A 57459-nucleotide genomic window follows, 5' to 3' on the forward strand; every position below is an offset into this window, starting at 1 on the left:
AGATCGACCTCACCTACCGGCTGGCGGGTCCGGCCGCGGAGGACCGCCCCAAGGTGGAGCGGGCCGTGCAGCTGTCCCTGGACACCTACTGCAGCGTGCTCCACTCCCTCGCCCCCGACACGCGCATCAACACACGCATCGACGTGGAGGAGTCGGCCGGAGAGGGCTCGTGACCACGCTCCGCGCCTACGCCAATCCCGCTCCGGTCCCCACCGGTACGCTGGTGGAACTGTTCCTGGAGGCGTGCGACAGCTTCCCCGCGCGCCCCGCCTTCCAGTACTTCGACGGGGACGTGCTGCGAGACGTGGGGCACCCGGAGGCCTACGACACGGTCCGGAGCGTGGCCGCGTCGCTCCGCGCGCGTGGCGTCGGCCGGGGAGACCGGGTCGCCCTGCTGTCGGAGAACCGCCCGGAGTGGGCGCTGGCGGACTATGCCTGCCTGTGCGTGGGCGCCCAGGACGTGCCCATCTACTCCACCCTGCTCCCCGAGCACGTCGCGTACATCCTGCGCGATTCCGGCGCCAAGGCGGTGTTCGTCTCCACCACGGAGCAACTGGACAAGGTCACGTCGGTGCGCGCCGAGTGCCCCGACCTCCAGACCGTGGTGATCTTCGACCCCCCGCAGAGCCTCCCTGCGGGGGTGCAGGCCTGGAAGGACTTCGTGGCGGCCGGTGGGGACGGGGGCACGGACGACGCCTTCCGCGAGGAGGCGCTCTCGGCCCGTCCCGAGGACGTGGCCACGCTGATCTACACGTCCGGCACGACGGGCGAGCCCAAGGGCGTGATGCTCACCCACGGCAACCTGTACACCAACGTGCAGGCCAGCCAGGTGGCGCTCCGCGTCGGGGAGCGCGAAACCACGCTGAGCTTCCTGCCGCTGTCGCACGTCTTCCAGCGGATGGTGGACTACCTGCTCTTCTGGCGGGGCTGCGTCATCGCCTATGCCCACTCCATCCAGACCGTGGCCCAGGACATCAAGGTGGTCCGGCCCACCCTGGTGGTCTCGGTGCCCCGCCTCTACGAGAAGATCTACAACCGTCTCACCGACGCGAGCGGCCTCAAGGGCGCGCTCGTGCGCTGGGCCATGGGGGTGGGGGGTCGCTGGTCGGATGCCACGCTGGCGGGGGAGGCGCCGGGCGCCTTCCTGAAGGCACAGTACGGCCTGGCCGACCGGCTCGTGTTCACCAAGGTCCGGGACGCGATGGGCGGCCGGCTCCGCTTCTTCGTGAGCGGGGGGGCACCGCTCACGCCCGAGATCGCCCGCTTCTTCCACTACGCCGGTCTGCCCATCCTCGAAGGCTACGGCCTCACCGAGACCAGCCCCGTCACCAACGTCAACACCCTGGCCGACCTGCGCATCGGCACGGTGGGCCGGCCCATCCCGTCCACCGAGATCCGGATCGCCGACGACGGGGAGATCCTCGTCCGCGGTCCCCAGATCATGAAGGGCTATTTCAAGAAGCCCGACGCCACGGCCGAGGTCATCGACGCCGAAGGCTGGTTCCGGACCGGCGACATCGGCGAGATCGACGCCGACGGCTTCCTCAAGATCACCGACCGGAAGAAGGACATCATCGTCACGGCGGGGGGGAAGAACATCGCCCCGCAACCGATCGAGAACCGGCTCAAGACGAACGCGTTCGTGGAGCAGGTCGTGATGATCGGCGACCGACGCAAGTTCCCCGTGCTCCTCATCGTCCCCGACTTCGCCGTGCTCGAGACGTGGGCCAAGGGACAGGGCATCGGGACCGGCGACCGCCGCGCCCTGGTCGCTGAGCCGCGGATCCAGACCAAGATCCTGTCGGAGGTGGAGGGCGAGCTCGCCCACCTGGCCTCCTACGAGCGTCCGAAGAAGATCGGCCTCCTGCACGAGGAATTCTCGCTGGAGCAGGGCACCATGACGCCCAAGCAGTCCATCCGGCGGCGCGAGGTGGAGAAGCTGTACCGCGACCTCATCGACGGCTTCTACGCCTCCGACGCGGTCGAGCGGGACGTCTTCGCCGCGCCCTGACGATGGAGGCGGCGCCCGCGCAGATCCGACTGGTGCTGCTCTCGGTTCCCGACCGGGAGACCGGACTTCGACTCGTCGAGACGCTCGTGGCCGAGCGGCACGCCGCGTGCGGATCCGTCGGGGCGGGAACGACGTCGATCTACTGGTGGAACGGACAGGTCGAGCGAGCCGACGAGGCGCTGGTGATCCTCAAGACCACCGACGCCTGCGCCGCCAACCTGTTGTCCCGTGCGGCCGAGCTGCACCCGTACGAAGTCCCCGAGATCCTCGTGCTTCCCCTCGTCGGGGGACACTCCCCCTACCTCGACTGGGTGCGGGCCGAAGTCCGTCCCGGATGATGCCCGTACGTCCCTGACTCGCTTCGGGGCGGCGAGCGGTCCGGATCGGACACCCTGCGCCCGAGGCCGAGACGTTCGTATCTTGGTAGGATCGGTGCGCCCGCGCGGTGTGCCGTCCGGGAGGCGTGCCGTGGAGGAGTCCATGGTCGAGTCGGTGGGCAGTGGGGGCGAAGCGCCGGACGCGGTCCGCTCCGCGAAGCATTGGAGGCGTGGCGTGTCGGACGACGAAGGCAACCGGACCGAGGCCCTGGCCCGGGCGCGCAGGTACGCGACCGAAGGGCGCACCGAGGACGCGATCCGTGAATATCGCGGCGTCCTGCGGGCGGACCCCGCGGACGTGAGCGCGCGGAACGAGCTGGGGATGCTCTACGAACGGATCGGGGAGCACGACCAGGCGGTGGCCCAGTTGCGGGCGGCCGTCCAGGAGGAGCCCGACAACCCCGAGCTCCTGATCCGCCTGGGCGCGGCCCTGGGGGCCGTGGGTCGCTTCGACGACGCGGAGACCGAGCTGCGGCGGGCCATCAAGATGGCGCCCGACAACCTCGAGGCCCGCGCCAACCTCGGCATCCTCTTCTTCCGACGCGGTCTGTACGAACAGGCGGACGCGGAGCTGCGCTCCGTCTGCCTGCGTGACTCGGCGCACGGGCCGGCCCACTTCTACCGGGGTGAGTCCTTGAACCGGCTCGGCCGCTACGACGACGCCATCGAGAGCCTGGAGCGGGCGATCGAGCTGCAACCGGGCAACGCCCGCGCCTACTACACGCTGGGCATCCTCTTCGACCGCAAGCACCTCCACGACCGGGCCGCGGCCATGTTCCGCCGCTCGCGCGAGCTCACCGACCGTTGATCCGGGTGCGGCGCGGACTCCTGGTGGAGTCCACCTGCGAGGCGATCCTGCGCCCCATCCGCTCGGACCTGAGCCCGCTCACCGGCTCGGGTCGGGACCTGGAGGCCGCGGCGGGCCCCGCGGTCCGGGAGAAGCTGGAGCAGCTGGGGGACATCCCCGTCGGGGGGGCCGTGGTGACACCCGGGGGAGCGCTCCCGGCGCTCCTGCTGATCCACGCCGCCATCGAGTCGCGCGAGGAGCCCGTCACGCGGGCCGGGGTGGAGCGGGCGCTCACCAACGGGCTGCGCCGAGCGGTCGAATGGGGTGTGCGCTCGGTGGCCCTTCCGCCCCTCGGTGCGGGCGCCGGTCAGCTGGAGCTCGAGGTGGTGGTGGAGCTGACGGCGGCCGCGGTGCGGAACGTGGCCGCGGGCTCGGCAACTCTTGCCGAGGTCGAGGTGGTCGTGGAGACGGAATACCAGGAAGCGGCCTTCCTGCAAGGGGTTTAGCCGGTCGCACGCCTCTTGCTCGGGGAACGGTCTTCCGACCCTCCGTCCCCTGATCCCAGAGGAGTCCCCATGCGAGGCAGGCGCTGGTTGGGCGTCGCCATCGTGGCGTTCTGGGCCGCGATGGTGGGATGGCAGGCCCGGAGGGAGTACTTCCAGCCCGAGCTGGCCCGCCTGACCGAGGCCGCCCGCTCCCTCGCCCCCGGCGTGTACTTCTACACGCTCGAGATGTCCGAGCGGGCGATCGGGCTGGCGAGCTCCCGGCTGGACACGGTGCCCGAGGGGTTCGTGCTCGAGGACCTGCTCAACCTGGAGCTGCCGGCGCTGGGCCAGACCGGCGCCGCCGTGGCCCGCACCCGCGTGGACCTGGGACCCGCGCTGACCATGCGGGGCTTCGACTTCTCGCTCGACTCGGAGCTCGGCCGCTTCGCCGCAGCCGGCCGGGTGGACGGGGACTCCCTGCTGCAGGTCGAGGTCCGCTCCGGCGGGTCGGTCCAGAACGTGGACTACCGCTTCGGAGACACCCCGCTGGCCGCAGCCGCGCTGCCCATCCGGGTCGCGGTGGGCGGGGAGCTGGAGGTGGGGGCCCGGCACCGCCTCCCCATGTTCGATCCGTCCACGCTGGCGACGCGCACGGTGGACGTGGAGGTCCTGGCCCACGACACGCTGGCGTTCCCCGACAGCGCCTGGTTCGACCCGGCCACCGCGCGCTGGGTGCCGGCGCGCTGGGATTCCGTGCCGGCCTGGAAGGTGGCGGAGGCCTTCGGCGGTGTCCGCATCGAGAGCTGGATCGACGAGGACGGCCGCATCCTCGAGGCCTCCAGCCCGCTCGGGTTCACGATGCGGCGGACCGAGTTCGAGCTGGCCCGCCAGGCGCTGGAGGAAGCGCGCGGGTTGGATGCCACCGTGGTGGACGACGACGTCATCCTGGCCACCGCGATCCAGAGTGACGTGGATCTCGAGGCCATCGAGGCCCAGGGGGAGCTGCGGGTGCGCCTGAGCGGCGTGGACCTCGAGGGCTTCGCCCTCGACGGCGGCCGCCAGACCCTCAGGGGCGATACCCTGATCGTGCGGCGCGAGGACTGGGACGCGCTGCGCGCGGATTACACGCTGCCCTACAAGCGGATGGACCGGACGGCGGAGCTCGCGCCCGAGCCCTTGATCCAGAGCGCGGACGAGCGCATCCAGCGCGCGGCCCGGCGGGCCACCAACTGGGGTACGTCCTGGACGCACGATCCCAAGCGCGTCGCGCGCCAGCTCACCAATCACGTCTACCACCTGCTGGACAAGCGGATCACCGTCTCCGTGCCCAGCGCCGTGCAGGTGCTGGAGGCGGAGCAGGGCGACTGCAACGAACACACGGTGCTGTTCGTGGCCATGGCCCGGGCGCTGGGCCTGCCCGCGCGCACGGCCGTGGGTCTCGTGTATGTGAACGGCGCGTTCTTCTACCACGCGTGGCCCGAGGTCTGGATCGACGACTGGGTCGCCGTGGATCCCACCTTCGGACAGTACCCGGCCGACGCGTCCCATCTACGGTTCGTCGTCGGCGGGTTGGCGCAGCAGGTCGACATCGTGCGCCTCATCGGCCGCCTCCAGATCGAGGTGCTGCCGTCCCCGGCGTCAGGAGAGTGAGACCATGCAGGAACCGATGATCCAGCTCGAGAACGTCGTGAAGCGCTATGGCGCCTTCGAGGCGGTGCGGGGCGTCGACTTCGAGGTGCCCCGCGGTCGCATCTTCGGCTTCCTCGGACCCAACGGCGCGGGGAAGACCACGACCATCCGCATGGTCGCCGGCGTGCTGCAACCGTCGGGAGGCAGCATCCGCATCGGCGGCGTGGACGTGGAGAAGGATCCGGAGCGGGCCAAGGCCAGCATCGGCTACATCCCCGACCGCCCCTACCTGTACGAAAAGCTCAGCGGTGCCGAGTTCCTGCGCTTCGTGGCCGGTCTGTGGGGACGCAACGGCAACGGCACCGAACATCGGGCCAACCGTTTGCTGGAGCTGTTCCAGCTGCGCGATCGCCAGGATGATCTGATCGAGAGCTACTCGCACGGGATGCGCCAGAAGCTGCTGATCACGTCGGCGCTCGTGCACGAGCCCGAGCTGATCGTCGTGGACGAGCCCATGGTGGGACTGGATCCGCGGTCGGCGAAGATCCTCAAGGACCTGTTCCGCACGTACGCGGACCACGGGGGGACGGTCTTCCTGTCCACACACACGCTCGAGGTGGCGGAGGCGCTCTGCGACCACATCGCCATCATCAACAAGGGTCGCATCATCGCCCGCGGCACGATGGACGAGCTGCGCACGCAAGCGGAGGCCGGCAGCGCCGGTCTCGAGGAGATCTTCCTCAAGGTCACCGGTGCGGGTGAGCTGGAGCACGTGCTCGGCGCGAGCGAGGCTCTGGCGGGATGACGCCGCTCGCCGCCGCGTTGGGGCTGGGGACGGAGGAAGCCGCGTCCCACCGCACGCAGTTCGCCGTGCGTACCGTGGAGCCGGGCCTGGCCTGGTTGCTCGGGGCCAAGCTGCGCGGGCGCGTCAATCGGGCGCGCACGGATCCGGCGCGGGTGGCCAAGGCGCTCGTCTTTGGAGGGGTGGCGGCCTTCTTCTGGTCGTTCATCTTCGCGGTCATCTTCCGGATGCTCCTGTACTTCCGGGGCACGCAGGGTGTGGGGGACCTCCTGGCTGGCAAGCTGCTGGCGCTGGCGCTCCTGACCTTCATGTCCATCCTGCTGCTGTCGAACGTCATCGCGGCGCTGTCCACGTTCTTCCTGGCCCGCGACCTGGAGCTCCTGATGGCGGCGCCGCTGGACCCGTTGCGGATCTACGGGGCACGCCTGACCGAGACGGCGGTCAACTCGTCCTGGATGGTCGCGCTCCTCGCGGTGCCGCTCTTCGCGGCCTACGGGGTGGCCTACGAGGGTGGGCCGCTCTTCGTGGGGCTGGCCGTGGCGGTGCTGGTGGGCTTGCTCGTCATCCCCGCCGTCGTGGGATCGGCGGTCACGCTGCTGCTGGTCAACGTCTTCCCGGCGCGCCGCACCCGCGACCTGCTCGCGCTCATCGGGCTCTTCACGGCGGCGGGCGTGGTGGCGCTGTTCCGCTTCCTGCGTCCCGAGCGTCTGGTGCGACCGGACGAGTTCCGCGACCTCGTGGACTTCCTGGCCGTCCTGCGCGCTCCGACGTCACCGTGGCTGCCCAGTGAGTGGGCGGCCGACGCGGTCCTGTCGTTCCTCCGGGGTGGGTTCGATCCGCTCCCGCTGCTGCTGTTGCTGAGCACCGCGGCCGCCTTCGTGGTGATGGGGGCGTGGCTGCACGGGCGTTACTACCGCTCCGGCTATACGCGCGCGCAGGAAGGCGCCGAACAGCGCTCGGGGCGGGAGCGCTCGCGGCGGCTGGAGGCCTGGCTGCGGCCGCTGGACCTCTCCACCCGGCAGTTGATCGCCAAGGAAGTGCGGGTGTTCTTCCGTGACGCCACGCAGTGGTCACAGCTCATCCTGCTGGGCGTGCTGGTCGTGGTCTACGTCTACAACATCCGGTCGCTGCCGTTGTACACGGGCGAGCAGCTCTCGTTCTTCCTGATCAACCTCATCTCGTTCCTGAATCTCGGGTTGGCGGGCTTCGTGGTCGCGGCGGTGGCCGCGCGCTTCATCTTCCCGGCGATGTCGCTCGAGGGCCGCATGCTCTGGCTGCTGCGCTCGGCGCCGATCGATCTGCGGCGGGTGTTCTGGTCCAAGTACTGGGTGGGGCTCCTGCCGCTGCTCGCCATCGCGTTGCCGCTGATCGTCGGAACGAACCTCATCCTGGAGGCGAGCCCGTTCCTGCACGTGCTGTCGGCGCTCACGATGGTCGGGGTGGCGGTGGCCATGACGGCCATGGCGCTCGGGTTCGGCGCCCTGCACCCCAACTTCGAGACCGAGAACGCGGCGGAGATCCCCACCTCGTTCGGTGGCCTCCTGTTCATGATGACGGCGGTCGCCTACCTGGCGGCCCTCGTGCTGCTCGAGGCCTGGCCCGTCTATCTGTTCCTGAAGAGCCGGCTCGACGGGGGGGCGCAGAGCGTCTGGCCGCTCGTGTTCGGTCTGAGCGGCGCCCTGGTGCTGACGGTGGCCGCGACGGTCCTGCCCCTCCGGGCAGGCGTGCGGAAGATCCGCGAGATCGAGGTGTAGGCAGCGGGGGAGGGGAGCGGCGGCCGGGCGTTTCAGCGGAAACGCGTCGGCCGCGCGATTGGCTACGTTCTCGTCCTCGTGGTACTCCCGTCCTCGAGCGCGCGCGATCGCTTGGGTCCTCGTTCACTCACGGTACTCCCGTCCCCGAGCGCGCGGGGTCGCTTGGGTTCTCGTTCTCTCCCTGCTCCCGTCCATCTGCGTCAGCCCGGGCTCGCCTTCCACGAAGTCCCATCCTGCCATGGACGACCTTGCGGACGGCGGGATAGCGTTGATCCGACATCGCCCTCGGATCCGCGCCCGAACGCCGTCCACAGCCTCCCTGAGCGTGGGCGCGCTGGATCGACGGCTGGAATGCTCTGCAATGCTCCCCGCGCTCGTCCTGGAGGCACCGAGGGCGTCGCGGAACCGCCCCCTATCTTTGTCCTCGTGTTCGCTTCACCGCTTCGCAGGCAGGTCTCGCATGATCGTCCTCGCGCCGTCCGCTCCGCCTTCCGCTCCTCCGGCCCTCACGGCGTCTTCGGATGCGGCCGCTCCGCATCCCGGTACGCCGGCGCCCACATCGTCTGCGGATGCGTACTCTCCGCCGTCCTCCACTTCAGCGACCGAGCTGGATGTGCTCGAGTCCCTCGGCGACGAGATCGCCACGTTGGCTGCCCACATCCACGCGGCCACCCATCGCTTGCTCACCCTGCTCGCCCGGTTCGATGCACTCCGCGGCTGGGAGGCGGGCGGTCATCCCTCGTGCGCGCACTGGTTGAGCTGGCGCACGGGCATCGACCTGGGAGCGGCGCGCGAGAAGGTGCGCACGGCCCGGGCGCTCACGGCGCTCCCGGAGATCTCCGCGTCGATGGCGCGCGGCGAGCTCTCGTTCAGCAAGGTGCGCGCGCTGACGCGGGTGGCTTCTCCCGAGAGCGAGGCGGATCTGCTCGCGCTGGCGCGCGAGAGCACGACCGCCCACCTGGAGCGGGTGGTGCGCGGTTGGAAGCTGCACAACCGTCTGGACGAGCAGGCCCTGGAGCGTCTGCGACACCAGAGCCGCTGCTTCTCGGTCTTCCCCGACGAGAGCGGCATGTACGTCGTGAAGGGTCGGCTCGACCCGGAGGTGGCGGCCGTGCTGCTGCGGGCCGTGGAGGCGGCGGCGGATGCGCTCTACTGGAAGGGCCCGGACCCGATCGAGGCCGAGGCGCCGATCACGCCGGAGCAGCGGCGCGCAGACGCGGTGGGCCTGCTGGCGGAGCGGGCGTTGGCGGCGGGGCTGGACCGTGAAGGCGGCGGCCCCGAGGCGCCGATCCACGCGGCGCGGGCGGAGCGCTACCAGGTGATGCTGCACGTGGACGCGCGGACGCTGGCGGAACAGCCGGAGGCGGCGAGTGAGCTGCGGGCGGCGGGTTGGGTCCAGACGGCGGATGGGCTTCAGACGGCGGATGCCGCGCGACCTGCGGACGACGCGCAGAACTTCGGTGCGGACGCCGTACGGGAGGACCGATCCCCGGAGGGATCCGGGGACCGCTCCCACCTGTCGGACGGTCAGCGCGTTTCAGCGGAAACGTCGCGACGCCTGGCCTGCGATGCAGCCGTGGTGCGGGTCACCCACGACCTGGACGGCTCCGTCCTGGACGTGGGGCGGCGTCGGCGAACGATCCCGGCCGCGCTACGGCGCGCGCTCGAGGTCCGGGACGGCGGCTGTCGCTTCCCCGGGTGCGGGCGTCGCTTCACGGACGCCCACCACGTGCGTCACTGGGCGGACGGCGGGGAGACGGCCCTGCCCAACCTGCTCCTGCTCTGCCGCTTCCATCATCGGCGCGTGCACGAGGACGGCTACCGGGTTTCGCTCGACCCCGACGGTCGGGCCGTCTTCCGGCGACCCGATGGCGCGCTCGTCCCCCATCTGCCACCGCTCACGCGCGGGTCGACCCACGAGCTGCTGGCCCTGCACGAGGCGCTCGGCATCCGACCCGACTGGCGCACCGCCGCCGTGCGGCGGGAGTGACGCGACAGAGCCCAGGGCGCACGTGAATCGTCTTGCCGGGGACGCCGGGCAGCGCGAACGTCCAGCCTGCGTCCGGCTCGAGTGGAACGCATGCATGGACCGGGAGGAGGGTGGATGGATCGAGCGATGCCGCGCACAGGCGGCCGGACCCGGGGGCCTCTCCGGACGGCGGGGCTGATCGGCCTCGTCGCGTGCACGGGCCTGGCGGCCCCCGCACCCGCCCAGGAGATCCCTCCGGCCGACCGCCTCACGTTCGAGCGTCTGGCCGACGGGGTCTGGATGCACACCTCCTGGACCACGTACGGCGGGGTGCCGCTGCCGTCCAACGGTCTGATCGTCCAGGAGGGGGACGGGCTGGTCCTGATCGACACCGCCTGGGGGGCCGACCTCACCCGGACGCTCCTCGCGTGGATCGACACCGAGATCGGTCTTCCGGTCGTGCGCGCCTATGCCACCCACTTCCACGACGATCGCCTGATCGGCTCTCCCGTGCTGGCCGAGCGCGGCATCCCCTTCTACGCGCTGCCGCTCACGATCGAGCTGGCCGCGGATCAGGGCGTGCCGCTCCCGCGCCCCCTGCCGGCCCTGCGCGCAGGTGAGGCCCACACCGCCGGAGCCGTGGAGATCTTCTTCCCCGGCGGCGCCCACACGCGCGACAACATCACGGTCTGGGTCCCGTCCGCCCGACTCCTCTTCGGCGGCTGCGCGGTGCGGCCGGCGGACACCGACTCCCCGGGGAACACCGCGGATGCCGACGTGGAGGCCTGGCCCCGCTCCATCGCCCGGTTGGAGGCGCGCTATCCGGAGGCCGCCCTGGTGGTGCCGAGCCACGGGCCACCGGGGGGCGTCGAGCTGCTCGCGCACACGCGCGCCATCTTCGGTCGCTGACGCACAGGCGCGCCCCGGCCAGCGCAGCGCGACCCGGCCAGCACCCCGCTATTCCGCCCGCAACGCCTCGACCGGGTCCACGCGCGCGGCCCGGCGCGCGGGCAGCCAGGCCGCGAGGGCGGCCACGACCCCGAAGAGCAGCGGGATGCCCGCGAACGCGACCGGGTCCACCGGGCCCACGCCCACCAGGAGCGAGCGGATGAGCTGCGCCGCGCCGAACGCGAGGAGCAGCCCCACCCCCCCGCCCACTGCCACCAGCCCCAGCCCGCCCTTCACGAGCAGACGGGTGACGTCCCGGCCGGTCGCCCCCAGCGAGACCCGGATGCCCACTTCACGCGTGCGGCGGGCGGACGTGTAGCGCACGAGTCCGTACAGACCGATCGTGGCGAGCACCAGCGCCAGCGCGCCCATCACCCCGAGCAGCAGCGCGGCTGCACGCGGCGGGAACAGCATCGTGGCCAGGTGCTGCGTCAGCGTCGAGCGGGTCACCACCACCACGTCGGGCTCCAGGGCGCGGGCTTCGCGCACGATCGCGGACAGGATGGCTTCCGGGTCATCGCTGCGCGCCACCAGCGTCATGGACTCGATGGGGTCCTGACTGTAGGCGCTCATGATCTGGGGTCGAGGCGCCTCCCCCAGCGTACGCACGCGGGTCGTGGCCACCACCCCGACCACGGTGGCGTCGCGTCGACCGATCTGGACGGTGCGCCCCACCGGCTCCTGTCCCGGCCAGAACCGCTGCGCGAACGCCTCGTTGACGAGCACGGACGGCGGTGCCTCCGGCGTATCGCGCGCGTCGAATCCCCGCCCGGCGAGCAGCGGGATCCCCATCGCCGCCAGGTAGCCGTCGTCGATGATCTGGTGATCGATGTCGAACCCGTCCTGTCCGGCTGGCGGATCCCAACCCGGGACACCGACGCGCCGCGTCTGTACCGACAGGCCCAGCGGCACCATGTCCGCGAGCGCCGTCGCGCGGATCCCGGGGAGCCCATGCACGCGTGCTTCCAGGTCGGTGAACCAGCGTGCGCTCTCCTCGGCCCCGTAGCGGTCCGCCGGCAGGCTCAGGTGCACCAGCGCGGCAGGCTGGTGGCCGAAGCCCGGATCGACCTGCTGCGAGGCGATGAGCACGCGCAGGAACAGGCCCGCACCCACCAGCAGCACCATCGACAGCGCGACCTGGACGACGACCAGGCCGTTGCCCACGGTGAGCCCCCGGGCCCGTTCGCTGCCCCGCTCTCCCTTGACCTCCGCCGCCACCGACGTCCGAGCCGCCCGGAGCGCGGGAGCGAGCCCGAACAGCACGCCGGCGAGCACCGTGAGGGCCACGGTGAACACGATCACCTGGGCATCCAGCTCCAGCGCCAGATGGATCGGGAAGGGCAGGGGAGGCTTGAAGCGCTCCACGGCGATCAGCACGCCCCGGGCGGCCAGCAGTCCGAGCCCGCCGCCAAGGGCGGCCAGGACCAGCGTTTCGGTGAGCAGCTGACGCACGAGCCGGGCGCGCGATGCGCCCAGCGCGAGCCGGACGGCGATCTCGCGGCGGCGCTCGGTGGCGCGCGCCAGGAGGAAGCTGGCGAGGTTGGCGCACGCGATGAGCAGCACCAACGCCACCACCCCGAGCAGCAGGCCGGCGACCGGCACCAGCGCCCGGTCGACCAGGGGGTGGATGGCGACCTCCAGGGTGGGCAGGGCCGACAGCGCCTTGTTCGTGTTGGTGTCGGGATAGGTGGAGGCCAGCGCGGTCCCGAGCGCACCCAGCGCCGCGTTCGCCTGTTCCAGCGTCGCGCCGTCCGCCAGCCGCGCCTTCAGGAACAGGCTGCGGCTGCCGCGCTCCGTGAGCACGTCCGTGGCGGAGGGGGCGATGACGTTCTGCATCATCATCGGCACCCACAGATTGCTCTCCACGCCCCGGAGCATTCCCGTGTGCTCCGGCGCCGCCACGCCTACGATCCGGAAGGAGGTGCTGCCCAGGCGCAGCTCCTGGTCGAGCACGTCCGGCCGGGCGCCGAGCTCGCGCCGCCAGTACCCGTCGCTGACGATCACCACGGCATGGGTTCCGGGCGTCCGGTCCTCCTCCGGCAGGAAGCCACGACCGAGCTGCAGCGGGACCCCGAGCACGTCGAAGTAGTTGGCGCTCACGATCTCGCCCGGCACCAGTGTGCTGCCTTCGGGTCCCGCGATCCGCGCGAACGTCAGGTTGTAGGCGACCACGGCTTCGAAGACCGGCAGCGCCGCGATGTCGGCGTAGTCGGGCCACGACGACGTCGCGTGCTCGATCGAGCCGTCCGACGTGTACACCTCCACCAACTGCTCCGGGGCCTGGAACGGGAGATCGCGGAGGAGGAACGCGTTGACCACGGTGAAGACCGCGGCGTTGGCCCCGATCCCCACCGCCAGCGACACGGCAGCCACCAGGGTGAAGCCGGGGCGGCGGCGGAGGTGACGCAAGGCGAGGGCGAGGTCGCGGCGCAACGTGTCCATGGCGGCTCCCGGGGCGAGGGTCTCCGGGGACCTACGGGCGCGGTGGGCGGGGCGGTTTCGCGGCTCCCGGACCCCGCGAAGGCCCGGCGTCGCCTGGCTGGAGCTCTGGCGCCGCCATGGGCCGGATCCGGACCCGCCTCCCGGGCGTCGCGGACGGCTGCGGAGCGCGCCGCCACGGCGGTCCAGCCTTGAACTGGTCCCCCCGTCCGGCCCATATTGAGGGCTCCAACCTACCCCTCGAGGCAGAGCGGCATGGATCTGATCCCCGGTGGTTACGTCTTCACGCACGCGGTGTTCTGGAGCGTCGTCGGCCTGGTGGCCGTCGGCACCAACGCCGTGGCGATCATCTGCTCCATCGGCCTGGGCATGATGGTCCTGGAGCGGTTCAGCAAGGACTCGTGACCCCGCGGGGCGGGACCGGCACATGATCTTCTGGATCGTCGCCGGCGGACTCGCCCTGGGCGTGGGCATCTGGTTGGGCCTCCCCGGAGACTCCACCGTCTCCAAGGAGGAGGCGGACGAGGCGCTCTCCAATCCCTACCGCATCCGCAAGCGGACCAAGAAGGTCTTCACGCCTCTGGACTGGCTTCGCGCCAACAAGCGCAGCCAACTCCGCGACGATGACCTCGAGCGCTTCCGGACGGTCCGCAGCAAGAAGGACCGCGACCGTAAGGATCACGACCCGAACGACAGCACCACGAAGGACGCCTGAGCCCGACTCCCCCGTCGGTGTGGCCCCGCCTCAGCGCAGCAGGTCCCCCAGGCGTGGCAGCAACGCGTTGACTCCGACCAGCACCAACCCCACGATCGCACCCAGCAGGTAGCCGAGCTTCACGATCAGACGAAGCTCGCGCTCGGTCACGCGCCGCACGATCTCCTCCATCTTGGGCGTGGGGAAGGCGAGCACCTTCTCCTCCACCCGGCGCGAGACCTCGATGCGGTGGACCACCTCGGGGATCTGGGTCTGCACCCAGGCCCACAGCGCCGACCCCAGGGCCGGCTCGATGCGGGTGATGGCGTCGTCGGGGAACCAGTCGTGCGGTCGGCCCAGGGGCCGGTCCAGCAGGTGCGAGGCAACGCGGTGCAGGCCTTCGCGGGAAAGGCGCAACGCCGATTCGGTGCGGGCCGCCTCCACCAGCCAGCCGGCGAAGCGCTCCGGAGGCACGCGCCCCAGCAGGTCCCCCCACGTGCGCTCCGAGAGCCCCTCGAGCGCGAGTCCCAACCGCTCCACGAGGAACTGTCGCGTGCGCGGATCCTCCACCATGCGGACGATCCAATCGCACAACGTCTCGATGGCCTGTTCGACGCTGTCGTCCCCGGGGGACCCGAGCACGGAGCGTACGGGGCGCCCCAGGAGATCCACGAAGGCGTCGTTGACGCCCTTGGACATGGCCTGCTGCATCTCGGGCTCGCGCAGCATCTCGCTCAGGCGCTCGGCACCCTCACGCTCGATGGTCCCGAGGACGCGATCGACGGCCTCGTCCGTCATCAGCAGCTTGGCCACCACGCGCTGGTGGAACTTGAGATCCTGCATGAAACGCCGCAGCAGATCGTGCACCACCCGCTGGAAGCGCAGGCGCGTGACCGGATCCTCGAGCAGGCGACCCAGGCGCTGGATGGCCAGGGGGAGGTAGCCCGCGACCGCGCGCTCGACCGACGCCACGAGCCCGGACGGCAGGATCTCCTGGAAGGTGCGCTCCTCCGTCAGCAAGCGCTCCGACCACCGGCCCAGGTACTCCCGCACCGCCGCCCGGAAGGTGGATCCTTGTGTGGCATTCCGCAGCCAATCCGCGGACAGCTCCGCCAGGGCGGTCTGGCGGTCGGCGGTCAACAGCTCGGCGAGCGGTTCCTGGCGGATGCGGTCGTAGAGGTCTTCGGCCCGATCCTCCACCTGCTCGGCGAACGCGTCCGTCTGCACGTGGGCCTGTAGCCGGTCCACCGCGTGGTCCACGCCTTCCCGGAGCAGCCGCTCCATCTCCGGGCGCATGGTGTCCGGCAGCAACGAGCGCAGCGAGCCGCGCTCGACCCGCAACAGCGAATCGAGGAAAGCGCCGAGCCGCTCGTCGAAGGCCGCCCGGAACTCCGGGGCGGACAGGATGTGGGCCAGATCCTCTTCGGTGAGCAGACGCTCCCCCACGGTCCGACCGATCGCGGCGGCGAGTCGGGCCTGGTTCTTGGGGACGGCGCCGTGCAGGAAGCCGATCCGGAAGCGTCCGACGCGCGGAGGCTCGTAGGGATGGAACAGCATCCAGATGGCGACGGTGTTCGTGATGCCACCGGCCAGGGCGCCGAAGGCGATCGTGACCAGGGCTGCGACCAGATCGGGACTCACGTGGGGACGCCTTTCCTTCCGCTCACGATTGCGCGTGGAGCGCCAGACCCAGGATCGGGTACTCGACGCCGTACAGGGTCACCGTCCCCTGCAGCAGGAACAGGGCCTCCAGGGGCAGTTGCGGCCCTTCTCCGGAGCCGGCCTGCAGACGCGAGGAGCGCACGCTCACCTCACCCCCCAGCTCCCCGTCGGCGGCCTGGACCGTCCAGCGGTTCGGAACGTCCCGGCGCGCAGGCTCGAAGGACCGCACCTCCGTCCACTCTACGGAGACATCGGGCCACTGCGTTTCGCGGTCGTCCACGCGCGCCCATCCGCGGTAGGCGGCACTGCCGCCGCGACCCTCGCCTTCGAGCACGACCTGCAGGGAGTCGCCGCTGGTGAGCACCAGCCAATCGCCCGGCGTGTGCTCGGCGGGGCGCCAGTTGCGGTTGAGATCCACGATGGCACCGGGCGTGGATGTGCCCGCCACCGAGAGGGAGCCCAGGAGCACGCGCACCTCCTCTCCGCGCGGCCCGCTCCAGTCCGCGCGCTGCTCGCCGAGAAGGAGATCCAGCTCGCGCGGTGGCTGACGGAAGAGCACGTGCTCGAGCGCGTCGCTCTCGCCGACGACGAGGCCCATCGGATCGTGGGGCAGCAGACGCCACGGGGCCCGGCTGGGAGGACCGTCCCACGCGACATCCATGAACTGCTCCCACGCGTCGGAGCGATACAGCCAGGCGGTCACGTGGCGCTCCACACCACCCAGCCGGGTGCGGGCCTGGAACACCCACGGCTGCACGACCGGTGTGTCCGCAGCGAAGGAGAGGAACATGAGCGTGCGCTCGTAGCTGCGGCCCGGACCCTCCGTCACTTCCGGGCTCGCGACAGCCGTCTCTGCCGGCAGCGCGCGCTCCGGGGCTTCGTCACCCCCACAGCCCGACAGGAGCACGGCGAGGCCCAAGGTACAGCGCCACAGCGACATACGTGCGTTGTGCCTCCGCGGAATGCTCGGTTGCCGAAGCGTGCACACGAATCTATGTTGGCGGCGAGTCATTTCCCACAGCCGTCCTGATTTCCCCTCGAGCTCCAGGGATCGTGCCTCTTCATACCAAGATCCTCATCGCGCTGGGCGCGGGCGTACTGGGCGGGTTCATCGCCAATATCCTCGATCTGGCCTGGCTGCAGTCGTTCTTCGTGGCCATCGAGCCGATCGGCACGGCCTGGATCCGCATGATCACCATGATCGTCGTCCCCCTCGTGGTGGCCAGCCTGCTCGTGGGCACCGCCTCCCTGGGCGACATCCGCAAGCTCGGGCGGATCGGCGGCAAGACCGTGCTGTTCTACATGAGCACCACGGCGGTGGCCGTCGTGATCGGCCTCGTTCTCTCCAACGTCGTGCAACCGGGCTCGCGCGTGCAGCCCGAGACGCGTGACTCCCTCTCGGCCCAGTTCGACTCCCAGGCGGAAGCCAGCATGGCGCTGGCCGCCGACAAGCCGTCCTGGGTGGAGACCGTCCTGGAGATGATTCCGCGCAACCCGGTGCAGGCCGCGGCGAACATGGACCTGCTGCCCCTGATCTTCTTCACGATCATGTTCGGTGCGGCCATCACGCTCGTGGACACGGACAAACGCGAGGCGGTGCTCAAGGTATTCGAAGGCATCAACCAGGCCAGCATGGTCATGATCGACTGGGTCATGATGCTGGCACCCGTGGCGGTGTTCGCGCTCATCGCCTCCATCGTCAGCCAGTTCGGCTTCGATCTCCTCCAGAGCCTGTTGATCTACGCCTTGACGGTGGTGGCGGGGCTGCTGCTCCACGTCGCGATCACCTACATGTCCATCGTGAAGGTGTTCTCGAAGCTCAGCCCGATGTACTTCCTCAGGCGCGCCAACAAGGCGCAGCTCATCGCCTTCAGCACGTCCTCCTCCAACGCCACGCTTCCCGTCACCATCGAGACCGCCGAGGAGGACATCGGCGTCTCCAACGAGGTGGCCAGCTTCGTGTTGCCGTTGGGCGCCACGATCAACATGGATGGCACCGCGCTCTACCAGGCCGTGGCCGTCATGTTCATCGCACAGATCTACGGCATCGACCTCACGCTGGCGGACCAGGCCACGGTGGTCCTGACGGCCACACTGGCGTCCATCGGTGCGGCCGGTGTGCCCAGCGCGGGCATCATCACGCTGATCATCGTGCTGAACGCAGTGGGTCTGGGGGCGCACATCCAGGCGGGGATCGCGTTGATCCTGGGTGTGGACCGCATCCTGGACATGCTGCGCACGGCGGTGAACGTCACGGGAGACCTGACCGCCTCGACCGTCATTGCGCGGACGGAGGGCGAGGAGCTGGTGCCCCGCCCGGTCGATCACAAGGTCGAGATCGCGCCCACGCGCTGAGTCGAGGGCGGCGGGCGCCGCCGCGACCGGAGGTCAGGCGCGCAGACCGATCGGCGGCGAAGGCGGTCGCCGGCCGGCACCGGCATCCAGGATCTGGGCGGGTGTCGCGCCCAGCTTGGCGTCGAGCGCCTCCAGGAAGGTCGTGATGCGCCGGGCGTTGGTGCCGAAGTCCACGCCACCGCTGCGGGACCGGGAGGTGAGGTCCACGCGCGTCTGGGCGGTCTCGTCCAGGGTGATGCGGATGATCACGTCGTCCGTACGGCGCAGGAACCCGCCCCGGGCCTCGGCCTGGATGATCCCGTCGCGGTCGTTCCAGGTCTGGACCCGCCACCCCGGCAGCCCCTCGTCCGCAAGGAGGGTGGCCGCGCTCCACACGCGGTCGAACGGGATGGCGTAGCGCCGTCCGCGCAGACGGGGATCGGGCGCGGCCGGGTGGGTCTGGGCTTCGTTCCGGGTGATCGCGCGTAGGATTCGCGTCATCATGGTTCGGGGTCGGTACCGAGCGCGAAGCGCACGGTGACGGTGGCGGAGATCTGCTGCTCGCCCACCTCGATGGGCGTGTCGGCGGCCATGGCCATCTGGCTCCGCGCCATCCAGGGCCGGGGCGGCGGGCTCTCGGCCCCGCCCCTGACCTCGAGGACGCGCCCCAGGGGCACCCCGAGCGCGCGTGCCATGGCCTCGGCCTGGGCCCGGGCCCGGTCCACGGCGCGCTCCACGGCCTCCAGGCGGGCGGGCTCCGGGTCGGAGGCCCGGAAGCTCAGGCCCGTGACCCGGTTGGCGCCGGCGCCGATGGCGGCATCGATGAGCCGCCCGGATCGCTGGACCGCCGAGGTGCGCGCCTCCACGTGGTTGAGGGCACGATACCCGGCGATGCGGGGCATCTCACCCGGCTTCTCGTCCGCCCGATAGACCGGCTGGAGCGAATAGCCGTGGGTCTCCACCCGCAACTGGTCGAGGCCGGTGCCCCGGACGGCCGCCAGCACCTGCTCCATCCGCTCGGCGTTCTCCTGGGCGGCCTCCTCGGCGGAGGCCGCCTCGGTCTCGACCGCGAAGGTCACGACGGCCAGGTCCGGCGTGACCGACACCGAGGCGGTGCCGGAGACCTCCACGAAGGGCGGGGACGACTCGGTCATCTGGGCCTGGGCGGACGGGGCCCCCCCGGCGGACAGGGCCAGGAGGAGGAGCGGCAGGGCAGCGTGGGGATGGTGTGACATCCTGGTCAATACACGGTAGCGAACCGAAGGTTTTTCCGCCCCCGGCGGGTGTCGGCGCCCCGGGTGCCTGGCCCGCCCCTTGCCCGGTCCAGGCCGTTTGCCGACCGTGGGCGCACCCCGCGCGAGCCCTCCCGAGGACCCGAGGACACCACACCCGATGAAAGCGATCATCCCGCTGGCTGGAAAGGGGACCCGCCTCCGCCCCCTCACCCATGTCACCCCCAAGCCGCTGATCAAGGTCGGCGGCCGTCCGGTGATGAGCTACATCCTGGACGACCTGAAGGCCCTGGGCATCGAAGAGATGGTGTTCATCGTGGGCTACCTGGGTGACAAGGTCCGCGAGTACATGGAGGCCGAGTATCCGGACGTCCGCGTGCACTACGTCGTGCAGGAGGTCCAGGACGGGACCGCGGGCGCGGTCAAGCTGGCCCAGCCCTGGGCGGACGACGAGCTCCTGATCGTCTTCGTGGACACGCTCTTCGAGGCCGACCTGTCCCTGGCGCGATCGCTGGGCCCGGAGTGGGCCGGCGCCATCTGGGCCAAGGAGGTGGAGGACTACCAGCGCTTCGGGGTGATCATCACCGACGAGCAGGGCGCCATGCAGCGCATCGTCGAGAAGCCCAAGGAGCCGGTCTCCAAGCTCGCCAACATCGGGCTCTACTATATCCGCGACCACGCCCTGCTGTTCGAGGGCATCGACCACGTCCTGAACACCGTGAACCCCGGTCAGGGCGGTGAGTACTATCTGACCGACGCCTTCCAGTACATGGTGGACAACGGCGCCCGACTGTTCACGGCGCCCGTGGGGGGGTGGTACGACTGCGGCAAGGCCGACACGCTGCTGGAGACCAACCTGCACCTGCTCTCCACCGGCCGGGAGGGCGTCCACCCGGGCGCGACGGTCCGCGATTCGCAGATCGATGCCCGGGCCCGCGTCGAGGAGGGTGCGGTGATCGAAGATTCGACCCTGGGGCCCAACGTCACGGTCGAACGGGGCGCGCGTGTGAAGGACAGCACGCTGCGGCACACCATCGTCGGGGAGGGAACGACCATCGCCGGGTGCACGCTCAGCGATTCCCTGATCGGCGAATCGTGTGACATCTCCGGCTTCGGGGGCTCGTTGAGCCTGGCCCCCCACTCGATCGTCCGTGGCTGAGAGGGCCCCGGGCCGGTCGCAGGAGGTGGACATGGACGAACAGGACCTGATCCACGACTGGAACGCCATCCAGCCCACGCTCCAGCCGGACGCGCGTGGGCCCGTGGAGCTGAACGACGAGACGCTGCGGGACGGCCTGCAGAGCCCCTCCGTCGTGGACCCGCCCATCGAGGTCAAGCTCGAGCTCGTCCATCTCATGGACCGCATGGGCGTCGCGAGCGCGGACATCGGGCTCCCGGGCGCCGGACCGCGCGCGGTGGCGGACGTGACGCGGATCGCCCAGGAGATCGTCTCGTCCGGTCTGTCCCTGTCCCCGAACTGCGCCGCCCGTACGGTCGTGGCCGACGTGCGTCCCGTGGCCGAGATCAGCCAGAAGGTCGGCATCGCCATCGAGGCCTGCACCTTCATCGGCAGCTCGCCCGTGCGGCAGTATGCCGAGGGATGGACGCTGGAGCGTATGCTGCGGGTCTCCGAGGAGGCGGTCACGTTCGCCGTCCGCGAGGGGCTGCCGGTGATGTTCGTCACCGAGGATACGACGCGGGCGCGCCCGGACGTGCTGGAGGCGCTCTACGGGCACGCGATCCGCTGGGGCGCGCGTCGGATCTGCCTGGCGGACACGGTCGGGCACGCCACGCCCGCCGGCGTGCGTGCGCTCGTGCGCTTCGTGCGCGAGACGATCGTCGAGCCCTCCGGGGAGGACGTGAAGATCGATTGGCACGGCCACCGCGATCGGGGGCTGGGTCTGGCCAACGCCCTGGCGGCGATCGAGGCGGGGGCCGACCGCATCCACGGCACGGCGCTGGGCATCGGCGAGCGCGTGGGCAACGTGGAGATGGACCTGCTGCTCGTGAACCTGAAGCTCCTGGGATTCCACGACGGTGACCTGTCCGACCTGTGCACCTACTGCGAGACCGTGGCGTCGGCCTGCGGCGTGGGCCTCCCCCACGACTACCCCGTCTTCGGGCGCGACGCCTTCCGCACGGCCACCGGCGTGCACGCCGCCGCCATCGTGAAGGCGCAGAGCAAGGGCGATTCCTGGCTGGCCGACCTCGTCTACTCCGGTGTGCCGGCGGCCATGTTCGGCCGCTGCCAGGAGATCGAGGTCGGGCACATGAGCGGGCTGTCCAACGTGAAGTTCTGGCTGCGGGCCCGCGGCTACGATGCGGAGGACGCCGATCTGTGCGAGCGGATCCTGGCGGCGGCGAAGGCGACCGACCACACGCTCTCGGAAGACGAAGTGGTCTCGATCATCGGGAGCGGCGTTGGCCGCTAGGCCCGAGGGCGAAGCGCGGCGCATCCTCGTCGTCGAGGACGAGGCCGACATCGCCGCGCTCGTCGCCTATCAGCTCACCCGCGCCGGCTTCCAGGTCCAGACGGTCTCCTCGGGCAGCGAGGCGCTCGAATCCATCGAGCGTCAGGTCCCGCACCTCGTGGTGCTGGACATCATGCTGTCGGGTCTGTCCGGGCTGGAGGTGCTGGAGAAGCTGCGTGCCGATCCCGCGACCCGCGAGGTCCCGGTGTTGTTGCTCACCGCCCTGCGCGAGGCCTCCGACCGCATCCGGGGTCTCGAGCTGGGCGCGGACGACTACCTCACCAAGCCGTTCAGCCCCAAGGAGCTGGTGCTGCGGGTGGAGGCCGTGTTGCGCCGCAGCACGGGGACCGCAGGGGCACGCGGCCTGTTGTTGCGTGCGGGCGGGCTGCGGCTCGATCCTGCCGCCGCGCGCGCCTGGTGGCAGGACGAAGAGCTCCAGCTGACCCCGACCGAGTTCCGGCTGCTGCGCACGCTGCTGGAGCGCCGCGGGCGCACGCTCAGCCGCAACCAGTTGCTCGAGAACGTCTGGGAGGTCGACGCGCGTGTGGCGGGTCGGCTGCAGACACGCACGGTGGACATGCACATGCGGCGGCTGCGCGCCAAGCTCGGCGAGGCGGGGGACTGGGTCCGCACCGTACGCGGCTTCGGCTATCGCTTCGAGCCGCCCGAGGACTGATGCGGACGCTCGGCGTGCGCGCGTGGGTGACCCTGGCCATCCTGGTGGCCGGGACCACGGCGCTGTTGCTCGGCGGGGTGGGATGGGGATGGGGCCTCCTCGCCCTCCTGGTGGTGGCGTTCGCCTTCGGCGCAGCCGCCGACCGCGCGCTGGATCCGCTGGAGCGGCGGGCGCGGGCGCTCGCCGTGGGCGGCCCGCAGCCCACGGGCGTGCTGGCGCCGGTGCGGGAGCTCCATGATCTGCAGCACGAGCTCGACGAGGCCTCCGAGACCCTGAGGGCGCTGCAGGATCAGGCCCGGCGCGAGCAGCAGGAGACGGCCGCGCTCCTGGATGCCACCGCCGAAGGCGTGATCGAGCTTTCCGAGGACGCGCGGCTGGTGCGCGCCAACGCGGCGGCGCGTCGCATCCTCGAGATCCGGGATGCCCGCCCGTTCGCACCCATCGAGACCCTGGTGCGGGATGCCGCGCTCCGGGATGCGCTCGAGACCGCGGTGATCCGGCCGCTCGCGCCGGTCGAGGTCACGCCGTGGGACCGCACGATCGTCGTGCGGGCCAAGGCGCTGCCCAAGGGTGGCGCCATCGTCACCCTGCAGGACCTCACCGAGGTCCGCCGCCTGGAGCGCGTGCGCACGGACTTCGTCGCCAACGCCTCCCACGAGCTGAAGACCCCGCTGACGGCCCTGCGCGGCTTCGCCGAGTCCCTCCTGGACGACGAGCCTCCGCCCGACATCCGCCGCACGTTCGTCGAGTCCATCGCCAAGAACGCGATCCGCCTGCAGCATCTCGTCGAGGACCTGCTGGACCTGTCCCGGCTGGAGTCCGGGGGCTGGCGCGCGGAGTTGGAGGAGGTGGATGTGGCCGAGGTGGCCGAGCGCGTGTGGGAGGAGACGGTGGAGGGCACGTCGCGCACCATCCACTTCGCGGTGGACGGCCTGGGGCTCGCGTGGGCGGACGAGCGGGCGGTGGAGCAGATCTTCGCCAACCTCTTCGGCAACGCCATCCGCTACACCCCCGACCAGGGTCGCGTGACCGTGACCATCCGCAGCGGAGCGGAGCGCCTCCAGATCGCTGTCGCGGACACGGGATCGGGGATCCCTCCCGAGTCGCTGCCCCGGATCTTCGAGCGGTTCTACCGCGTCGATCCCGCGCGCTCCCGGGCCGAGGGGGGGACGGGGCTGGGGCTGTCCATCGTGGCCCATCTGGCGCGGGGCATGGGCGGCTCCGTCGGGGCCACCAGCCGGCTCGGCGACGGGACCGTGATCACGTTCACGCTGCCGCGCGCGCCCGATCCGGACGAGGGTGGTTCCGACGCCGCCGGGGACCCCCTAGGTTGAGCCGCGGGCGTCCCTCGCACGTCGGAGCTCCAGCCGTGCCCGAACCGGGTCCTTCCCCGATCCACGCCACCTGGGAGCCGCGTCCCCCCGACGAGGGCTGGCGGGGCGGCAACGGTGTCGACGAGGCGTCGGCCGTGCTGGACTCGCTCCCGCAGCCGCAGCCCGCGGCCGGCGAGCGTGCCTTCCGCGACCGCGTGGCCATCATCAGCGGCGGTTCCAGCGGCATCGGCCGCGCCGTGGCGGTGGAACTGGCCCAACGGGGCGTGCACATCGCCTTCAACTACCTCGACGACGGCACCGCCCGCACCCGCCGGGAGGCGCAAGCCGTCGCGGCGGAGCTGCGCCAACTGGAGGTGCGCGTCCTGGTCGACGCCTGCGACGTGCGCGAATCGGCCGACGTGTCCGCGTTCGTGGCGCAGGCGGTCGAGACGCTCGGCCGCGTCGATATCCTCGTCAACAATGCCGGGATCGGACGGGACCGGGCGCTGTGGCGGATGTCGGACGACGAATGGCGCGCCGTGCTGCAGACCAACCTGGACGGTGCGTTCTTCTTCACGCGCGCGGTGGCCCCGCACTTCCGGCGGCAGGAGTCCGGCAAGATCGTCAACGTCGCTTCGGTCCACGGCCTGCGCAGCGAGTTCGGCCTGTCCAACTACGCGGCGTCCAAGGCCGGCCTGATCGGACTCACCCGTTCGACGGCGGTGGAGCTGGGCCCGGCCAACGTCAACGTCAACGCCGTGGCCCCCGGGTACATCCGCACGACGCGGCTGACGGAGGCCGTGCCGCCCGAGATCCTGGATCGTGCGCGGGAGCGCAGCGTGCTCGGCCGCCTGGGGGATCCCCAGGACGTGGCGAGCGTGATCGTGTTCCTGTGCAGCGAGGCCGCTCGGCACATCACCGGCGCCGTGGTTCCGATCGACGGCGGCTACCTGCTGTAGCGGCCCCGCGTGCCGACCGATCTGCGCTCAGCGGCGGCCGCCACACCCCGGCGTTCGAGGAGAGCTCGGGGATCGTGGTGGGGAACGCGATCGACCTGTAGTCCCGCGCCTCAGGCCCGCGCCACCGCCTCGCGGATGCGCTCGGCCAGCGCGCGCGGGATGGTGGGCACCGTGGCGATCGCGTCGGTGTCCGCCTGACGCAGGGCCCAGACCGAGCCGAACGTGCGGCTCAACGCGTCCGCGCGGCGCGGCCCCAGGCCCTTCAGCTCCAGCCGGGCCAGCCAGCGACGCAACCGCTCCTCCTCCAGCTGCCGACCCAGGTCCGCCGGATCCGACACCGACACGCCGTTCGAGTGGAGATCGCGCAGGAGGCCCTCCCAGGCGTGGTGGTCCCAGCCGTCGGGGTGGCGGTCGAGGAATCCGTCAACGTGACCCTGCAGGGTCCGATCGTGAGCGGTCATGGGAGTCGTGCGTCGGGGTGAAGGCCCGGGCCGGTCGCCCGGACACGCGTGCCCGCGCAGGGCACGAGCCGTCCCACCAAGCTCTCAGCACGAGGCCGCCCGGTAAACCCGGCGGGTGCGGCCACACGGTCACGGATCGGCGACGAGCCGGCGGGGACGGCTCGTCCGCGGGCGGGAACCCGCGTGCCGATCCGGGTCTTCCTGAGGGAGGTCGGCCCGTGCGCTCCTCAGGAGCCGACGACGAAGGTGATCTTGCAGTTCACCCGGAAGCGCTGGACCGCGTTGTCGGCGATCACGGCCTGGATGTCCTGCACATAGACCGAGCGGATGTTCTTGACGGTCTTGGCGGCTTCCGCCACGGCGTCTTCGATGGCGGATTCGATGCTGGCGCCTTCGGCGAGGATCTCGATGACCTTTGCGACCGACATGGGGCCTCCTTCGGCTGTGAACGGGTAGGACCGGGCAGGGTACTCCAGGGCAGGATGACAGGCAACCAGGGGGTGGACGTTGGCCTCGAACGTGAAGAAGTCCGACCGCGAGTGGCAGGAGCAGCTCACGCCCGAGCAGTACCGCGTCACGCGGAAGAAGGGGACGGAGCGGGCGTTCACCGGCGAATACTGGAACACCAAGACCGCGGGGACCTACCGCTGCGTGTGCTGCGATGAGCCCCTGTTCGACTCCGACACCAAGTACGACTCGGGAACGGGCTGGCCGAGCTTCTACGCGCCGTCCAGCCCCGACGCGGTGGAGGAGAAGGACGACCGCAGCCTGTTCATGCGGCGCACGGAGGTGGTGTGCGCGTCGTGCCAGGCGCACCTGGGGCACGTGTTCCCGGATGGGCCGGCTCCGACCGGGCTGCGTTACTGCCTGAACTCGGCCGCGCTCACGCTCGATCCGCGCGAGGCCGAGGCGAGGAAGCCGGACCCGAACGTGGTGGAGGAGCAGGACGCCTGACGCATCCCCGCGGGCGATGAGCTAGCGCACCCCCGCGGGCGGTCGGAACGCGATCCCCAGCAGATAGCCGCCGAGCGGGCGGCTCCACACGACCGCCCCGCGGACCAGGTCGACGGCCACGACCGTGCCCGGCTCGCCCGTCCTGCCCTCCAGGGCCACCCAGGCGGTCCGTCCGTCGGGCGCGATGCTCAGCCCGTGCGGATGCGCGGCACCCAGCGGGATGGTCCGGGTGGGCGTGCCGGCCGCTGCGTCCAGCACGGCGAGCGTGCCGCCGTGGCGATCGGGGACCAGCAGGGCCCCGGTGGACGTCACCGCGATCTGGGCCGGATGCCCTCCCGTGACCAGGCGGGTCTCCTCCCGACCCTCCGGGTCGAAGCGCACCACCTCCCCGCTCGCGTGCATCCCCACGAAGAAGCCGCTCCCGTCCGGGAGCCAGGCCACGTTGAGCGGGCGGTAGCGCGGCTGCCCGGGAGGGCCCGGATCGGATCCGGCCGGGCTGCGCGTACGCACCTCCCAGGTCCGGGCGTCCAGCACCAGCACCTCGTCGGAGAGCGGACAGGCCACGGCCACCAGGCTCCCGTCGGGGCTCGGGGCGGCGTCATGGGGGGCGGCGCACAGCGGAAGGGTGGTCAGGACGGTGAGCGTGGCCAGATCCACCACGGCCACCGAGCTGGTGCGCCCCTGTCCGCTGCGCCAGAAGTCCGGCACCAGGGCGCGCGCCCCGTCCGGCGTGATGCGCACACGCGCAGCGCCCGGCAGGGGGAGGCGCACCCGGCCCACGACGCGCTCGGCGTCGGCCTCCACGGCCCACAGCGTGGGTTCGCCGTGGCCCAGCGTGACATACCAGCGCCCCCCGTCGGGGGCGACACCGATGCCGTGGGGCTCGTCCGTCTCGCCGCGCCGCGGGTCGAAGCGGAGGGTGTCGAGGATGGCTCCGTCGCGCGCGTCCAGGATGAAGACCTGGTCCGTGGAGCCCGACGCGACGTAGAGGCGACCGCCGTCGGCATCGGCGCCGCAGCCGAACAGCCCGGACAGCAGCAGCACCGCCGGGCAGGCGCGCCTCAGAGTTCGGGACGCACCACCACCAGCCCGTTGTTCATGTCGGAGAGGTAGAGCAGGCCCCGGTGCAGCTGGGGTGCCCAGGTGCAGGTGCCGTCGGCGCTGGCGCATCCGAATCCCACTCCGTCGTACTGCAGTCCGAAGATCTCGCGACCCTGTCGTTCCAGGTCACCCAGCAGCTCGCCGCTCACGTCCAGCGCGCGCAGCCCGTTCTCGTACCACGCCAGGTAGAGGACCCCGGTCGCTTCGTCCAGCCAGAAATTGTGGGGCGTGGTGCCGGCGACGCGGAAGGTGGCCACCTCGCGGGGCGCGCGCAGGTCGCGCACGTCCACCACGTGCATGTAGCCCGGGCTCGAGAAGTCCTCCTCGCCCACGAAGACGTACCCCGCATCGGGCCAGTACCAGGCGTTGTGCGTCTGCCCGTTGAGCGCGCCGAGCCGGCTCACCTCCACCGGGTTCGTGGGCGAGCCGCCGGCGATGCCGTTGCCCACGTCGAGCACCACCAGACCGGCGTTCCAGTGCGAGAGGAAGGCGAGCCCGTCGCGCACGTAGACGTCGTGGAGGAAGCTGCTGCCGGCCCAGTAGCTGGCCACCACGGACGGAGCCCGTGGATCGGAGAGGTCCAGCACGCGCATGCCGTTGCCGACACCGTCCACGACCAGGTAGGCGTAGTCGCCCTCGATCCAGGCGTTGTGCACGCCGCTCTCCAGTCCCGCCGTGTAGCGCGAGAGCACCTGCGGCGCCGCCGGGTCGGACAGGTCCAGCACGGTCACGCCGTTCAGGCCATCGTTGGAGCCTTCGTGCGTGAGGACCGCGAGCTGTCCGTCCGCACGGACCTTCACGTCGTTGACGGTGCGGGCGTCCACGGTCAGGGTGCCCACCCGCACGGGCGCCACGGGGTCGGCCAGGCTCCACACGTGCAGGGCGTCCCCCACGCGGATGGACCCGTTGCGCGCGCGCTGACCCCAGGTGCCGGTGTAGGCCCACTCGCCGTGCACCCACAGGTCGGAGGTGTGCCGCTCCAGGACGGAGCCCTCGCCGACGCGGACGGCCTGTCCACCGAGGCCGCGGGCCTGCACCGTGACGGCCCGCTCCGCGGTCGCGGCACCCACCTGCGCCCGGACCGTGAGCGAGCCCGGCGCATACGCCACGAGCGATCCGTCCGGCGCCACGAAGCCCGCGCCGGCGGGCGCGACGCTCCACGTGATCGCGGCCGGCGAGAGGGCGGCCCCGGCGCTGTCGGTGGCGCTCGCCACGTAGCGCGCCACGTCTCCCTGACGCACGTCGGTCGGGCCGGAGTCGAAGCGGACGGTGGCGCCCTCGAAGCCCTGGAGATCCGCAGCCGTGACGCGGACGTCGAGACGGCGCTCACCGTCCGGCGTGCGCGCGATGAGCTCGGCCCGGTATTCGCCGGGCTGGAGCAGGGTACCCGCATCCATCCCCACCGTCACCGTCACGGTCTGGCCGGGGGCCAGGGTGGGCACGTCCGCCGGGGCGGCCGTGAGGCGGGCGCCGGGCACGCTGGCCGATCCTGCGTCCAGCACCGCGCCCGAGCGCAGCTCCACGGGGCCCACGGGCAGCGCGCCGCGGTTGCTCAGCACCACCGTGCCGGTCCCCGCGGCGTCGAGGCGCAATTCCGCGACGTCGAACGCGAGCGCGCCCTCGGGCCCGGTGGCGTCCCCGCACGAGAGCCCGCCCGCGACCACGAGGAGCGTGGCGAGGAGCCTGGAGGTGGATGCGCTGCGGAGTTGCATGGACCGTCCGGAGGAGGGCGTGCGGTGCGACTGCGCTTCAGGGAAAGATACGAGATTCCGGGGTCTTCCGTTGCCGGCGCCACGGAACGTCGGGGCGTCGCCTTCTGTAGCACAGGGTGTTCCAGAGGTCCCCCCCACAGGATGCCCCGTGTCTGCCTTCTATCCCCGGACCCACGTCGGGATCGCCGCCCTGGCCGCGTTGGCGGCCGTGGCCTGCGCCAGCACGCCTCAGGCCCCTCCGGCCGCCGGAGAGGCCCGTGGCGCCCTGCCCGACCTGGAGGGACGCAAGGTCATGGTGTTCCCGGTCCAGCGTCTGCGGGGCCTCGACCGGGACCTCGACCCCGCCGCGGAGGTGGCCTACGCCTTCGAGACCCGGGGTGGAGCGGAGTGGATCCTGCCGGCCGACCTGCGCCGGGCCGTCGAGCGCACGCCCGGCCTGGAGCTGAGCGCCGACGCGCTTCCGGTGGACGTCTTCCTGCGCGCGGAGGTGGACCGGATCGGGGACCCGCTGTTCGGCCTGCTGCGCCGGATGGCCGCGGTGACCGGCGCCGACCTGGCGCTGGTGCCCGTGGAGGCGCGCCCGGGCGTCGGGCCCGGTGACGCCGCCGACGCCGGGGCCGCGTCCACGCTGCGCCGGGTGGAGATCGCGGCCACCCTCATCAACGCGCGGACCGGACGCGTGTTCTGGTTCGGGGTGGTCGACGCGGAGAGCGCGGGTGGGGACGCCGGCGCGCTGGCGGGCGCCGCCGAGGCGCTGGCGCGGGCCGTCACACCGCGACTCGACCGTCCGCTGCGGGAGGCGCTGTGAGGGCCCGGGCGTGGGTGCTCGTGCTGGCGCTGGGGGGGCTGGCCTGCGAGCAGGCGGCGCTGGAGGTCCCTACGGCCGAGGATGTCGTGGCCGCCTACGACTATTCGGGGCGCCTGGAGGCCGAGATGTCCGGCAACGTGGCCGAGGTCACGGTCTATCAGCCGAACCGTCAGTTGAGCCGCGGGGGCACGCTGTGGGCCAAGGTCGGCCCCTACGTCTTCCTGTTCAGCCGCGAGACCCAGTCCCTCTTCCAGCAGTGGGGTGGCCTGGCCGGCGTGCGGGTGATCACCCGGGCTCCCGGCGGGCAGGAGGTGGCGCGGGCGCTGCTCACGCGCGACACCTTCAACGACGTCACCTGGAACGGGGCCATCCTCGCCGCGGCCAAAGCCCGGCGCGACGGGACCAAGAGCCCGGGCCTGATCGAGGACCTCGTGCTCTTCGGCGAGGATCACACGACCTTCGAGTACTCGTCGCGCTACGTCCGCCCCGGACGTTGACGCGCTTGATTCGGCGGCGGGTGCGGGCGAGAATAGGCCCGCCTTTTCCAGACCCTTCCCGCTTCCGACGAAAGAGCAGGTCATGGCCCGCACCATCACGGTGATTCCCGGGGACGGCATCGGCCCCGAGGTGACGCACGCCACGCTCGAGATCCTGGCCGCCGGCGGCGCCCAGCTCGAATACGACGAGCAGCTGGCCGGCGTCACCGCCCTGGAGCAGGTCAAGGACCCCATCCCCACGCCGACGCTGGAGTCCATCCAGACGCACAAGGTCGCGCTGAAGGGGCCGCTCACGACTCCGGTGGGCACCGGCTTCCGTTCGGTGAATGTGGCCATCCGCAAGGAATTCGATCTCTTCGCCAACGTGCGTCCGGCGCGCTCCCTCACCCGGGGTGGACGCTACGAGGACCTGGACCTGGTGCTCATCCGCGAGAATACGGAAGGGCTCTACGTCGGGGTCGAGCACTACATCGGGATGCATGGCGATCCGCGCGCCGCGGCCGAGTCCGTGATGATCATCACGCGCTTCGGCGCCGAGCGCGTCATCGAGTACACCTTCGAGCTCGCCAAGCGCACCGGCCGCAAGAAGGTCACGCTGGCGCACAAGGCCAACATCCTCAAGTACACGCAGGGTCTCTTCCTCGACATCGGGCGCGAGATCGCCAAGCGCTACGAGGGCGAGATCGAGTTCGAGGACCGCATCATCGACGCCACGGCCATGCATCTCGTCATGGACCCGCACCAGTTCGACGTGCTGGTCATGGAGAACATGTTCGGCGACATCGTCAGCGACCTCATGGCCGGATTGATCGGCGGGCTCGGCATGGCGCCGGCGGGCAACATCGGGAAGGACGTGGCCGTCTTCGAGGCCGTGCACGGCTCCGCGCCCGACATCGCGGGCAAGGGCGTGGCCAACCCCACGGCGCTGACGCTGGCCGGCTGCATGCTGCTGGATCACATCGGCGATACGGAGAGCGCCACCCGCATCCGCAGCGCCCTGGACGAGGTGCTCCTCGGTCGGTTGGCGCCCACCCGGGATCTCGGGGGCACCGCGGGTACGCGGGAGTTCACCGACGCCGTGATCCGCGCGATGAAGTGAAGCACCACGCCTTCTCCTTCCTGGACCGCTTCCCGGGCGAGAGCCTGACCTGCGTCCGCTGCCTGGAGCGGAAGCCCAAGTCGGAGTTCGACCGGTTGTTGTGGTGCGAGGCCTGCCGCGCGCGGGCCGCCGAACGCGCCAAGGCGGTCGGCTGGATGGGCGGAGGGGTCATCGCGCTGGTGGTCGGGCTCTACATCTGGCTGGTCGTCCGGCCCACGGGGCTGATCCCGCAGCTCTGGCTGGCCGCGCTGGTGGCGGTCTATTGGCTGGGCGCCCGCTTCGTGCGCGAGATCGCGCTCGGCGTGATGCGCTACCGGAACAGCCGGGCCGCCGAGGCCCGGCCCCCCGAGGAGTAGCCGACCCATCCGCCCACCCCGGGGCCCGCCCGGGGTTCAAGGCGCCCCCCGGCCGATTAGATTTGGCCGTCCCCACGGGGCCCACGCCGCCCCCTCGCTCCGTTCCACGGTCCCCGAGACGACACGCATGGCCGAGAGATTCCAGGGAGTCGACTTCTACGCGCTGGACGCGCACTTCTCCGAGGAGGAGCGCATGGTGCGCGACACCGTGCGCGAGTGGGTGGAGGACAAGGTCCTCCCGATCATCGGCGAGGCCTACGTCGAGCGGCGGTTCCCGCGCGATCTGATCCCCGAGATGGGCGAGCTGGGGCTGCTGGGCGCCAACCTCCCCGAGCAGTACGGCTGTGCGGGCCTCAACAACGTGGCCTACGGGCTGATCATGCAGGAGATGGAGCGCGGCGACTCCGGGTTGCGCTCCTTCGCTTCCGTGCAGGGCGCCCTGGTCATGTACCCCATCTGGGCCTTCGGCAGCGAGGAGCATCGCACCACGTGGCTGCCGAAGCTGGCCAAGGGCGAGGCGGTGGGCTGCTTCGGCCTGACGGAGCCGGACTACGGCAGCAATCCGGCCGGCATGATCACCACCGCGCGCAAGACGTCGGACGGGTGGGTGTTGAACGGCACCAAGATGTGGATCACCAACGGCTCCATGGCGGACGTCGCGGTGGTCTGGGCCCAGACGGGCAGCCTGGGCGATGCCCGCGGCATCCGCGGCTTCGTGGTCCCCACGGACACGCCCGGATTCAGCGCGCGCGACCAGAAGGGGAAGTTGAGCCTGCTGGCCTCGGACACCAGCGAGCTCGCGCTGCAGGACGTGCACCTGCCGGAGTCGGCGCTCATGCCGAAGACGGAGGGGCTCAAGAACCCGCTGATGTGCCTCACGCAGGCGCGCTACGGCATTGCCTGGGGCGCCGTGGGTGCCGCCATGGCCTGCTACCACGAGGCGGTCTCCTACGCGAAGACCCGCGTCATGTTCGACGGCCCCATCGGCGGGAAGCAGATCCAACAGGTGCGCCTGGCCGACATGCTGACCCGCATCACCCAGGGGCAGCTCCTGGCGTATCACCTGGGCCGCATGAAGGACGGAGGCACCATGACACCGCAGCAGGTCTCGATGGCCAAGCGCGCCAACGTGGACATGGCGTGCGAGTGCGCGCGTGAAGCGCGCCGCCTGCTCGGCGGCAACGGCATCCTGGTGGAGTATTCCGCCATGCGGCACATGGCGAACCTGGAATCGGTCTACACCTACGAGGGGACGCACGACATCCACTCGCTGGTGCTGGGGCAGGCGGCGACGGGCATCGCCGCCTACTGAGCGCGCCGCGCGCCCGCGCTACGCTGCGCGGGCGCGCGTGGCCGTGTCCCGCTCCCGCTCCAGTCCGCGCCGTTCCGCCTCCGCGAAGCCGATCATGCGCTCATCGCGCTCACACCAGAGGTTGAGGCGCGTGAGGGCCCAGGTGTCGCGGATCCGCAGGGTGCGCGGCTCCTGCAGCTCCGGGCTGGAGTCCATGCATTCCTGCAAGCGGTAGTTGGGGATGCGGGCGCACAGGTGGTGCACGTGGTGGAGCCCGATGCTGGCCGTGATCCACTGCAGCGGCTTCGGCAGCGCCAGGTGTGAGGATCCCTTCAGCGCGGCATCGAAGTAGTCCCAGTCGGGCGGACGCTCCCAGTAGGTGTCCTCGAACTGGTGCTGGACGTAGAACAGCCAGACGCCGACCGAGCAGGTGACCACCAGGACCGGCGTATGCACCAGCAGAAGGCGCTCCCAGCCGACCAGCAGGAGCATGGCGCCGACCACGCCCACGAGGCAGAGGTTCGTGAGCCAGATGCTGCGCCAGGCCTGGGTCCAGGAGCGCGGCACCTCCCGCGGGTACCGCTGCTTGAGCACGAAATGCCACAGCGGGCCGATCCCGAAGAGCACGGCCGGGTGGCGGTAGATCCGGTAGGCGAGCCGGCCGCGCGGCGAGCGCTCCAGGTATTCGTCCACCGTCAGGGTGACCACGTCCCCGAACCCCCGCCGCTCCAGGTCGCCGTTGTGCGCGTGATGATGCGCGTGCGTGCGGCGCCAGTAGTGGTAGGGGATGAGCGTCAGCACCCCGATCCAGTGCCCCACGATGTCCGCCGTGCGGCGGGAGCGGAAGAACGACCCGTGCCCACAGTCGTGCTGGATCATGAAGAGCCGCAGCAGGAATCCCGATGTCGGGAGTGCGAGCAGCAGCGTGAGCAGGTAGTGCACCTCGAGCGCCCGGAACGCCAGGTACCACGACGCGAAGAAGGCCGCCGCGGTGCCGAGGAGCTGGGTGGTGCTGCGCCAGGGTTGGGGTCCGCGGTACGGGTCCGTCAGCGCGTTGAAGTGCGCGGCCCGGGCGCGGTCGGGGGAGGTCCGGTGTGGGCTTCCGATGGGTCGGTTCCGGTGGGGGGGACTGAGGGGCCGGTCGATCGGTGGCCCAACGTACGGACTCGTCCGCCCGGATGCGAATGGCCACCGCGGCCCGCCGTCCCGCCCACCGACGGGACGGCCCGTTCGTCGATCGGCGGGCGGGAGCGCCTGCGCGGCCGGGCGCGTCCCCACTAGGCTCCACCCAGGGACGCGCGCGGCGCGCGCCCGGAGCCCGAGCGGGGAGGCGGCGGTGGGGTGGACGGCGGTGGTGGGCGCCCTGGCGGCGATCGTGATGCAGCAAGGCGGGACGCAGCAGGCGCCCGCGCCGCCGGTGGCCATGTTCGCCGGAGGGCCGGCCCACACCGGGGTGAGCGCGGCGCGGCCGCTGGCCGTTCCCGGGCGGGTGCGCTGGTCCCTCCGGATGGACGGCCCGGTCCGGTCCTCTCCGGTCATCGCGGGCGGATCGGTCTGGGTGGGTGGGGGGGACGGCGCCCTCTACCGGGTCCGTCTCTCCGACGGCCACGTGGTGTGGCGTCACGACCTCGGCCGGCCCGTCCAAGCGGCCCCGGCCGTGGACGACCAGACCGTCTATGCCGTGGACGTGGACGGGGCCATCTCGGCGGTCGGCCGGGACGACGGAGCCCTCCGGTGGCACGTACGGGTGGGCCCGGCCCTGCCCTGGGCGTGGGGCGGGGAGGGGTGGGACTACCTGGGCTCCTCGCCCGTGGTGGTCGGGCACACCCTGGTGGCCGGGGCGGGGGACGGGGTCGTGCGGGCCGTGGACACCCGCTCGGGCGAGGTGCTGTGGTCGGTGGCCACGGGCGGCCGGGTGCGCTCCAGCCCGGCGGTGGCGGACGGGGTCGTCTACGTGGGCAGCGCGGACGGGATCGTGCGGGCGCTGCGGCTGGAGGACGGCAGCGAGGTCTGGAGCTTCCGGACGGAGGGCCACACCCTGGACTCGGCGGCCTTCGGGTTCGACCGCCGCACCGTGACGGGGGGCCCCACGGTGGTCGGGGACCGGGTGCTGGTGGGCTCCCGGGATGCGCGCATGTACGCGCTGGACCGGGCGACCGGTCGCACCCTGTGGGCGGAGGACGACTCCAGCTCGGCGTGGGTCATCGCCACACCGGCGGTCGTGGACGGGCGGGTCATCTTCGGCCGCTCCAGCTCCGCCAAGGTGCAGGCCCTGTCCCTGGTGGACGGCGCGTTGCTCTGGGAGGCCGCGGCCGGGGCGCTGGTGTTCAGCTCGGCCACGGTGGCCGGCGGCACGGCGTTCCTGACCACCGGTGGGGGCGCGCTGCTGGCCCTGGACGCCGCGACCGGAGAGCGCCGGTGGAGCCGCCGGCTGGACGGGCCCAGCTGGACCACACCGGCGCTCGCCGACGGCGTCCTGGTGGTGGGGACGGACGCGGGGACCCTGCTCGCGCTGGAGGAGGCGGAAGCCGGCCAGCCGCGGGTGGCGGTCTTCCAGGACTCCACCCTCTTCCAGGCCTCGATCACGGCCCGGCGGGGGATCGACACGCGGCTGGCCCGCCAGCTGACGGCGCGCGGGCACGAGCGGCTCGATCGGGCGGGGCTCGTCCGCTTCCTGGAGGAGCGCACCCGGGACGGCGCACCGAGCGCCGTGGTCATGGCCACCGACGTGATCCCCCCCGAGCTGCTCGAGCCCGGGCCCGACACAGGACCGCTGCGGCAGTACCTGGAGCGAGGTGGCCGGATCGTCTGGGTGGGCGATCCCCCGCGGTGGGCGCTGTGGGACCCCGAGGCCCAGCGCTTCGGGCTGGACATCGTGCGGGCCCGCGAGGTCACGGACGTGGACCACGCGCCGTGGGTCTCCGACGCCCGGGTTCATCGGCCCACGCCCGCGGGTGTAGCTTGGGGGTTGGAGGGGTGGTGGATCGGGCCGGGCGGGGTGGACCCCACCGCCGTCACCACGGTGCTCGCTTCCGACGAAGAGGGACGCGCGGCCGCATGGGTGAAGTCGTTCGGAGGACCGCCGGGCTCGGGCTGGGTGTGGCTGCCCGTGGCCACCGAGGAGCGCCTGTGGCCGGCCGTGGCGCGGGTGGCGGAGGCGGGGATCCTGGTGGCGTTCTAGCACGGCGGGCCGGGGCGCCCGGAGGACGCGGGTCCCGGCTGCCCTCCACCCCCGTGGGCGTCCTTCTGACGCTCGCGATGGTCTGGACCGGGATCGGGGCCGTCACCGGCCTCCAGCTCGTGGGCGTCCAGGCCCTGCGCGGAGGTCCTCTCCGCGCCGGCCCGCTCCTGCTCTACCAGTTGCTGGCGGCCTGGTCGTGGATCCCGGTGTCGCTGGCCGCCATCGCCCTGACGCTCCGCCTGCCGCCGTCCCGCACCGCGCCCGTCCGCACGGGCGCGGTCCACCTCGCGGCCGGGCTGGCCTGCGGATACGCCGTGAACCTCCTGATGAGCGGGCTGTTCCATCAGGTGGGGAGTCCCTTCGCGGGAGAGGCGGGGGTGTGGAGGGAGGCGTGGGTGGGGACCGTACGGTGGGCGCACGTCAATCTGCTGGTGTATGGGCTCCTGGTGGCGCTTACGCTGCGTGTGCGCCGCCGCCGAGGCTCCCGGCCCGACGCCGTGGCGGCCGGCGAGCGGACAGCGGTCGCGTCGGATGCACCGGTCGCCGGACGAGCGTCTGCAGGGGCCGACGCGCCGACGGCTCCCGAACCGCGCATCGCGTTCCGCACCGGCAGCGGCGTCGTGCTGCTGACGCCGGAGGAGATCCGGTGGCTGGAAGCGGACGGCGACTACGTGCGCGTCCACGCCAGCACGGGCGTGCCGCTCGTCAACCACCGTCTGGACGAGCTGGAGGCCACGCTCTCCCCGCACGGGTTCGTGCGCATCCATCGCTCCACCCTCGTCAACGCCGCGCGCGTACGGCAGGTCCGGGCGGCCGGTCGCGGGGACCGCGACGTCCTGCTGGACGACGGCACCACGCTGCGGCTGGCCCGCCGCCGCGCGGCGCGGCTGGGGGAGGCGTGGTGGGCGAAAGGCCCTTGAGGCGTCCTTCTACTGCGGCGCTCCTGCCTCACATCGGGCACGCTCGTTGCATTCGCACCACGCGTCTGCCCGGTCCAACCCCCCGGGCGCCAACCGAGGAGAAGAGGGAATGGAGAGCGCCATGGGCCACTGGAGCCGCGACAACGCGCCGTTTTCCGGGCCGACGTACATCACCGACGAGCCGGAAGAGCTTGCCGTCCGCGCGGCACCGCGTGCCGCCTCGCCGGCTGCGGCGCCCGCCGTGGCACCTCCGGCCCCCAACGGGAACGGAACCGCCGCCGCTCCGAACGGAGCGTCGGCCCCCATCCAGACCATGGGCACCGTGACGCCGCTCCCGACGGCGCGTCCGGCCGCCCCTGGAGCTCCCCGGCCTGCCGTCGACCCGAACACCTCCCTGCAGGGGGACGAACGGTTGGCGCAGGTCCGGGAGCTCATCTTCGGCAACGAGATGCGCAGCTACGAGCGCCGCTTCGCCGAGGTCGAGGAGCGGCTGGCCAAGCGCATGGCCACGCTCCAGACGGAGCTGATCCGCGAGATCGCCTCGCTGCGCCAATCGCTGGAGCCGCGGCTGACGGCGCTGGAGCGGGGGCTCGAGGCGGCGGGCGACCTGGTGGCGCAAGCCCAGGACGCCGCACGCGAGACCGTGGACGCGCGCGTGCGCGACATGCGCGTCGAGTTCATGGGCTACCGCAAGACGTTGGAGCAGACGATGGCGCAGATCGAGGAGCGCGTGGCCAAGGGCGGCCGCCAGCTCACGCAGGAGATCGTGGAGCTGCGCAATCAGACGGCCCAGCAGTTGACCGAGTCCAGCGCCGAGATGGTTCGGCGCCTGGGATCGGTGGAAGGCCGCATGACCGACCGCGAGGCCCTGGTTCGAGGGCTCGCGGAGCTGGCGCGCGGACTGGTGGGGACGGACCCACGCGCCTGACCCGAGCGGGAGAGGGCGGGCGGCGTCGTCACCGCCCGCTTCTCTCCCCCTCGAATCGCCCATGATGATCCGGAAGATCTGCGTGGTGGGCGACCCCGGGGTCGGCAAGACCCGGCTGGTCGAGGCCTGGCGTGGAAACGACGCCACCGGCGCGGCCTCGCCCGCGGTGGGCGTCAGCGTGCATCGCAAGGTGGTCCGTACGCGCGGCAGCGAGGTCAGCCTCGTGGTGCTCGATCTGTCGGGCCGCCTGACCCGCGCCGCCTACCCTCCCGATTTCCTGCGAGGCTGCGCCGGCTATGTGCTCGTGCTGGACACGAGCGGCCCCGTCTCGCTCGAGCAGGCCCAGTGGCTGCGCGCGCGGGTCGAAGCGGGGATCGGGCCGGCTCCCTCGGTCGTGGCGGCCAACAAAGCGGACCTCGGGTTCGATCCCGGCGTCGGCTGGGCCGACCTGGCGGCGCTCGCCGGTGGCGAGGAGTGGCTGCTGCGGACCAGCGCCGTCACGGGCGAGGGCGTGGATGCCCTCTTCGAGCGCCTCGCGCAGCGGCTGCTCCAGCCCGCTCCACCCCTGGTGCGACGGGCCTGAGCGCGCCGGCGCGCCGCAGGCGGACCCCTTCGTCCGCGCGGCGCCCTGAATCCTTTCCGACGGACGCTGGCTCTTGCCTGCAGGAACCCGCGTGTGGCTCCTCCTGAGCCCTCGTCCCCTCACGCCGGCGGAACGCGTTGGACCTGGACGATCACGAGCTGCTGCAGCGGACGGCTGCGGGGCAAGCGGACGCCTTCGATGCGTTCGTGTCCCGTCACGCCGATCCCGTCTACCGGTACCTGCGCGTGCACACGGCGACGGAGGCGGATGCGGAGGACGCGCTCCAGGAGTCGTTCCTGGCCGCGTGGCGGCACGCGGACGGATTCCGGGGCGGAGCCTCGGCGCGGGCCTGGCTCCTCACCATCGCCCGCCACGCGGCTCACCGGATCTATCGACGCCGGCAGGGCGAGCCCGCCGCGTTCGAGGACATCGACTCGCTCGAGTCCCTGGGACTCCGGGCCGGATGGGGACAGCCGGACGGGGACGGAGCGGACGATCAGGACCGGGTGCGCCGCGCGTTCGAGCGGCTGGCGCCCGAGGATCGGGAGGTGTTGACCCTGCGGGACCTGGACGGGCTCTCCGGGGACGAGACGGCAGCCGTGCTGGAGGTGAGCCTCGCTGCCATGAAGAGCCGGCTGCACCGGGCGCGTCTGCGCCTGACGGCCGTGCTACGGGAGATGGGCGATGACTGATCGACACCCCGACGCGGACCTGGACCGCGAGGTGGGCGGCCTGCGCTGCCGCGATGTGCTGGCCGGTCTCTCCGACTACCTGGACGGGGACCTGCCGGGCGACGTGCGCGCCCGGGTGGATGCGCACCTGGCCGGGTGCAGCAACTGCGAACGCTTCGGGGGCCGTGTGGGGGCGATTGTCGGCACCCTGCGGAGCGGGCGCGTGCGGCCCCTGCTGACGGAGTCGCAGCGGGCCTCGCTCGTGCGCGGCCTACGCGCGGCGGGCGCGCTGCCCTGACGGGTCTCGGCTCAGCGGCCCCCGGCGCTTCCCGCCGGCTCGACCGGATCGAGCCAGTCGCGCATGTCCCCGTGGAAGGTGTATTCGGGCGTGCCCTCCAGGATGCGGCCCACGGCCTCCACGCCCTGCATCACCGAGTGATCCTGGTTCGACACCTCGTACTTCCACGCGCCGAACCGGCCGCGACTCAGGATCCCGTGCGCGCTCAGCTCCGCGTCGATCGGCGCGAGCACGTCGTCACGCCCCAGCCACGGCGTGGGATAGCCGTGTTCCATGCGTCGATGCCAGGTGCTCACGATGCGCTCGTCGTCCCGGATCAGGCGCGAGGCGCGGAAGCCATCGATCACGTCCTCGATCACACGCGCATGATCGACCGGCTTGGCCGACGATTCGCTCACCTCCGCCATCAGCGACCACTGCTCGCCCGGACGCGGCACGTTGTGCGGTGAGTAGTTGCTGAAGACCGTCACGCGATAGAAGGGGGACGTGCTCTCCGGGAAGTACATCCAGCACTTGGTGCGCAGCTCGTCGGGCACGGGGCCGTCGAAGCCCACGCCCACGATGTGGCTGGAGGAGTGCACGAAGCGCGGCGCCTGCGGCGCGAGGTGCTCGCCGCCCTTCAGGATGCCGAGGAGGAGGTCGAGCGGCATGGTGCTGATCAGGTGGTCGTAGGCCACCTGCTCCCCGTCCGCGAGCGTGAGCCGGCGCGCGTGCAGGTCCACCGAGACGACGCGGCGTCCCAGACGCATCCGTTCACGAGGAAGCTGCTCGGCCACGCTGCGCCAGATGGCGCCGGTGCCCCCGTGCAGCGGGAAGCGGAACGTGGAGTTGGGCCCCCAGCCCACGTCGTCGCCGCCACGTACCACGTTGCGAACGACGCGCTTCAGGTCCACCGGCGCGACGCGCTCGCCCATCCAGCCCACGTCCATGGTGGCGGGCGGGTACGCCCACACCTTGAAGTTGTAGGGGAACATGAAGACGTCGCAGAGGCCCTGTCCGAACTGGTTGAGCAGCCACTGGTCGAAGGATGCCGGCCGCTCGCGCGGAGCCGTCTGCAGGTCGATGAGCCCGTCCAGGCAGGCCAACAGGTCGTCCGTGGGGAGACGCCGGATGTTGTTCTGGAAGGGGTAGGGGATCCAGCGGTCCCGCATCCACACCCAGGCTTCGCGCACGTGCTCCACCCACGCATCGCCCAGCGCGCGATCCATGAGCGCGTCGAAGTAGCGATAGTGGGAGAAGAGCACGTGCCCGCCGATGTCCCACGTGAAGCCCTGATCGTCCACGTAGGACGACGCCAGGCCTCCCGCCTCGGGACAGGTGTCGAAGAGCGCCCAGTCGGTGTGCCCGAGCTCTTCCATGCGGGTGGCGGCACCCAGCCCGGTGGGGCCGGCTCCGATGATCGCCACGAACGGTCTGCTGCTCATCCGACGGCCTTCTCACGCTCGAGGGAGGGGGACGGCGCCGTGCCCGGACGGACCCGGGCCAGCCCCGCGCGGAAGGCGAGGAGCTGGCGGAAGGCGCGCGCGGAGAACTTGATCAACTTCCAGCGCTTGATGGACACCTCGCCCGTCTCACGCTCCTTGTGCACGACGTCGATCTCGTCCACGTCCAGGCCCAACCTGCGGATGTAGAGAGCCAGGAAGAGCGAGGGCGCCAGCGTATCCGCCGGAATCAGCGGCGCGGCCGACTCCCAGGTGGAGCGCCGGAACAGCTTGAACGGCACGTTGGCGTCGTAGATGGAGGCGCCGAAGAGGGTGCGCAGCGCCAGGCGGATCACCGCCGTGAGCCAGAGCCGCACCTGGGGGTCGTAGCGGCGGCGGCGGACGCCGAAGGCGGCGTCCGCACCACCCTGGGCCGCAATCCACAGCGCCTCGAAGTGCTCGAGCGGGATCTGGCGGTCGGAGTCGATCAGGAACACCCACTCGCCCCGGGCCTCACCCAACCCCGCGATCAGCGCGGAGCCGTGGCCGCCGTTCGGCTTGTGCAGCACACGGAGCCGCGGCTCCTGCGCGGCCATCTCGTCCAGGAGCGCGCCGGTGCGGTCCTTGGAGCCGTCGTTGACGACGAGCAGCTCGGCACCCGGGACCAGGGGCAGCACGTGCTGCTGCACGTCCTGCACGGCCTCGCGGATCGCCTCCTCCTCGTTGTAGGCGGGCATGATCACGGTCAGGGGGGTGCTCACCGGGATTCCTCCTTCACGGCGTGGACCTCCAGATAGCTTCCGGGCGCGCTCATCGAAACCAGGACGAGCCCGGGCGCGAGCGCGGCGCGCACGTCGGGGTCGGGGAAGCCGTCCATGGGGCCGAGCAGCCAGACCTCGTCCCCCTTCTCGAGCGGAAGCCGCTCTGGAAGCTCTCGCGTGGCCGGTCCGAACCACAGGACATGCACGCGGGTGCGACCGAGCGCGTAGACCAGCGGATCGGCGAGCGAACCGGAGGGATCGCCCTCGACCAGTCGGGCCCCCCGGGTCAGCAGGTGGTAGACGGCCGCGTGGCCGTTCCATTCGTGGAAGAGCAGCAGCGCCCGCTCGGGACCGCTCCCGGCGGCCACCCCATCCAGGCGCGCATTCAGCTGGGTGGCCAGCTCGTTGGCGGTGCCGAAGCGCGGCCCCCGCAGCGAGCGCCCGAAGAGGCCCCCGCGCAGGTAGGCCTGATAGACCAGCGCGCCCGTGTACATGGCGCTGTCGTGCGTGTTGAAGCTGGGTGCCTTCAGACGGGCGGAGAACGGACGGCCTTCGAAGTGGCCCAGCCCGAGACCCAGGTGCAGGAAGGCCAGCACGAGCAGGCCGGCCCAGACCGGGCGGCGCCAGCGCAGGGGCGCGAGGGCAGCCAGGCCGGTGATGCCGAGCGCGGCCAGCAGCGCGAGCGGGAAGGCCGCCTGCAGGAAGTAGCGCGTGGTGGTGGTGGTGGGGAAGTAGAACAGGAAGAGCGGCAGCACGCCCACGAGCAGGATAACCGCCAGCGCGGTCTGGCGCCCGAGCGCCTCCCGCACCCCCACCACTGCGAATGCCAGCACCAGCGGAGAGACGGCCCACACCAGGTGCTCGAAGAAGAGCGTGGGGTTGTCCTCCCCGAAGTGCGACGCCACCTGGGACAGCAGACCGGCGAGGGCCGGGTCCAGCGCGAAGAGGGTGGCGTACACCAGCGCGCCCATCAGGGCGGCGGCGCCCAGCGCCAGGACCCCGTGCTGCCACGGGGACGCGCCGCGGAGCACCAGCACGGCCACCAGCGGTGCCATCAGCACGGCGTCGGCGCGGACCAGCACGCCGGCGGAGTAGAGCGCGAGCGCGAGGATGAGCCCGCCGCGGCGGGGTGCGTTGGACAGCAGGCTCAGCGCGGCCACGACGAACGCCGTGGAGACCGTGGCCGCGTTGCCGTACTGGGCGGACACCCACAGCGCCGGCATGCAGAACAGCACGGCGGCGGCGAGCACGCGCGTGCGCGCCGGGAGCTCGCGGCGGAAGGCGCGCAGCGCGGCGGCGGGGATCACGGCGCCCGCGAGCGCCGAGACCGCGACCATCACGGTGGGGATGGCCTCGGGGCCGCCCGCCAGCGTGGCCAGCGCCTGCATGAGACGGTAGTAGCCGAGCTGTGGTCCGTAGCGGTAGAGCGGACCCCCGTCGCCGTTCATGAGGGCGGCCACGCCGGCCGCGATCGAGATCTCGTCCCCCTCGTAGAAGTACGAGAACCCGCCGGCCAGCAGACGGGCGAGCGCCAGCGCCGCGAAGACGATCCCCGTACCGGTGGGGGTCGTCAGGCGCGCGAAGACGTCGGACGGGGGTGTGGAGGCCGGCTCGGGCATCGAGGCTCGACTCGGGGGGCTCGGGCTGCGGGTCGACGGGGCCCACGTGCAAGAGCGAGGCCCCCTGCCGCCGGGGGACAGCGGACCCCTGAACGTGGCGTCAGTCTAGGCCGGGGGCGGGCTCGGGCGCCATCGGGGGCGCGGGGCGTCGGCCACAGGTGTCGCTCGGGTCCCTCATCCGGCGGGCGCCGCGCAGATGCGCTCGCACGGACGCGGGGTCGGCGTCCGGAAGCAGCCCGCCGGCCACCCAGGCCCACCCAGGGTTGACCCACGCCCCGCATCCGGTAGGTTTTCCTGCTTCACAGCACCACGCGCCGCTAGCTCAACTGGCTAGAGCAACTGACTCTTAATCAGTAGGTTCGGGGTTCGAGTCCCTGGCGGCGCACTGGGAGGGCGGGGCCACGCCGGTCGGCGGGGCCCCGCTCTGTTATTCGGCTCGCAACGCCTCCGTCGGGTCGATGCGTGCGGCCCGCCGCGCCGGCACCCATGCGGCGAGCAGGGTGACCGCGGCCAACGTCAGGGCCACGCCCGCGTAGACCACCGGATCGCGGGGATCGACGCCTGCGACCACGCCCACCAGGACGCGGGACGCGGCCACCGCGGCCAGCAGTCCCAGGACGGTGCCCCACACGGTGAGGCGCGCGCCCTGCCCCAGCACCAGACGCAGGACGCCGCTCCGGTCCGCGCCGAGCGCCATGCGCACCCCCATCTCGTGCGTCCGCTGCGTGACCTGATTGGCGACGACGCCGTAGATGCCCAGCACCGCGAGCAGCAGCGCCGCCGCGGCGAACACCGAAAGCAGCGTGAGGCTGAGGCGCTCCCGACCGAGCGACTGCTCGATGAGTCCCTGCAGCGTACCCGCGTCCGTGAGCGGCACCGTGGGATCGATCCCGTCCAGGATACGGCGCAGGTCGGGCACGAGTCGCGTGGGATCTCCGGCGCCGGCCACCACGTAGCGGAGCGACGCCGTGGCGTTGAGCGACAGCGGCAGGTAGACCTGGTAGCGGTCGTCCGCCTGTACGCTGTAGTGCCGGGCCTGGTCCACCACACCGACGATCGTCAGGGTGTCGTCCCCGATGAGCAGCGGGCTGCCCAGGGCGCTGCCGTTCGCAAAGAAGCGCCGGGCCAGCAGATCGTCGATCAGGGCCACGGGTGCGCCCTCCAGCTCGTCGGCCTCGTCGATCCTCCGCCCTTCGAGCAGGCGCATGCCCGCCGCGTCCATGAAGCCCGGCGTGACCACCATGTAGTCGATCAGCGGGTGATCCTCCTCGTCGACCCCCGTGTTTCCGGGCGCACCCGGGAACCGCATCCCGGTCTGGCCGGCCAGCGCCGTGAGCGGCAGGGCGTCGGTGGCGCCGACCCGCTCGACCCCCGGGAGCGCGGACACCGCGGCGCGGAAGCGGGTGTCGAACGCGACGACGTCTCCGTCTTCCGGATACCGGTTGGGGTCCAGCGTCACCGTGACGGTGAGGGCGTCCCGCCCGTCGAAGCCCGGATCCGCCGTCAGGAGCCGGACGAACGCGCGCGTGATCAGCCCGGAGCTGACGAGCAGCACCAGGCTGAGCGCCACCTGGATCACCACGAGTGCGGAGCGCGTCCGCGCGCCGGTGCGGCCGGCACCGCTGCGGGTGCCGCCTTCCCGCAGGCGCTGCGCAGCCGCGTCGCGCAGTGCGCGGAGCGCCGGGAGCAGTCCCGCGCCCAGGCTCATGACGAGCGTGACCAGGGCGGCCGTGGTCAGCACGGACGCGTCCACCGCGATCTCCATCCGCCGAGGCAATCCCGCCGGTGCGATGCTCCGGATGAGATCCGCACCGGCGAACGCGATCGCCACGCCCACGGCACCTCCAGCCAGACCCAGCAGCAGGCTCTCGGAGAGCAGGCTCTGGAGCACGCGGGCACGCCCCGCGCCCAGGGCCGAGAGGAGCGCCAGCTCCCGGTCGCGTCGGATGGCGCGCCCGAGGAGGAGCGCGGTGAGGTTGGCGCCCAGGATGAGCAACAGGAGCGTCGCGGCGCCCAGCAGGGACACGAGCGCCGGCCGCACGCCGCCCACCAGGTCCTCCTGCAAGCCGACGCCCCACATCTCCAGTCCGCGGTTGCGGAAGATCGCGTCCAGCTCCCGCCCCACGGCATCGATGGCGGACTCCACCTGGGCCGGCGAAGCGCCGTCACGCACCCGCGCCAGCCCGGCGAAGCTCCCCGCATGCGGGTCGAGCGAGGCCAGGTCGGCGCGCAGCGGGATCCACAGGTCGCCCTCGGGAGAGGGGCTGCCCAGGCTCGAATGCACCACGAAGTGCAGGCCCTTTGGAGCGACACCCACCACCGTGGTGGGCTCTCCGTTGAGGTAGATGTCCGTCCCCAGCACGGCGGGGTCGGCACCGAAGGCGGTGGTCCACAGCGCGTGCCCCAGCACGGCAACGGCGGGTGCCCCCGGTGTGTCCTCACCGGGCTGGAAGCCGCGCCCCAGCGCCGGCGCGACGCCAAGGAGGTCGAAGACGTCCGCCGACGCCACGGTCGCGCGCACGCGCTGCGGCGCGGCGCCGTCCCTTCCCGTCAGGTTGAGCTCGTCGCTGCGGAAGGCCGCGACACCTTCGAACGCGTCCGTCTGTTCGCGCAGCATCGCGATGTCGGGTCCACCCAACCACCCGCGATCGAGATCGAACCAGTAGTCGCGCCAGATCCACAGCAGGTCGTCCGGCTCCTCGTACGGCGGTGGCTCCAGCAGCACCGATTCCACCACGCCGTAGATCGCTGCGAACGCGCCGATCCCGACGCCGATGGTCAGCACCGAGACCGCGGTGAACACCGGTGCCCGCCGCAGGCGCCGCGCCGCGCGGGTCAGCTCCATCCTCCATCCTCCCATGATCCCCCCTCCCGTTCCCCGGACGTTGCCCCGCATTCCCGTCAGCGGCACGGCGACGACGAAGCGCACGACGTTCCTGGCGTACCAGAGCGTCGCCCGCAGCCGTCCCTGCCGGCGCTCCCGCACCGCGTACAGCTCGGCCATGTCCCCGGTGATGGCGTCGCGGTCCTCCTCCGGCACGACGCGCCGGAGCAGGCCTTCCATCCATCCCGGAGGGCCGCGTCCCGTCACACGCCCTCCTCCAGCAGCGCGTCCAGACCGTCCCAGAGCCGGACCAGTTGCCGCCGGCTCTCGCGCAGCAGCTCCACGCCCGCCGGCTCCACCCGGAAGTAGCGGCGCGGCCGCCCGGCAGGCTCCTGCTTCGGCGGACGCATCGCCGAGGTGGTGACGCCGTTCTCCTCCAGGCGACGGAGCGCGATGTAGACCGCGGCGGGCGCCACCTCGCGGCCGGTGCGCTCCTCCAGCTCGAGCACGATCGAGGCGCTGTACGCGTCGTCCCCCAGGCGGAGGACCGCGAGGAGCACCTGCTGCTCGAATTCGCCCAACGTCTCCTTGCCCACTGCGTCCCCTTCGCGTTCAGCCGTACCCTCTGGCTCGGCACTAGCATTGTTAATCCATGCTGCCTGGAAGGTGATCGGGATTAGCATTGTTAGTCAAGAGTGGCGCGCGAGGGGCCCGCCGGATCGGGGACGCAGGGCACCCGGAGGGCTCGACGCCGGTAGAGTCCCCGCGGAGGGCTCCGGACGACGCCCGCCGCCGTCGGCGCAGCGCGGGGACACACCACACGGGAGGGGCGGGGGATGCGGAGAGGTCATCGGGGCATGGAGCGCGCACGAGCGTCGACGACCTCGGCGCTGGTCGTCGCGGCCGTGCTGGCCGCGTCGCCCCTGGAGGCGCAGACCCGCCGCATGGCGCTCACCTTCGACGACCTGCCGGCCCAGGCCGCGCGCCAGGAGACCGCCGTCTTCGACTCCATCACGGACGGGATCCTCGCCCATCTGTCCGCCCGGAACGCGCCGGCCGTCGGGTTCGTGAACGAGGGCAAGCTCGACCGCAACGGTGGGCCCGACCCCGCGCGCGTGGCCGTGCTGCGCCGCTGGTTGCAGGCCGGCCACGAGCTGGGCAACCACACCCGCACCCACCCGGACCTGCACACCACCCCGGTGGAGGTCTGGCTGGCGGACCTCGAGGCCGGGGAGCCGGTGACGCGCGCCCTGGCCGCCGAGGCGGGAATGCCGTTCCGGTACTTCCGTCATCCCATGCTGCACACGGGGCGGACGCCCGAGATCAAGGCGCGGGTGGCCGAGCGTCTCGACGCGCTCGGCTACGAGGTGGCGCCGGTCACCATCGACAACCAGGAGTGGATCTTCGCGCGCGCCTGGGACAACGCCATGGAAGACCGTGAGCCCGCGCTGGCCGGTCGCATCGCGGACGCCTACGTGTCCTACATGGACAGCATCGTGGGCTACTACGAGCAGCAGTCGCGGGCCATCGTGGGCTACGAGCTTCCCCAGGTGCTGCTGCTGCACGCGAACCGCCTCAACGCGCACGTGCTCGACCGGTTGCTGACCGCGCTCGTCGCGCGCGGGTACACCTTCGTGGAGCTGGAGGAGGCGCTCGCCGATCCCGCGTATGCACGCGGGGACGGGTACCTGGGGCCGGCCGGCATCACCTGGCTGCACCGCTGGGCATTGGCCGACGGCCAACGCGGCGCGTTCTTCGCGGGGGAGCCCGAGGTCCCGGCGTTCGTGCAGGAGGCGTTCGAGCGGTGAACGGGCAGCCGCGCCGCGCGGTCCCGCCCGCGCCGCCCCCGCTCAGCGCGCCAGATCCAGCAGCCGGCTGTACTTGATCACGAGCTGGCGCTGCTTGGGGCCGGCCACGATGCCGGTGCGCTCCAACGAACCGCGATGGTTGGTGTCGTTCCAGACGATGAACAGCCCCGTGCCGGCCGCGTCCAACCACCCCAGACGGATGTTGGAGCCGAGGTCGCGGGTGTCGTCGTTGTACTGCACGTTGGCCTGCAGGTAGAGCCGCGGCGTGAAGGCGTACGCGGCGTTCACGCGTACCACGGACGTCGTGAAGCTGCCCTGGTCCAGACGCACGTCGAAGTAGTTCACGCGCACGCTCGTGGTGAGCTTGTCGCTGTAGCGGTAGTCCAGCGTGGCGTTGGGCCCGAAGCGCGTGCCGTTGTAGAACCCGCCGAGCGACCAACCCCCGGAGAGCGAGAGCGGCGCGCCGCGGTTGGTGTTGGCCCGGAACTCCCAGTCCACGTTGTCGTAGCTGCCGGGCGGGATCACGATGCCGTCGCGGATCTCGAACGGTTCCTCCAGTCCCTCCCCCGTGAGGTTCAGGCCGGGAAGCTGGAAGAAGGCGCCGTTCTCGAAGGCGAAGTGGTTGTCGATGTGCACCAGGTAGGTCTCGAGGAAGCCGTCCAGGGACCAGAAGGCGTTCGCGGAGACATGGGGCCGGAACTCCCGGAACCACGGCACGCTGGCCACCCGGATGTGACGGAGCGCACGGGCGTTGGCGTGACGGTAGTCGCGTCGGTTGACGAAGCCCACCTCGGGATTGAAGGCGTCGCCGATCTGCCGGTAGCCGAGTGAGAGCTGCCAATCCCGCGTGATGTACTCGGCGCTGCCTTCGAAGCCGTATTCACCACCGTGGAAGCCCGAGCCGGGGGCGGCCTCCCCTGCGGGCACCGGGGTGGTGGTCAGGCTGGCCCACCCGTCGAACGTCAACGCGTCCCCCACGCCCAGGCGGCCGTCCACGCCCCACGTCAGGTTGTAGTCGTCCGTGTCGGTCGTGTTCAGGCGCGACACCGCGATCGCGCCCAGTTGTGTGCGGTTGCCGAACTCCCGGAAGCCGCGCAGCACGCCGAAGTTGTTGGCGGGTGCGATGGGCTCGCGCAGCGCGGTGACCTCGTCGAACCCGAAGACCTCGTCCGTCTGGATGTTCAGGACGCCGAGCTGGAAGCGGCCGGCCTTCCCGGTCAGCCGGGCACCCGCCAGGATGGGCACCTCCTGGCCGCCGGACAGACCGATGCGCCGGCTGAAGAACAGCTCTGCCGACTGACTGGCGCCCACCGCGAAGGTGCCCGCGTTCTCGAGGAAGAACGCGCGCTTCTCCGGGAAGAAGAGGCTGAAGCGCGTGAGGTTGACCTGCTGATCGTCCACCTCCACCTGCGCGAAGTCCGTGTTGGCGGTGAGGTCGAGCGTCAGGCTCTGGGTGATCCCGATCTTGGCGTCCCCGCCCACCTGGGTTCCGTAGTCCACGGCAGGTGCGCTGACCTGGTAGTCCTTGAAGCCTTCGGCGAGGAGGTAGGGCATCAGCGACACGGTGCGCCGCGCGGGCGCCTCCAGGCCCAGCGTGCCGGCGAGCGACACCCGGTAGACGTCGAACTGCCGCGGGATCGGCGCCCACACCGACTGCTCGCTGTTGCGGCGGATCTTGCGCTCGAAGTTCAGCCCCCACTCCTGGGCACCGCTGCCGCCGTAGCGGACGGTGGAGAAGGGGATGCGCATCTCGGCATACCAACCCTGGGCGTCGCGGCTCGTGGCCACCTCCCACGACCCGTCCCAGTTCAGGTTGAAGCCTCCGGCGGAGCCCGCCTGCTGGCGTCCGCTGCCCGGCCCACCCGCCACGCCTTCACCCGCCACCTGCCCGTCGTATTCGATGCCCGCGGGCGTGGTGCCGAACACGAAGGCGTTCTGGCGATCGCGGTAGGTGTCGAGCACCACCACGAACGCGTCCGAGTCGTTGAGGGAGGCGTCGCGCAGGGTCTGCCCCACCACGATGCCCCCGGGCGTGTCGTCGAAGAGCCAGGCCCCGACGTACAGCGCCTGCGCGTCGTAGCCGATGCGGACCTCCGTCCGCTGCGAGACCGGCCGGCCTTCCACGGGCTCGCGCTGGAGGAAGCCGGACAGCGCGGGCAGGCCGGACCAGGCCTCGTCCGAGAGACGACCATCGATCACCGGAGCCACGGCCAGCGGAGCCGCCTGCGCCGTCCGCGGCTGTTGCGCACGGAGGACGCCAGGAACGAACAGCACGAAGAGCAGGGCCAGTCGGAGCGTCCTCATCCATCCTCGGGCGAAGCGGCCGCGGCCGGGCCCCGGCACCCCCGGGAGCCCGACACGTGGACCGGCGGCGGCCAATCTCCCGGGGCCGGGCGTGGGGCGCAATGCAGCCCACGCTCCGCGGGTCCACCCGCCTGGATGCACGAAGGCCGGTGCGGGAGGGATCGGCTTCCCCCCGCACCGGCCGGTGCGCGGCTACCCCAACGCCGCGGCTACTGCAGCTTCATGAGCAGCAGCTGTCCGTCCTCCACGCACTCCGGGCACGCCGGCACGGCCTGGCCGTGTGCCTGCACGTCGAAGATCCAGGCGCCGGCGCCGAACCACGGGGACGCGTCCACGAGCCCACTGGTCTCCCAGCAGTCGCTGGCGCCCGGCGAGCAGTCGCCGCCGCTGACCTGCGCGATCTTCGTCCCGATCGGGTCCACCAGCTCGCCCTGCGTGTTCCACGTCGAGCTGCCAGATGGCCGGCGGACGCGCGCCGCGGTCGCCTCCCACGGGCCGTTGGCCGGGTCCTCCTGCAGCATGACCTCACCTGCCGTCGGATTCATGTCGCCGTTGTCCGGCGAGGCCCAGCCGGTGGCGGGCCGTCCGAGCGGCCGATCAGCGTCAGCGTGGCGCCGCCACCGACCGGATCCTTCCAGTTCGTGGAAGTCGATCCGGTAGATCGATCCCCACGGATCGATGGGCGTGCCGTCGTCGGGATCCGTGATGCTCTGACGGCCGGTGTCGAAGAAGTACGCGCACGCCCTTCTGGCCGGGGCGCTTGTCGTAGAAGCCATCCTCGAGCCGGATGAACGGGAAGGCCAGGACGGAGGGCAGTCGTTGAACGCCTCCATCGCCTGGTAGTCCAGGTGGATGCGCTCCGGGACCTTCACCCAGTGACCGGTGATGCCCTGGCCGACGGTCAGGTCGTTGGGCAACAGGCGGGTCCTCGGCCGCGAACACGTACAGGTCACCCAGGCCGCGCAGCACGCGATAGTGGTTGCTCGACGTACATGTAGAGCTCGGACTCGGCGCCGGCGCGGCCCACGCCGCTGCCCCCGTTGTCGTCGAAGTTCAGCACCACGGTGTGCCCCGGAAGCCTGCGCACGGAGATCTGGTTCTCGTGCGCGTACAGGCCCAGCCAGGGCAGCTCGGTGACGTTCCCCTTCCGATCGATGGCGAGCTGCAGGCCGTCGTCCTGCTCCTCACCGGTGAAGAAGTAGCCGCCGCCGAAGCCGTCCCGGTTGTCCACCCACTCCGCCGAGCAGAGGCGGCTGTAGCCTTCGCTTCCGTCCAACGTGTACTCGTGATCGGTGATGTCGGCGTTCTTGACGTCGACGGTGAAGCGCGAGACGCGTGCGGCGCCCGAGATCTCGTGGTTCAGGTAGAGGTTGAAGCGGTCCCTGCCCCAGACGCCGATGCCGTCGGGGATGCCGACGAGCTGCTGGCCGCCGGGCAGGATGTCGCCCGCCGTGGCGAGCGGCTTCAGCGTGCCCGGCACCAGGAGCTCGGCCTGGGCCGGCTCGGTGGTGACGAAGCCCGGGAGACGGACGCCGGCCGTCCATGAGGCGGGGACGACCTCGGCGAGACGGCGGGGCGGGTGTGTCGCATGCGCCGACGGCCAGCAAGGCCGAGGCGGCGAGCACGGGAAGGACGGTGTTGCGCTGCAAGGTGCACCTCCAAAAACAGCGGGGATCGGACTTCCGATGACCGCGCCAAGAATGCCCCTGCGACTGTCGCGAACCGTGCGACGATGTGATGGGTTCATGTATGGAGTCGGCAACGAGTGTGTAACCGGGCTCCGGCTACGCAACGAGGCGCCGGCCCGGCGGACCGGACCGGCGCCTCGAAGGACGCGTGCAGGCGGAGCGTGCCGTCAGCCTTCGGCCACCCAGTGCAGCGCGAACCAGGCGCCCTGCGGATCGGTGCAGGCCGCCACCTTGCCGCCCGGCACCTCCATCGGGCCGTGCATGAGCTGACCGCCGTTCTGCTTGACGCGGTCCACGGCCGCCTCGACGTCGTCCACGCGGATGTAGTGCATCCAGGCGCTGACGGGCACCTCCGGCGGCTTGTTCATCATCCCTCCCATCGGATGCTCCTGTCCGGTGTGGAAGGTCTGGTAGATGCCCATGGGGCCCATGTCCATGGCCTCGCCCTTGGTCCAGCCGAACAGGTCGGAGTAGAAGCTCCACGCCTTGTCCAGGTCGCCGGCCATCAGCTCGTTCCAGGAGATGTCCCCGACGCGCGGCATGCCGTCATACGCGGTTCCCTCGCCCTGGGGTGCGAACGCGGCGAACACCGCGCCGAACGGATCCGCGAGCGTGGCGAAGCGGCCCACCTCCGGGAGATCCATCGGCGGATGCAGCAGCGTGCCGCCCAATTGCTGCGCGCGGGCCACCGTCGCGTCCACGTCGGGCGTATGGATGTAGGCCAGCCAGTGCGGGGGCGCGCCCGCTTGCGCGGCCGCCTCCGGCAGCTGCATCACGCCGCCGATGGGCCCGTTCTGCGTGGTCCACATGTCGTACGGCATGTCCGGGATGCCGCCCTTCCACTTTTCGGTGCCCCAGCCTGCGACCTTCGTGTAGAAGGCCTTGGCTCCCGCCGGATCCGTGGTCATCAGGTCGTACCACAGATAGCTGCCGCGCGGCGTGTCACTCATCGATCCCCTCCCCGTCCTCCTGTGTGGTGGTGCGCCGGACCCTCCGACCCGGCGCGGGTGCCTCTCAGCTCTGTCCCGGCGCCTTGATCGCGCCCGCGTGTCCCGCCGTGCGCCGGGCCATGCCCAACTGGCCGGCGTGATAGCCCTGATGGAACGCCAGCAGCGCGAGCAGCTCGCCGCGCGTGGTCTCCCCTCCGAACGGATGCGGAACGGGCTGCGCCAGGTCCTCCGCGCTCAGCCGCTCCAGCCCGGCCAGGCAACGATCCTGCGAGGCCAGGAACCGCGTGCGCATGGTGTCCCAGTCGATGGCCGTCTCGGCGTCCGTGATGGGTTCGAAGCCCGCATTCGCCAACTGCTCCGAGTCCCATACGGGGGCCTCTCCGACGAGTTGCATGACCGCGTTGTGGACGTTGGTGAGGTGCCCGAGGATCCAGTTGGCGCAGTTGCCGCCGGCGGACTCCAGCGAGTCCTCCTGGGACATCCCTTCGATGTTGGCGCCGATGGTGCGATACACGAATGCGAACTGGCTCTTCAGCAGGTCCTGGGCGCGGGGCGCTGCGGTCTCGGTGCTCATGCGGTCTCCGGATGGTCTGGGTCGGGGCGGGTGAGGTCGGCGATCGCCGCCATCACCTTCTGGAAGCCTTCGAGATCCCGGGCGTCGATGCGTTGCTGCACGCCGTCCTCCAGCCGCTCCAGCATGTCCCGCAGCTCGGTGGCCACCTGCCCGCCTTCGTCCGTGACCCGCACCAGCGTGGAGCGCCGATCATCCGGGTTGGGCTCGCGCGCGAGCAGGCCCTTCTCCTCGAGACGGTCCAGCATCCCCGTCAACGTGGACGGCTTGTGGCCGAAGACCCTGGTGAGCTGCGAGACGGGGCAGGGCCCGTACAGCGTCGTGTAGGAGAGCAGGTGCCCCTCGCTCGGCTCGACGCCGCGCGCGCGGGAATCCGCCTCCATGAACTCGCCGATCTGCCGGGTGGCCTTGTGCAGCGGGGACACGAACTGGAGTGGCTTGGGTGTGGGCACGAGGTCGAATCGCTCCGGGGCGGTTCCGGTCCGTCGGATACACAAACGTTACGAAACCGTACTGCACGTATTCGAATAATACGGTTTCGCACTAAATGCCGCAACAGGGTCGCGGTGGACCCGCACGGTGGGGCGATTGCCGACCCGGCGACAGGGGCGGCCGACCGGTCAGCCCCGACCGCACCAGGCCCTCCCGGTCATTGGGCCCCGGGTCAGGCCGGCCGGCCCGCCACGCGGTAGAGGAGGGCCCCGGCCGCGACGATGGCCACCCCCAGCCCCGCCTCCTGGGGCCGCTCGACCAGCAGGAAGCCCAGCGTCCAGACCGTGAGCGCCAGGTAGACCAGCGGCGTGAGCGGATAGCCCCAGGTGCGGTAGGGGCGGGGGAGGTCGGGCTCACGCCGGCGCAGCACGAACACCCCGAGCACGGTGACGAACGAGTTGAGGCCCAGCGTGAAGCCCGCGAAGACCAGGATGGATTCGAACGACCCCGTGACGATGAACAACAGGCTCACCACGCCCTGCGTGACGATCGCGGCCCACGGGACCCCGTCCCGGTTGGTGCGCGCGAGGAAGCGGAAGAGGCGGTAGTCCTCGCCGATGACCTGCAGCACGCGCGGGCCTGCGAGGATCATGGCGCTCACGGTGGAGATGAGCAGCAGCGCCAGCACCAGACCCATGGCCTCCCCGCCGCGCGGCCCGAAGACGTGGGCCGCGGCCACGTAGCCCACCTCCAGCTTGCCCACGAGCTCGCTCTGGGGCGCCGCGAACAGGAAGGCGTGGTTGAGCGCCACGTAGAGCACGAGCACGGTGCCCGTGCCGAGCCCCAGGATCCAGGGCAGCGTGCGCTGCGGACGCTCCAGCTCGGACGTGAGATAGGTGGCCGCGTTCCAGCCCGTGTAGGCGTACGACACGTAGATGAGCGAGACCGCGAAGGCCGCGCTGCCGATCTCCGCGAACGCCTGCGCGTCCGGGACCAGGTCGAGCGTCTGCGGTGCCGGTGTGAGCGTCCAGGTGGCCACGCAGAACGCGGCGATCAGCCCCACCTTGAGTGTGGTGAACGTGCGCTGGATGAGGCTCGAGTTGCGATGCGTGGTGGCGTGCGCGGCCGTGAAGACCAGCACCAGCCCGCTGGCCAGCAGCGTGGCGTTCAGCCCGGGGAAGACGGAGGCCAGGTACGTCCCGAACGTGATGGCCGCGAGCGCGGTGGGTGCCGCGAAGCCGATGCTGGCGGACACCCAGCCCGAGATGAAGCCCGCGGCCGGGTGGTAGATGCGCCCGAGGAAGGTGTACTCGCCGCCGGAGCGGGGGAGCGCGGCGCCCAGCTCCGCGTAGGTGAGCGCTCCGCAGAAGGCGGCGATCCCGCCCACCACCCAGAGCAGCAGCAGCGCGAACGGCGAGCGGATGTCCACGAGCTGGAAGCCCAGGCTGGTGAACACCCCCGTGCCGATCATGTTGGCCACCACCACCGCGAGCGCCGTGTAGGGCCCGAAGCGGGAGGCGTGGGTGCCCGGGCGCGGCGTCCGGCGCGGGCTCGAGGTGGTGGGTGGTCATCGGGGGCCAGTGCGGTGCGTGGGGCGCCCAGCGGCGGACGGAGCCGCTCCAGGAGTCGGCACGCTATCCCGCCAGCGCCCTGTGGCCAGCCTGCCCGAGGTCAGGCCATCCCCGCGCCCCCGCGGTGCCGCGCCTTGCTGCGGCACCCCTCCCGGTGGAACGTACCCGGATGCGCCGCCCACCTGTCCTCCGCCCGCTGGAGCCGCGGACGGCTCCGCCTTCGAGAGCGCCTTCGCGCTGATCGGCTGGTCCAAGCCGCGCGCGCTGTTCGATCGCTACCTGGCCGAGCAGGCCGTGGGGCTGCGCTGGACCTGTGTGGCCGAGGTGAACGACGCACCCACGGGCTACCTCACCGTGGCGTGGCGCTCCGCGGATCCCGAGCTGGCCGCGCGTGCCATCCCCGAGATCGTGGACCTGAACGTGCTGCCGCAGCATCGCCGGAAGGGCCTGGGCTCGTCCCTGCTGGACGCCGCGGAAGCGGAGGTGGCCGAGCGCGGCGCATGGATCGGCCTGCGGGTGGGGCTGCACCGCGGCTATGGTGCGGCGCAGCGCCTCTACGTGCGCCGGGGCTACGTGCCCGACGGCCAGGGCGCGCTGTACGACGGCCTGCCCGTCCCCGAAGGCGGGACCACCGTCCTGGACGACGACGCCGCGCTGCGCATGGTCAAGCACCTCGCGCCGGGCACCGCGTCCGGCTACGTGCGGGCCCTGCGCGCGGCCTGGGGCAGCCGCTTGTTGCTCCTGCCGGCGGTGGCGGTGGTGCTGCACGACCCCGAGGGTCGTCTCCTGCTGGTCCAGGACCGCGCGTCGGGTACGTGGAGCCTTCCGGCCGGCGGCATCGAGCCCGGGGAGGACGCGGAGTCCGCAGCGCGCCGGGAGCTCCGGGAGGAGACGCAGCTCGAGGCGGAGCATCTCGAGCTGGTGGGCGCGCTGGGCGGCCCAGGCTTCCGACACACGTACCCGAACGGGGACCGGGTCGAGTACGCGTTGTTCGTGTACCGCGCCCGGGTGTCGAGCGTCGTGGCGCATCCCGACGAGGTGGAGATCGAGCGATGCGCCTGGTTCGGGCGGGAGCAGTCCCCGCCGCTCCGCTTTCCGTACCCGGAGGAGCTGCTCTGGGCGTAGCGCCGGAACGTGCCAGGGAGAGCAGACCGCCGATGGTGGCGCTGCGCTTCCCGTTCCCCGAGACGATGCTCTGGCCGTAGCCGGTCCCCGCCGCATGTCCCCCGCGGCGGCCTCCTCTCGTTTGGCTGCACGACGAGCCGATCCGAGCGAGGGGGGACCATGCGCCACGTCCGTCGAGCCCACACCCGTATCCCGGTCCGCGCGCGCTGCGCGCAGGTCCTGCGGAGCCTGCCCGGGGCCGTCCTGCTGGCCCTGTCCGCGCAGGCGGTGGAGGCCCAGGCCGCGCTGAGCGGCTTCGCCGGCAGCACCTTGATGGGCACCTACACGTCCGAGTTCGACCGGCTCGCGTACGCCCGCGCGCTGACGCGGAGCCCGAGCGTCGAGTACGCCGAGGGCGGCCTCACCAGCCGGATCTTCCAGCGGCCCGAGGCCCGCAGCAACCTGGAGATCCTGCGCAGCTACGAGCGCGAGCTGGTGGCCGGCGGCTTCACCGTCCACCTGGCCACGGCGCTCAACACGCCGATGAGCTGGCAGCTCAAGCTGCTCTACGACCCGCCGCACACGTCCACGGGCGAGCGCCGCTACGCGAAGCCGAACGGGAGCGGTGCGGTGGGTGCCCTCGATGTCGCCTTCGTGACCGGCAGCGCCGACCACTACCTGCTCGCGAGCCGCAACGCGGACGGCGCCGAGCGCTGGGTGGCCGTGCTGCTGTCCCGCTCCCGCCCCTACTACATGGTCGAAGAAGTGACCGTGGACGCCATGGAGACGGGCACGGTCGTGCTGGACCTGGAGGCCATGCGCTCCGGGATCGAGCGGGCGGGCAAGATCGCCGTCTACGACATCCACTTCGCCACCGGGAGCGCCGAGATCGAGCCCCGGTCCGCCGCCGCCCTGGAGGTGATCGCCACCTTCCTGCGCGAGACCACGGACGGTTTCTACATCGTCGGCCACACGGACGACACCGGCTCGCTGTCCACCAACCT

Annotated in this window: 53 protein-coding genes, 1 tRNA gene and 1 pseudogene (1 of these 55 only partly in view); 33 read left to right on the forward strand and 22 right to left on the reverse strand. The window is 71.5% G+C overall.

The features are described 5' to 3' along the window. The first annotated feature begins 169 nt into the window (after positions 1-169). From R3E98_18995 to bla, 9 genes are all read left to right on the forward strand, one after another. The gene (locus R3E98_18995; protein MEZ4425493.1) at positions 170-2011 is read left to right on the forward strand and encodes a long-chain fatty acid--CoA ligase; all 1842 of its coding nucleotides are present in this window, start codon (positions 170-172) and stop codon (positions 2009-2011) included. Positions 2012-2013: 2 nt separating this feature from the next. Next, positions 2014-2349 (forward strand): divalent-cation tolerance protein CutA, encoded by a 336-nt coding sequence (cutA, locus tag R3E98_19000; GenBank protein MEZ4425494.1) that lies wholly within the window; start codon positions 2014-2016, stop codon positions 2347-2349. A 214-nt stretch (positions 2350-2563) separates the two neighbouring features. Next, positions 2564-3196 (forward strand): tetratricopeptide repeat protein, encoded by a 633-nt coding sequence (locus tag R3E98_19005; GenBank protein ID MEZ4425495.1) that lies wholly within the window; start codon positions 2564-2566, stop codon positions 3194-3196. A 23-nt stretch (positions 3197-3219) separates the two neighbouring features. Next, a complete protein-coding gene (locus R3E98_19010) occupies positions 3220-3681 on the forward strand; it encodes a macro domain-containing protein (GenBank protein MEZ4425496.1) in 462 nt (153 codons plus the stop codon). A 69-nt stretch (positions 3682-3750) separates the two neighbouring features. Then, positions 3751-5310 (forward strand): transglutaminase-like domain-containing protein, encoded by a 1560-nt coding sequence (locus R3E98_19015; protein ID MEZ4425497.1) that lies wholly within the window; start codon positions 3751-3753, stop codon positions 5308-5310. A 4-nt stretch (positions 5311-5314) separates the two neighbouring features. Further along, positions 5315-6094: an ABC transporter ATP-binding protein gene (locus tag R3E98_19020; protein ID MEZ4425498.1), complete on the forward strand. Its 780-nt coding sequence runs from the start codon at positions 5315-5317 to the stop codon at positions 6092-6094. Beyond that, positions 6091-7845: a hypothetical protein gene (locus R3E98_19025; protein ID MEZ4425499.1), complete on the forward strand. Its 1755-nt coding sequence runs from the start codon at positions 6091-6093 to the stop codon at positions 7843-7845. Before R3E98_19020 ends, R3E98_19025 begins: the two co-directional genes overlap by 4 nt. Positions 7846-8458: 613 nt before the next feature. Then, a complete protein-coding gene (locus R3E98_19030; protein ID MEZ4425500.1) occupies positions 8459-9835 on the forward strand; it encodes a DUF222 domain-containing protein in 1377 nt (458 codons plus the stop codon). A 114-nt stretch (positions 9836-9949) separates the two neighbouring features. Then, positions 9950-10723, forward strand: a complete 774-nt coding sequence (gene bla / locus R3E98_19035) for a subclass B1 metallo-beta-lactamase (protein MEZ4425501.1) — start codon at positions 9950-9952, stop codon at positions 10721-10723. Between the two features lie 48 nt (positions 10724-10771). On the opposite strand, the gene R3E98_19040 is transcribed toward bla, so the two are convergent. After that, complete coding sequence (locus tag R3E98_19040; protein ID MEZ4425502.1) at positions 10772-13204, reverse strand: ABC transporter permease; 2433 nt, start codon at positions 13202-13204, stop codon at positions 10772-10774. Positions 13205-13456: 252 nt separating this feature from the next. On the opposite strand from R3E98_19040, the gene R3E98_19045 reads away from it, so the two are divergent. Both R3E98_19045 and R3E98_19050 read left to right on the forward strand, forming a co-directional pair. Further along, the gene (locus R3E98_19045; protein ID MEZ4425503.1) at positions 13457-13606 is read left to right on the forward strand and encodes a hypothetical protein; all 150 of its coding nucleotides are present in this window, start codon (positions 13457-13459) and stop codon (positions 13604-13606) included. A 22-nt stretch (positions 13607-13628) separates the two neighbouring features. After that, positions 13629-13916, forward strand: coding sequence for a hypothetical protein (locus R3E98_19050; GenBank protein ID MEZ4425504.1), 288 nt, complete (start codon positions 13629-13631; stop codon positions 13914-13916). 30 nt (positions 13917-13946) lie between these two features. Here R3E98_19050 and R3E98_19055 read toward each other — a convergent pair whose 3' ends face one another. After that, the gene (locus tag R3E98_19055; protein ID MEZ4425505.1) at positions 13947-15536 is read right to left on the reverse strand and encodes a DUF445 family protein; all 1590 of its coding nucleotides are present in this window, start codon (positions 15534-15536) and stop codon (positions 13947-13949) included. Positions 15537-15558: 22 nt separating this feature from the next. Continuing rightward, positions 15559-16497 (reverse strand): hypothetical protein, encoded by a 939-nt coding sequence (locus R3E98_19060; protein ID MEZ4425506.1) that lies wholly within the window; start codon positions 16495-16497, stop codon positions 15559-15561. 113 nt (positions 16498-16610) lie between these two features. Between R3E98_19060 and R3E98_19065 the strand changes: the two genes are divergently transcribed. Then, positions 16611-17912 carry a dicarboxylate/amino acid:cation symporter gene (locus R3E98_19065; GenBank protein MEZ4425507.1) on the forward strand — a complete coding sequence of 434 codons (1302 nt, stop codon included), beginning with the start codon at positions 16611-16613 and terminating at the stop codon, positions 17910-17912. Positions 17913-17945: 33 nt separating this feature from the next. Here the strand turns inward: R3E98_19065 and R3E98_19070 are convergent, their stop codons facing one another. Continuing rightward, complete coding sequence (locus tag R3E98_19070; protein MEZ4425508.1) at positions 17946-18395, reverse strand: DUF1499 domain-containing protein; 450 nt, start codon at positions 18393-18395, stop codon at positions 17946-17948. Beyond that, the gene (locus tag R3E98_19075; protein MEZ4425509.1) at positions 18392-19126 is read right to left on the reverse strand and encodes an SIMPL domain-containing protein; all 735 of its coding nucleotides are present in this window, start codon (positions 19124-19126) and stop codon (positions 18392-18394) included. Before R3E98_19075 ends, R3E98_19070 begins: the two co-directional genes overlap by 4 nt. Before the next feature lie 157 nt (positions 19127-19283). Between R3E98_19075 and R3E98_19080 the strand changes: the two genes are divergently transcribed. Genes R3E98_19080 through R3E98_19100 form a run of 5 tightly spaced genes read left to right on the forward strand, consistent with a single transcriptional unit; the run spans position 19284 to position 24542 of the window. Continuing rightward, complete coding sequence (locus tag R3E98_19080) at positions 19284-20282, forward strand: sugar phosphate nucleotidyltransferase (GenBank protein ID MEZ4425510.1); 999 nt, start codon at positions 19284-19286, stop codon at positions 20280-20282. A 31-nt stretch (positions 20283-20313) separates the two neighbouring features. Beyond that, positions 20314-21555, forward strand: coding sequence for a LeuA family protein (locus R3E98_19085; GenBank protein ID MEZ4425511.1), 1242 nt, complete (start codon positions 20314-20316; stop codon positions 21553-21555). After that, positions 21545-22270, forward strand: coding sequence for a response regulator transcription factor (locus tag R3E98_19090; GenBank protein MEZ4425512.1), 726 nt, complete (start codon positions 21545-21547; stop codon positions 22268-22270). Before R3E98_19085 ends, R3E98_19090 begins: the two co-directional genes overlap by 11 nt. Further along, positions 22270-23604: an ATP-binding protein gene (locus R3E98_19095; GenBank protein ID MEZ4425513.1), complete on the forward strand. Its 1335-nt coding sequence runs from the start codon at positions 22270-22272 to the stop codon at positions 23602-23604. The genes R3E98_19090 and R3E98_19095 overlap by 1 nt, the downstream gene beginning before the upstream one ends. Positions 23605-23639: 35 nt before the next feature. Beyond that, a complete protein-coding gene (locus tag R3E98_19100; GenBank protein MEZ4425514.1) occupies positions 23640-24542 on the forward strand; it encodes a 3-oxoacyl-ACP reductase family protein in 903 nt (300 codons plus the stop codon). 110 nt (positions 24543-24652) lie between these two features. Here R3E98_19100 and R3E98_19105 read toward each other — a convergent pair whose 3' ends face one another. Both R3E98_19105 and R3E98_19110 read right to left on the reverse strand, forming a co-directional pair. After that, entirely contained in the window at positions 24653-25003 is a 351-nt protein-coding gene (locus tag R3E98_19105; protein ID MEZ4425515.1) for a helix-hairpin-helix domain-containing protein, read from the reverse strand. 227 nt (positions 25004-25230) lie between these two features. After that, the gene (locus R3E98_19110) at positions 25231-25431 is read right to left on the reverse strand and encodes a dodecin family protein (protein MEZ4425516.1); all 201 of its coding nucleotides are present in this window, start codon (positions 25429-25431) and stop codon (positions 25231-25233) included. A 79-nt stretch (positions 25432-25510) separates the two neighbouring features. On the opposite strand from R3E98_19110, the gene msrB reads away from it, so the two are divergent. After that, complete coding sequence (msrB, locus tag R3E98_19115) at positions 25511-25957, forward strand: peptide-methionine (R)-S-oxide reductase MsrB (protein MEZ4425517.1); 447 nt, start codon at positions 25511-25513, stop codon at positions 25955-25957. Positions 25958-25978: 21 nt separating this feature from the next. Here msrB and R3E98_19120 read toward each other — a convergent pair whose 3' ends face one another. Both R3E98_19120 and R3E98_19125 read right to left on the reverse strand, forming a co-directional pair. After that, positions 25979-27001, reverse strand: coding sequence for a YncE family protein (locus tag R3E98_19120; GenBank protein ID MEZ4425518.1), 1023 nt, complete (start codon positions 26999-27001; stop codon positions 25979-25981). 17 nt (positions 27002-27018) lie between these two features. Beyond that, positions 27019-28770 (reverse strand): hypothetical protein, encoded by a 1752-nt coding sequence (locus R3E98_19125; GenBank protein MEZ4425519.1) that lies wholly within the window; start codon positions 28768-28770, stop codon positions 27019-27021. A 148-nt stretch (positions 28771-28918) separates the two neighbouring features. Between R3E98_19125 and R3E98_19130 the strand changes: the two genes are divergently transcribed. The 5 genes from R3E98_19130 (at position 28919) to R3E98_19150 (ending at position 32842) form a co-directional block, all read left to right on the forward strand. After that, on the forward strand, positions 28919-29578 hold the full coding sequence (locus R3E98_19130) for a hypothetical protein (GenBank protein ID MEZ4425520.1): 660 nt from the start codon (positions 28919-28921) through the stop codon (positions 29576-29578). After that, complete coding sequence (locus R3E98_19135; protein ID MEZ4425521.1) at positions 29575-30075, forward strand: hypothetical protein; 501 nt, start codon at positions 29575-29577, stop codon at positions 30073-30075. The genes R3E98_19130 and R3E98_19135 overlap by 4 nt, the downstream gene beginning before the upstream one ends. Before the next feature lie 82 nt (positions 30076-30157). After that, a complete protein-coding gene (locus tag R3E98_19140) occupies positions 30158-31174 on the forward strand; it encodes an isocitrate/isopropylmalate family dehydrogenase (protein ID MEZ4425522.1) in 1017 nt (338 codons plus the stop codon). Next, the gene (locus R3E98_19145; protein MEZ4425523.1) at positions 31171-31530 is read left to right on the forward strand and encodes a hypothetical protein; all 360 of its coding nucleotides are present in this window, start codon (positions 31171-31173) and stop codon (positions 31528-31530) included. Before R3E98_19140 ends, R3E98_19145 begins: the two co-directional genes overlap by 4 nt. A gap of 127 nt (positions 31531-31657) precedes the next feature. Continuing rightward, a complete protein-coding gene (locus tag R3E98_19150; GenBank protein MEZ4425524.1) occupies positions 31658-32842 on the forward strand; it encodes an acyl-CoA dehydrogenase family protein in 1185 nt (394 codons plus the stop codon). An 18-nt stretch (positions 32843-32860) separates the two neighbouring features. Here R3E98_19150 and R3E98_19155 read toward each other — a convergent pair whose 3' ends face one another. Further along, complete coding sequence (locus R3E98_19155) at positions 32861-33763, reverse strand: fatty acid desaturase (GenBank protein MEZ4425525.1); 903 nt, start codon at positions 33761-33763, stop codon at positions 32861-32863. A 394-nt stretch (positions 33764-34157) separates the two neighbouring features. Here R3E98_19155 and R3E98_19160 point away from each other — a divergent pair, with 394 nt between their 5' ends. From R3E98_19160 to R3E98_19185, 6 genes are all read left to right on the forward strand, one after another. Then, complete coding sequence (locus tag R3E98_19160; GenBank protein ID MEZ4425526.1) at positions 34158-36002, forward strand: PQQ-binding-like beta-propeller repeat protein; 1845 nt, start codon at positions 34158-34160, stop codon at positions 36000-36002. A gap of 53 nt (positions 36003-36055) precedes the next feature. Continuing rightward, on the forward strand, positions 36056-36922 hold the full coding sequence (locus tag R3E98_19165; GenBank protein ID MEZ4425527.1) for a LytTR family DNA-binding domain-containing protein: 867 nt from the start codon (positions 36056-36058) through the stop codon (positions 36920-36922). A 109-nt stretch (positions 36923-37031) separates the two neighbouring features. Next, complete coding sequence (locus R3E98_19170) at positions 37032-37850, forward strand: hypothetical protein (protein MEZ4425528.1); 819 nt, start codon at positions 37032-37034, stop codon at positions 37848-37850. A 61-nt stretch (positions 37851-37911) separates the two neighbouring features. Continuing rightward, on the forward strand, positions 37912-38433 hold the full coding sequence (locus tag R3E98_19175) for a GTPase domain-containing protein (protein MEZ4425529.1): 522 nt from the start codon (positions 37912-37914) through the stop codon (positions 38431-38433). Between the two features lie 137 nt (positions 38434-38570). Then, positions 38571-39125 (forward strand): RNA polymerase sigma factor, encoded by a 555-nt coding sequence (locus tag R3E98_19180; GenBank protein ID MEZ4425530.1) that lies wholly within the window; start codon positions 38571-38573, stop codon positions 39123-39125. After that, positions 39118-39402, forward strand: coding sequence for a zf-HC2 domain-containing protein (locus tag R3E98_19185; protein MEZ4425531.1), 285 nt, complete (start codon positions 39118-39120; stop codon positions 39400-39402). The genes R3E98_19180 and R3E98_19185 overlap by 8 nt, the downstream gene beginning before the upstream one ends. An 11-nt stretch (positions 39403-39413) precedes the next feature. Here the strand turns inward: R3E98_19185 and R3E98_19190 are convergent, their stop codons facing one another. From R3E98_19190 to R3E98_19200, 3 genes are read right to left on the reverse strand one after another with little or no spacing between them, the layout of a single operon-like run. Continuing rightward, the gene (locus R3E98_19190; GenBank protein MEZ4425532.1) at positions 39414-40826 is read right to left on the reverse strand and encodes an FAD-dependent oxidoreductase; all 1413 of its coding nucleotides are present in this window, start codon (positions 40824-40826) and stop codon (positions 39414-39416) included. Continuing rightward, complete coding sequence (locus R3E98_19195) at positions 40823-41584, reverse strand: glycosyltransferase family 2 protein (protein MEZ4425533.1); 762 nt, start codon at positions 41582-41584, stop codon at positions 40823-40825. Before R3E98_19195 ends, R3E98_19190 begins: the two co-directional genes overlap by 4 nt. Beyond that, on the reverse strand, positions 41581-43203 hold the full coding sequence (locus tag R3E98_19200) for a hypothetical protein (protein MEZ4425534.1): 1623 nt from the start codon (positions 43201-43203) through the stop codon (positions 41581-41583). Before R3E98_19200 ends, R3E98_19195 begins: the two co-directional genes overlap by 4 nt. A 311-nt stretch (positions 43204-43514) precedes the next feature. On the opposite strand from R3E98_19200, the gene R3E98_19205 reads away from it, so the two are divergent. Next, a tRNA-Lys gene (locus tag R3E98_19205) sits at positions 43515-43588 on the forward strand. Between the two features lie 42 nt (positions 43589-43630). On the opposite strand, the gene R3E98_19210 is transcribed toward R3E98_19205, so the two are convergent. Together R3E98_19210 and R3E98_19215 are read right to left on the reverse strand one after the other, a co-directional pair. Continuing rightward, on the reverse strand, positions 43631-46294 hold the full coding sequence (locus R3E98_19210) for an ABC transporter permease (protein ID MEZ4425535.1): 2664 nt from the start codon (positions 46292-46294) through the stop codon (positions 43631-43633). Continuing rightward, positions 46291-46608 carry a helix-turn-helix transcriptional regulator gene (locus R3E98_19215; protein ID MEZ4425536.1) on the reverse strand — a complete coding sequence of 106 codons (318 nt, stop codon included), beginning with the start codon at positions 46606-46608 and terminating at the stop codon, positions 46291-46293. Before R3E98_19215 ends, R3E98_19210 begins: the two co-directional genes overlap by 4 nt. Positions 46609-46884: 276 nt before the next feature. Here R3E98_19215 and R3E98_19220 point away from each other — a divergent pair, with 276 nt between their 5' ends. Continuing rightward, positions 46885-47835, forward strand: a complete 951-nt coding sequence (locus R3E98_19220) for a polysaccharide deacetylase family protein (GenBank protein MEZ4425537.1) — start codon at positions 46885-46887, stop codon at positions 47833-47835. Between the two features lie 42 nt (positions 47836-47877). On the opposite strand, the gene R3E98_19225 is transcribed toward R3E98_19220, so the two are convergent. From R3E98_19225 to R3E98_19255, 7 genes and pseudogenes are all read right to left on the reverse strand, one after another. Beyond that, positions 47878-50139: a DUF5916 domain-containing protein gene (locus R3E98_19225; protein ID MEZ4425538.1), complete on the reverse strand. Its 2262-nt coding sequence runs from the start codon at positions 50137-50139 to the stop codon at positions 47878-47880. Positions 50140-50348: 209 nt separating this feature from the next. Next, positions 50349-51056 carry a hypothetical protein gene (locus R3E98_19230; GenBank protein MEZ4425539.1) on the reverse strand — a complete coding sequence of 236 codons (708 nt, stop codon included), beginning with the start codon at positions 51054-51056 and terminating at the stop codon, positions 50349-50351. Between the two features lie 32 nt (positions 51057-51088). Then, positions 51089-51619 carry a hypothetical protein gene (locus tag R3E98_19235; GenBank protein MEZ4425540.1) on the reverse strand — a complete coding sequence of 177 codons (531 nt, stop codon included), beginning with the start codon at positions 51617-51619 and terminating at the stop codon, positions 51089-51091. Positions 51620-51994: 375 nt separating this feature from the next. Then, positions 51995-52777, reverse strand: a complete 783-nt coding sequence (locus R3E98_19240) for a VOC family protein (GenBank protein ID MEZ4425541.1) — start codon at positions 52775-52777, stop codon at positions 51995-51997. 64 nt (positions 52778-52841) lie between these two features. Next, complete coding sequence (locus tag R3E98_19245; protein MEZ4425542.1) at positions 52842-53351, reverse strand: DinB family protein; 510 nt, start codon at positions 53349-53351, stop codon at positions 52842-52844. Next, entirely contained in the window at positions 53348-53800 is a 453-nt protein-coding gene (locus R3E98_19250; protein MEZ4425543.1) for a MarR family transcriptional regulator, read from the reverse strand. Before R3E98_19250 ends, R3E98_19245 begins: the two co-directional genes overlap by 4 nt. A 212-nt stretch (positions 53801-54012) precedes the next feature. After that, positions 54013-55278: pseudogene (locus tag R3E98_19255) on the reverse strand (amino acid permease). A 154-nt stretch (positions 55279-55432) separates the two neighbouring features. Between R3E98_19255 and R3E98_19260 the strand changes: the two are divergent. Then, a complete protein-coding gene (locus R3E98_19260) occupies positions 55433-56476 on the forward strand; it encodes a GNAT family N-acetyltransferase (GenBank protein MEZ4425544.1) in 1044 nt (347 codons plus the stop codon). A gap of 159 nt (positions 56477-56635) precedes the next feature. Continuing rightward, a protein-coding gene (locus R3E98_19265) for an OmpA family protein (GenBank protein MEZ4425545.1) crosses the window boundary here: on the forward strand, positions 56636-57459 show its 5' portion. Its footprint extends 178 nt past the window's final position; the window shows 824 of its 1002 coding nt (coding positions 1-824); the start codon lies at positions 56636-56638; the stop codon falls past the right edge of the window.

It is taken from the genome of Gemmatimonadota bacterium (genome assembly GCA_041390125.1).
In the GTDB taxonomy this organism is placed as follows: Bacteria; Gemmatimonadota; Gemmatimonadetes; order Longimicrobiales; family Gaopeijiaceae; genus JAGQIF01.

Excerpts from the sequence above, each read along its gene's own strand:
- R3E98_19110 (MEZ4425516.1), bottom strand. The coding sequence starts at position 25,431 with ATGTCGGTCGCAAAGGTCATCGAGATCCTCGCCGAAGGCGCCAGCATC.
- R3E98_19140 (MEZ4425522.1), top strand. The coding sequence starts at position 30,158 with ATGGCCCGCACCATCACGGTGATTCCCGGGGACGGCATCGGCCCCGAG.
- R3E98_19225 (MEZ4425538.1), bottom strand. The coding sequence starts at position 50,139 with ATGAGGACGCTCCGACTGGCCCTGCTCTTCGTGCTGTTCGTTCCTGGC.
- R3E98_19080 (MEZ4425510.1), top strand. The coding sequence starts at position 19,284 with ATGAAAGCGATCATCCCGCTGGCTGGAAAGGGGACCCGCCTCCGCCCC.
- R3E98_19045 (MEZ4425503.1), top strand. The coding sequence starts at position 13,457 with ATGGATCTGATCCCCGGTGGTTACGTCTTCACGCACGCGGTGTTCTGG.
- bla (MEZ4425501.1), top strand. The coding sequence starts at position 9,950 with ATGGATCGAGCGATGCCGCGCACAGGCGGCCGGACCCGGGGGCCTCTC.
- R3E98_19170 (MEZ4425528.1), top strand. The coding sequence starts at position 37,032 with ATGGAGAGCGCCATGGGCCACTGGAGCCGCGACAACGCGCCGTTTTCC.
- R3E98_19245 (MEZ4425542.1), bottom strand. The coding sequence starts at position 53,351 with ATGAGCACCGAGACCGCAGCGCCCCGCGCCCAGGACCTGCTGAAGAGC.
- R3E98_19240 (MEZ4425541.1), bottom strand. The coding sequence starts at position 52,777 with ATGAGTGACACGCCGCGCGGCAGCTATCTGTGGTACGACCTGATGACC.
- R3E98_19190 (MEZ4425532.1), bottom strand. The coding sequence starts at position 40,826 with ATGAGCAGCAGACCGTTCGTGGCGATCATCGGAGCCGGCCCCACCGGG.
- R3E98_19050 (MEZ4425504.1), top strand. The coding sequence starts at position 13,629 with ATGATCTTCTGGATCGTCGCCGGCGGACTCGCCCTGGGCGTGGGCATC.
- R3E98_19125 (MEZ4425519.1), bottom strand. The coding sequence starts at position 28,770 with ATGCAACTCCGCAGCGCATCCACCTCCAGGCTCCTCGCCACGCTCCTC.
- R3E98_19150 (MEZ4425524.1), top strand. The coding sequence starts at position 31,658 with ATGGCCGAGAGATTCCAGGGAGTCGACTTCTACGCGCTGGACGCGCAC.
- R3E98_19095 (MEZ4425513.1), top strand. The coding sequence starts at position 22,270 with ATGCGGACGCTCGGCGTGCGCGCGTGGGTGACCCTGGCCATCCTGGTG.
- R3E98_19105 (MEZ4425515.1), bottom strand. The coding sequence starts at position 25,003 with ATGACCGCTCACGATCGGACCCTGCAGGGTCACGTTGACGGATTCCTC.
- R3E98_19060 (MEZ4425506.1), bottom strand. The coding sequence starts at position 16,497 with ATGTCGCTGTGGCGCTGTACCTTGGGCCTCGCCGTGCTCCTGTCGGGC.
- R3E98_19085 (MEZ4425511.1), top strand. The coding sequence starts at position 20,314 with ATGGACGAACAGGACCTGATCCACGACTGGAACGCCATCCAGCCCACG.
- R3E98_19040 (MEZ4425502.1), bottom strand. The coding sequence starts at position 13,204 with ATGGACACGTTGCGCCGCGACCTCGCCCTCGCCTTGCGTCACCTCCGC.
- R3E98_19175 (MEZ4425529.1), top strand. The coding sequence starts at position 37,912 with ATGATGATCCGGAAGATCTGCGTGGTGGGCGACCCCGGGGTCGGCAAG.
- R3E98_19020 (MEZ4425498.1), top strand. The coding sequence starts at position 5,315 with ATGCAGGAACCGATGATCCAGCTCGAGAACGTCGTGAAGCGCTATGGC.
- R3E98_19070 (MEZ4425508.1), bottom strand. The coding sequence starts at position 18,395 with ATGATGACGCGAATCCTACGCGCGATCACCCGGAACGAAGCCCAGACC.
- R3E98_19185 (MEZ4425531.1), top strand. The coding sequence starts at position 39,118 with ATGACTGATCGACACCCCGACGCGGACCTGGACCGCGAGGTGGGCGGC.
- R3E98_19220 (MEZ4425537.1), top strand. The coding sequence starts at position 46,885 with ATGGAGCGCGCACGAGCGTCGACGACCTCGGCGCTGGTCGTCGCGGCC.
- R3E98_19075 (MEZ4425509.1), bottom strand. The coding sequence starts at position 19,126 with ATGTCACACCATCCCCACGCTGCCCTGCCGCTCCTCCTCCTGGCCCTG.
- R3E98_19015 (MEZ4425497.1), top strand. The coding sequence starts at position 3,751 with ATGCGAGGCAGGCGCTGGTTGGGCGTCGCCATCGTGGCGTTCTGGGCC.
- cutA (MEZ4425494.1), top strand. The coding sequence starts at position 2,014 with ATGGAGGCGGCGCCCGCGCAGATCCGACTGGTGCTGCTCTCGGTTCCC.
- R3E98_19025 (MEZ4425499.1), top strand. The coding sequence starts at position 6,091 with ATGACGCCGCTCGCCGCCGCGTTGGGGCTGGGGACGGAGGAAGCCGCG.
- R3E98_19200 (MEZ4425534.1), bottom strand. The coding sequence starts at position 43,203 with ATGCCCGAGCCGGCCTCCACACCCCCGTCCGACGTCTTCGCGCGCCTG.